The following is a 56880-nucleotide window of genomic DNA, read 5'->3' on the forward strand; positions in this document are numbered from 1 at the left end:
ACAGGTCGGTGGTGATGATGGCCTCGGTGTGACCGGTCCCGTAGGTGTCGATGTGGGCGACGGCGGCGTCGAGGTCGTCGACCACCTTCATCGCGATGTCCATCGACAGGTACTCCGTCGACCAGTCGTCCTCGGTCGCCGGTTCCATACCCGGCTCGTCACCGTGGATCACCACACCCTGGGTCTGCAGGACCGAAGTGATCCGCGGGAGCGCCTCAGCGGCAACGGCCTTGTCGATCAGGACCGTCTCGGCGGTGTTGCACACGCTGGGCCGGCGGGTCTTGGAGTTGAGGATGACGCGCGCCGCGACGTCGAGATCGGCGCGCGCGTGAACGTAGACATGGCAGTTGCCGACGCCGGTCTCGATGGTCGGGACCGTCGCGTTCGACACGACGGCTGCGATCAGGCCGGCCCCTCCACGGGGGATGACCACGTCGACGAGTCCGCGAGCCCGGATCAGCGCCGTGACACTGGACCGGTCGTCACTCGGCAACAGCGACACCGCATCGGCGGTGACACCCTTCGACGACAGCGTCTCGCGCAGTACGCGCACGAGTTCGGCGTTGGACGACGCCGCGGACGACGAGCCTCTCAGCAGCACCGCGTTGCCGGATTTGAACGCGATCCCGAAGGCGTCGACGGTGACGTTGGGCCGTGCCTCGTACACGATGCCGACGACACCGAGCGGTACGCGCAGCTGGCGCAGCTGCAGGCCGTTGGGAAGTGTCTTCCCGGAGACCACCACACCGATCGGATCCGGTAGCACCGCGACCTGCCGCAGACCGTTGGCGATGCCGGTCACCCGCGCCTCGTCGAGGCGAAGCCGGTCGAGCAGGCTGGCCTCGGTGCCTGCCTCCTCGGCACGGGCGATGTCCTCGGCATTGGCCGTGAGGATGGACTCCGTCGCAGCTTCGATGGCGTCGGCCGCGGCGAGGAGGACGTCGTTCTTCCCCGCAGTCGTCAATCCAGCGAGCGAACGGGACGCGGACTTGGCCGCCCGGGCGAGCCCGAGGACGACCTTGTCGGCGTCGGACCTCTCGGTGCCGGACTTCTCGGTGCCGGACTTCTCGGTGCCGGCCTCTTCGGTACCGGAGCCGCCTGCGACGGACTGCTCTGCGGTGGGTGCGCTCATCAACATCCTCGACTTCGCGGTGGTTCCGGAACCAGGACGCCCCGGACAAGTGCCGATCTCAGAGTAGCGCCGCGGCCGGAACGTCCCGACAGCGGAACTCCGTCACGCCAGCGCCAGGAACAGCTTCTCCAGCTCCGCCTCCGTCAGCGGCGGCTGCTCACCGTCAACGGAGGAGAGGCACTGCCGCATTCCCGAGGCGACGATCTTGAACCCGGCCCGATCGAGTGCGCGCGACACCGCTGCGAGCTGGGTCTGACCCCACGGGCTGCCGTTTTTCTCGGGTTGCTGAATCCAGAGACTCGCGAGCGGGGACTACGGCGGGTGAGCCGGTCGCTGAATTGGTCGCGCTTCGCAAGGAGGTAGTGGTGCCGGTGGTCACGTGTCGGTGTCGTGACGCGACCGTCGACGGGCTCGCGTACCGAGGAGCGGTCGCCGAGATCGCTTCCGCGCCTCTGCATCCTCACGCTCCTCCGCGATCATCTCCTGACGCATCTTTGTGCGAGCTTCCTCTGCTCGGACCGCTTTGCGATCAGCCCACGCGACAACTGTGGTTTCGGTGTCACGCGGCATGGTGATCAGAGGTGGCCCCACCGGCAGTTGGTAGCGAGCATGGATGACCCGTTCGTTGAACTGGGCGATCTCGTGTCGGACAGCTGCCTCGTTAGGTAACTGATCGAGTAGCCCGTCAAGAGCGGCGTCATCCTTGCGTAACTGGATGGAGGGCGGCAGGAACGCGAGCTTCTCACGCTTCATGAAGCTCTTGAGCCACCAATCCGGGTCATGGGCATCAGACAGATCGATCGGCTTACCGCTACCGGGAAGGTCGTCGAACTCGCCCCGCTCGATCGCCTTCCGAACATGCATATCCGCGAGCAGTGCAATCGCCACCTCACTGTCAAACGCGAACGCGGAAGGGTTGCAGAACGTGAGAGGCGGCTCGCGCACAGTCATCGTGATCCCTTCATCGAAAGATATGGGTCACCTGTATTATGTCATGTGTATTGCAATGAGGAGGTTGGGTGCCGAAGCAGGTTGATCACCACGAGCGACGCGAGTCGATCGCTGATGCCCTGTGGCGCGTCGTTGACCAACACGGTTGGTCGCGAGCGACCATGCGTGAAGTCGCCCGAGAGGCGGGAGTCTCACTGGGCCAGCTGCAGCACTACTTCTCCTCACGCGCGGAGATGTTGGCCTTCGCGATGGCGTTCGCCTCAGAACAGACATCTCGCCGAGTCACAGAAGGTCTGGAGTCACTCGACCAACCCCCGCACCCTCGAGACGTGCTGCGAGTAGTCCTCACCGAGATGCTCCCCCTCCGACCCGACTCCCGTGCCACCAGTCGCATGAACGCGGCCTACGTGCTCGAAGCCATGCACGACCCAGCGCTGCGTCAACAGGTTGGGCTCGGATTGCAGAACGGACGTGCAATGGTCGAACAACTTATCCGGGAGGCGATGAGTCATGGGCTCATCGGTCCAGACTGCGATCCGACCATCGAAACCGACCTGGTACTTGCGTTGACGGGTCTCGCCCCCCTGCTCGATCTCAACGTCATCGAACCGCCAGCGGCTCTCGCAGCCATCGATCAGCATCTCGATCGTCTCTTCGGAGGTGCGTCATGACAGGCGCAGGTGTTCGCTTACCCTCCTGGTTCACGACGAACCCCCGCGTGGACGATCGGGTGATCGGCGCGGCCGCCTTCAGCGGGACGTGCGGGCGGTGTCTGGGGCGGCCCCTCGTCATCCGGTGAGGAAGGCGATGACGACGCACACGCTGACCGGCACCACACGCACCGCCAGCAGGACCGCTCCCGCTCGCCCGCGGACCGCGTTGCCCCGCCGGTCACCGCACACGCTCGGCGATCACAGTCGCGATCGCCAGGGCCTCATAGCAGTCATGTGTCCCCGGCCTGCCGCGGTCAGCAGCGTGCTCGAACTGGATCGCTCCACCAGAAGGCACCCCCACCCACACCCGGCAGGTCAACCGCCCGCTCTGGCTGCGATCGGTCAGCACGAACGCCGACCGCCCCGCAACCCGCACCGGCCGGAAGTTGTCCTCACTGCGGTAGACCTCGGCCAGGGCCCGGAAACTGTGACGAACGTCGGGCACGAAGAACATGACCGCCCCCGGCCCCCTGCCAGGCAGGGCGTGCCACCGGCAATAGGAGTGCCCCTCCGGGACCCCACCAGGGTGAGCGAACCCGAACCGTGCCAGATCGCCCGGCGTGAGCACCACGCACTGGTGATGCACCAACTCGGGCAACGACCAGGGCGCCGGGCCCGGCGACCGTTCCGGACCCACGACTGTCGGAGGTGGCGTCGGTATCGCCTCACCCTCGGTAGTACATGCCGCTGACACCGTGGCGAGCAAGAGGAGTGCAGCCACCCACAGTGCGCGTCGAGTCCCCTGCAAGGCACTTCGAGACATCCGACCGGATAGATCCAACGAGAGTCCCCCTACGGTGCGCTCGCGACAGAACCGACATTGCGGTGGCGCCCATACGCACCGGCCGACGTGTAGCGGACCCATACCCTCTCCCAACGGGCCACCCTTGCCTGTCTACAACCTCGAAGGCACGGAGTCTTTCCGGTGGTCATTCAACCGGTTGAGGCGGCATCCCCAGGAGCAGTTGTCACATATACGACGCGGGGTCCTCGCGGCGAACGACACACCATTTGATACGCCAGCCGTTCAACACCCCTGCGCCGACGGTTGCTACTTGACGCCGGAGAACACGTATTGCAGCACCACTAATGCCAGCTCGTTGTTTTGAATGAACTGCCACAGAACGTTATCCACCATTTTTCTTCCGTTCATGGAGTGAAGGGGTTTGGTGTCGGCGGCTTCCTATTCTACGTCGTCGCCGGCGGGGCGTTATCGTCTGGGCGGTCAACCTCGTCGGCAGAGCGTTGCTGCTCGCGGGCGGTTCGACGTTGCTGTTCGGCTCGATCTCGCAACTGCTGGAGGAACTCTCGATCCGCCTGAGGGTCCTGCGGGACGTAGCGGCCGGGATGGTCGTATTCCGGGAACTCGCTCGCCGCGGCTGAGTGCTGGCGGCGCGGTCGTTCATCGGCCGTCGGGCGTCCGACCGCCAGCCACACCAGCGCACCGATCAACGGGAGCATCACCACCAGTACCACCCAGGCGAATTTGGGCAGTCCTCGCACTGCGGCGTCGTCGGTGGTGATGATGTCGATCAGCGCGATCACCAGAACCGCCAGGTAGATCAACCCGAGATACGGCATGTTCGACCCCTCTGTCGCGCGACGTACACCAACTTGCTGCACCCACAGCAGGTGTCCGTTCAAACTCTTGGTTCGATCAACATAGACCCCGGGACCCAACCACCCGGGTGAGTGGCAGCTCCCGCGATGACCGAGGTGGCTGGTCGCGTCATACCAGGACGGCCAGGTGCCAACGCGGCGAACCTCACTCCGGACCGGTCAGTCGACACTGTGAGGACCTGGGGCGCCGAGCAATGTTCGGCGAGCAGGTCGTTGAACCCCACCTGCTGGCGCGAGGAGGTGAGCCAGCCGACTGGGTTGGACAAGCGCTTCGGCGGGCGGCGGGCCGGTAGGTGTCGTCGCTGCCGCCGAGCGCGACGACCTCCGCTGACCCGGTGGTTCGGATGACGGGACGGCGGGGGTATGTCGGCGTGGGAAATGCGGACTTCGACCGCCCTCGACCTCTTCCGGTGAAAAGTGATCGACGACTTGTGAGTGCGATTGGCGGTTGGGGTTAGGATCACCTCACTTGGTGATCCTGATCGGGAAGAGGGTGCTGGCTCGTGGTCGTGTTGAATCGCAGGCGGATGTTGACGTTGAGTTTGACGGCCGCGGCGGGGGTGTTGGCCGGGTGCGGTTCCGCCGCACGTGATCCGGGCGTTGATGGGTCTGCTGCTGTGTCTCCCGAGCCTGCTGCGTTTCCGGTGACGATCGATCATGTGTTTGGGTCGACGACTATCGATGGGGCCCCGTCGCGGATCGCGGTCATCGGTATCGGCGATGCCGATGTGTTGTTGGCGTTGGGGGTGATGCCGGTGATGGTGCCGGTGTGGAAGGGCTCGACTGACGACGGTATCGGTGAGTGGGCCGAATCCAGGGTGGCCGGCCATGACCCCTCGGCGTTGCTGAATGCGACGGCCGATTTCAGTGTTGCGGCGGTGGCCGCGGCCCAGCCGGACTTGATTCTTGCAGTGAATAACGCGATCGACGAGCCCACCTATCGGCTTCTGTCTTCGATCGCGCCCACGGTGTTACACGCCCCCGAGCACACCGACTGGGTACTGCCGTGGCAGGAGGTGACCACCCGGATCGGTTCCGCCGTGGGACTGCCCGGTGCGGCGCAGGAGCTGGTGTCTGGCACCGAGGAGTTGGTTGCCAGCCGGCAACGGGAGAACCCCCAGTTCGTCGGCAAGACCGCGGCGATGGTGGTGCGGTGGGGAGACGGAAACCTGCGGGTCTACAGCCCCGAGGCTGCGCGTACCCAGTTGCTGACCGGTTTGGGTTTCGCGCCGCCACCTACTCTTGCGTCGGAGTTCAACGGCCAGTTGTTCGTAGAGGTCTCACTGGAGAACATTCCGATGATCGACAGCGACGTCATTGTGTTCGACAACTGGCAAAACTCGCGTGCGGCAATGGAGTCTTTGAACCTGTTCTCCCAGCTGCCTGCGGTGCGTTCTGGGTCGCTGATCGGGTTGGACCCCATTGTTAGTGATGCGGTGTCGATGCCGAATCCGTTGACGGTACCTTTCGTGCTCGACGAACTCGTCGCGCAACTCAGGGCGATATCTCTCTGACGTTCGCTGGCCGCGTTAGTCGTGTGCGTACTGTCTGCAGCCGGTACCACCAGCCCAGGCCGGCGACGGCAAGCATGATGACGACGGTCACGGGTAACCACACCGCGAATGTCGACAGGTTGTGGGTCCCGGCGAGGTCGTAGAGGGCACCTACTCCCGCTGACGCGGCCAGGCAACCGAGCCCGGCGATGCTGTTGAGCAGCCCGAAGTGTGCGCCGAGATGTCGTTCAGCAGCCAGTCTCGCCGCCGTGTCTCGCATCGGGGGCACCATGAGCATCTGTCCCAGGTGCAGCAGCGCGATCCACGCCGCGAGTGCGGCATAGCCGAGGGCAACGTTCGCATCAACCATGGCGGTGAGTGCTGGGGTCAAGAACGACATCCCTATCATTGCCATCCCGACGATTACCGCGCGGCGATGGCCGATCCGATGAGTCACCGCAACCATCGGGCGCTGGCCGACAATCACGAGTATCGCCGCGCCGGCGTAGAACCAACCCAGACCTGATTCGTCTCCGGTCAGAGAGCGCAGCTCTACAGGCAGCATGAGGTATATCAAGCTGAATGCCGCCAGCTGGGTTCCGCACAGCGTGGCGTAGACGATGAACACTCTGTCTGACAACACCGTTCGCCACACCGCGGTCAACGGTGCAGAGTCCTTGCTGTCAGCTGTGGTGCTCACGGTCGCGGGGAACCATTGCCAGAACGCAAGCCACAGCAACGCGAACAACGCGGCCGCGCAGGACGTCGTCCACGCAAAAGGCACGCCCAACAGCAATGTGCCGATTACCGGTCCGATCACGGTGCCGGTACGGCTACACATCTGTTCGAGTCCGAACAACTCGGTCCGCCGCATAACGCCGTCGCGTTCAAGCCGGGCGCCCACCGCGGCGTTGGCGGCTTCGACAGCGGGGGCGAATAGTGCCGCAGCCACACCGATCAGTACCACCCCGATGATCACCCCGGGAAGCGTTGTCACGACGCCGACCACCACAAATCCGACTATCCTCAGCGCGATTCCCGCCAAGATGATCACTCGCGGGCCGAACCGGTCGGCCACGCTGCCGCCGACAAAGAACAAACCCTGTTGCGACGCCATACGTAAGCCGAGAACCAGCCCCACCACTGCCGCCGAGAAACCCAAGTCACTGGTCAGACGCACAGCGAGGAACGGAACCACCAGGTAGAAACCAACATTGAACAGCGTCATCGACACCAGCATCAACCGCACCGGGCCGGGCAACACACGCCACCGCAACCAGCCGTGCGCTACAGCCTCACCGCCAGAAGCTAACGTGTCGTGATCCCGATCAATCACGTTCGATGAATCCAACGGCCGACCCCGACCAGGAACTCCGACGATCCGTCGTGCATTTCGGCAACCGCACCGCACCCGCGAGTCGCCAGTCGCATCAACGGATAACCTCCATTTTCAGTCCCCCACCGCCTCGACCCACGAGCCACACAGAGAAACCTATCAATGACATCGAGCGGGCACACAGACGCCAACCCTAGGAACTCGAGCAACGTAGCCAACGAGACGTGTTGTCGTAGGACGAGTAGACCGCCGCAGGTCACGGATCACAGGTGTCTTCGGTGTGGCGCTCTTTGCGAAAAGCCCCTGAATCGTCCACAATCCGCAGGGCGCCAAGAACGGTTCCAGTGGAGTCCACTCTCGAACCGGTAGTCGCCTCCGGTCACCAGCCGCTCGGCGAGATCGTCTGCCGCCGAGCGCGACGACATCCCATGACCCTGTGGGTGGTTCGGATGAGAGGGCGGCGGGGTGCATCGGCTGCTGCGCGCGACGGGGGGGTTTCGGGCTCGGCGAGTTCGGGCTCGGCGGCGGTGAGTGGGGCGCGGATCTGCCCGCCGTCGATCTGTTGCCATGCCGGGATCACCGACGGCGCCAGAATGCGAGGCGGTACGGGCCGCGATCGACGCCCTGTCGTAGCAGTCCGGCGCGCAGCTCCCGCCCGCCACGCTATTGCCCGCATCGCAGCGCTTCCGATAAGACGTGTCGTGACGGTGCGTCGATCGGCAACCCGTATGTCGCGGTGACGGTGACGAACTGGGTCGCATACTGGCACCAGAACTCTCGCGCGGGCGGCATCCAGCGTGCCGGCTCCGAATCGCTCTTGTCCTGATTCGAATGCCCGTCGACAGCAACGAGATTGGCCGAGTCGTTCGCAAAATCGAGTCGTCGCGCAGGCGGCCACGACCATGCACCCATGTCCCAGGCGTACGACAACGGAACGATGTGATCGATCTGCACCGCGGTCGCACTTCGGTCGCGCCGGAAGGCGACGAAGTCGCCGGTGTACGGACTCTGCAGTTCGCCGGCGAGCACCGCCCGCGGACAACTCGACACCGGGCCGGTTCTGACGTCGCGCAGATCGCGGGCGAGAACGTCATTGCGCGTGTCACACCCGTTTCGGCCACCCGCGACGGTGACCGCATCGGACCATGCACTCCCGAAAGCGGACCGGTCGTAATCCTCTCGGTCGGTGCGGCTCGCAGAGATCGGCACCGATGCCAGAGACGCCAAAGCCTGACTCGCCATCGCCCGTATTCGCGGGTCGATGTCGGGATCGGCTCGAAAGCCGCCCACCCCGAACGCCACCGCCACCGCAGTGACGACTGCTGCGACGAGCACCGCCCACCGACGCGGGGGCCAGGACACATGGGTCCGCGGAGTCCACAGCATCCATCGCACCCGCATGCGCAGACGCCACAGTGTGGGCGAGGACAACCGAAGACCACACGACCCCATGCATTCTCAGACGCAGACGACGCGCATCCGGTTCCGGCGACACGCCGCAGCCCGGACCGCGCTCAGGACTTGTCGAGGTAGGCGATCTTGTGCGGCACCAGGATTCCGTCGACGAGATCGGCGAGCGGCCGGTGCTCCAGCAGGGTGATGTCGTCGCTCACCACCGCCTCGGCGAGCTCACGCGCATCCTCGATGACCTCGACATCCTCGAGCAGCGAGAGAAATCGCAAGGACGTGTTGACGCCGGACTGCAGCGAACCGAGCAGGTCCCCTTCACGTCGCTGTTCCAGATCCACTCGTGCGAGCTCGAATCCGTCGTTGGAGCCCGCGACGGCCCGGAGCCGGTCCATCGACGGTGACATGTCCCGGGCGCCCGTCATCAGCAGACACAGCCCAGCGTGCTGACCGCGTCCCACACGGCCGCGCAGCTGATGCAACTGGCTCACGCCGAACCGATCCGCGTCGACGATGACCATCGTGGTCGCATTGGGGACGTCCACACCCACCTCGATCACCGTCGTCGACACCAGGACGTCGATCTCCCCGCGCCCGAATTCGTCCATGATCGCGTTCTTCTCGTCTGCGGGCAGCCGACCGTGCAGCATCGCCACCCGCCGGTGCGCGAACGGGCCACCCACCAGGATCTCGTACTGCTCCAGGACAGATGTGGTCCGCGGCGCCTTCTCGTCGTCGTCGGGCTCGGGCTCGGGACCGTCGCCGATACGCGAGCACACGACATACACCTGACGTCCCGCGTCGATCTCCTCGTTGGCCCGCGACCACACACGATCCACCCACGACTGTTTGCTCGTCGGCACCACGGAGGTCGTGATCGGCTGCCGGCCGCGCGGCAGCTCTCGCAGAACCGACGTCTCGAGATCACCGAAGGCCGTCATGGCGACCGTCCGCGGGATCGGGGTCGCGGTCATGACCAGGAAATGCGGCACCCGTCCGTCGCGGCCTTTGCCCCGCAGAACGTCTCGCTGCTCCACCCCGAACCGGTGCTGTTCGTCGATGACGACCAGACCGAGGTCGAAGAACTCCACCTTGTCCTCGAGAAGCGCGTGGGTTCCGATCACGATGCCGGCCTGACCGGTCACCACATCGAGGAGGGTCTGCCGCCGCCCCTTGGTCTTCATCGAGCCGGTCAGCAACGCGATCCGGGTCGCCCCCTCGGCAGCGGTGAGTTCCCCCGCCTCGGCGAGATCGCCGAGCATCGTCTTCATCGTCCGATAGTGCTGAGCGGCAAGAACTTCTGTCGGCGCCAGGATTGCGCACTGGAACCCGTTGTCGACGACGCGCAGCATCGCCAGCAGCGAGACGAGCGTCTTGCCCGAACCCACCTCACCCTGCAACAACCGCGACATCGGCTGTGCGCGAGCCAGATCTTCGGCGAGCTCCTCCCCCACCTGGAGCTGGCCGTCGGTCAGCGTGAACGGTAGGCGCTCGCGCAGGGCGTCCTCCAGCCGCCCCGGAACACGCGGACACGGCGGCGCCGAGTCACTGCGCCCGGCCAACCGACGCTGTGCGAGCACGGTCTGGATGGCCAGCGCCTCGTCGAACTTCAACCGGTGCGACGCGACTTTCACGTCGTCCTCGGAATCGGGCAGGTGGATCTTGCGGATGGCCTCGTCGGTACTGACGAGGCCGCGCTCGCGCCGTTCGGAGTCGGTGAGCGCATCGGGGATCGGGGCGCTCTCGCTCAGTACCCGCCGCACCGCACCGAGGATGTCCCACGTCTGGATGTTCTTATTGGCCGGGTACATCGGCAGGATGTCACGGTCGAACATCGTGACCAGCGGATGGTCACCGTGCCCGCCGGTCACCTGTTCCTCGATCGCGTACATCTCGGTCAGCATCTTCGACCCGACGACGTCCTCGATCTCGGGGTCACCGTCGGGCAGGATCATCCACTCCGGATGCGACAACTGGATCTGGTCGCGAAAATACTTGACCGCCCCGGCCATCATCACCCTCGTGCCGGGGCGCAGCAGCCCCTTGATCCGGTAGGCGTTGAAGAAGCTGGCCTCGTACACCTCGTTGTCGTCGGAGATCTTGACCTTGAGGAACGAGCCGTTACGGCTCTTCATCCGGATGAGGTCCGACTTCGTGATCCGTCCGACGATGGTCAGCCACTCGCCGGCCTCCGGTCGCTCCTGATCGGCCACGTGACCACGCCGAATGTACCGGCGGGGCGTGTACCGCAAGAGTTCGCCGACGGTGTGCACACCGACGGTGGCCAATTGCTCGGCCGGCTTCTCACCGAGAACGTCGACGAGCGAGTCCGACAGGGTCAGCCCGGTCACTCCACACCCACCTGGACCAGGTCGCCGCGCTGTCCGGTGCGATACACCGCCAGTTCGATGCCGGGATAGCTGCGTCGCATCTGCTCGGCGACCGCCTCCAGGGCCGAGTCATCCACGTCGACACCCGCGAGCACGGTCACCAGTTCGCCGCCGGTGGAGAGCATCAGGTCGACCAGGGCGGTCAACGCCGATGTCTGGTCCGGAGCCACGACGAGGACGTCGTCGCCGATGAGCCCCAGCACGTCACCGACCTCACACATCCCCGCCAGCGTCATCATCTTGGTGCCCGCCGTCTGCAGCGAGCCCCATCGCGCTCCCGCTGCCGCCTCCGCCATCGCGTACGCGTCGACGTCGGGCGTCTCGCCGGGGTCGTGCACGGCGAGGGCTGCCAGGCACTGGGCCATGGACGACGTCGGCAGCATCAGCACCGACCGTCGGGTGGACCGCACCTCGGTCGCGACCGTCACCAGGTCCTGAGAGCTCAGTGCGCCGTTGGCCATGACGACGACGTGCGCGCTGTCGGTCTCCCGGATCGCCTGCCCGAGGTCGGACGCGGACAGGCCGTCGTCGGCTCGCAACACGACGGCCCCGGCCTCGCCGAACAGTTCGGCGGCGCCGTCGCCCGACACCACCGCCACCACCGCGCGCTTGTGACGAGGGGGCGGCTCTGTCGAATCCGGTTGCGCGCGAATGGCATCCAAGGCGAAACAGCTGATCCGGATGTCCGAGAGCCGTCCGAGGCCGGCGCCGGCCTCCACCGCCGCACCCGGCTCGCAGGTGTGGACATGCACCGAGAAACGTTCGCCCTCACCACTGGAACTGTCGCCGACGATGACGACCGCATCCCCGAGGTCGTCGAGCTTCTTGCGCAGCTCGGCGATCTGCTCGCCGGCAGCCCCGTCGAGGAGGTACATCACCTCGAAATCCTGCTCGCTGTCCTCCAGGCAACTCTCGTCCGGCCCGTGACCCAGCGTGGTGCTGTCGGTGAGGATGCCGCGGTATCGGCGACGGCGATGGGCCACGCCGGTGATCACCTGCACCATCGCGTCGACGACCGCCAGGAACCCGCGTCCGCCCGCGTCGACCACCCCGGCGCTGGCGAGCACCGACAGCTGTTCCGGAGTGCGTTCGAGGGCATCCGCGCAGTCGTCGGCGACGGCGCGCACCAGATCGGCGGCCGACTCCGACTCGTGTGCGGCCGCGGACTCGGCCGCCACACGTACGAGGGTGAGCACGGTGCCCTCGCGCGGGTCGCTCACCGCGCGCGTCGCCGCGAGTGAACCGAGCCGCAGACCCAGGGTCGACAGTTCGGCGAAGGTCAGGGCCGGGGTGTCGCCGAGGATCTCGGCGCCGTCGGCGAGCCCCACGAGCACCTGCGAGAGGATGATCCCCGAATTGCCGCGCGCCTGGGCCACGGCGCCGTCGGCCATCGCCCGTGCGACCTCGGGCAACGACGCGTCCGGCGGGGTGGCCTCGGCCGCCTCGGCCGCCGCCCGCATCGTGAACAGCATGTTGCTGCCGGTGTCGGAATCAGGGATCGGGAAGACATTCAGGTCGTTGATCTCACCGCGCAGCGCCTCGAGCTGATCGACCGACGCGCGAGCCCAGTCGCGCAGCAGTTGCGGATTGACGGTGCTGGCGATCACACGGTGGCTCTTTCTCGCTCTGACGTGCCACGCGACGGGCAAGAGGACCGCGGGCTACGGGACCGGCTGGTGAGGATGTGTGCAAGGCTACCCGGGGTGTCCGACCGACCCGCACGAGCGAGCGGACCCCCAGGCGGTACGGCCCGGATTTGGTCACGTCCGTCCGACCTGGTTATCCTTGCAGGGTTGCCTATCGCCTCAGCGTGCACACCTTCCGGTGGTGCCGATCGATCCGACAGGCTGACCACCAGACCATAATCATCTATCAAGGGAGTTCGACGATGGCTGCCGTCTGCGACATTTGCGGCAAGGGCCCGGGCTTCGGCAAGTCGGTGTCTCACTCACACCGGCGCACCAACCGCCGCTGGAACCCGAACATCCAGTCCGTTCGCGTGGAGGTCGCCCCGGGCAACCGCAAGCGTAAGAACGTCTGCACTTCCTGCCTGAAGGCCGGCAAGACCGCAGCTGTCTGACCCCTCCACCCGCGTGCGGGTGAGGTGTTCGGAAAGCAAGAGACCCGATGCCACGAGCGAGAGCTCCCCGGCATCGGGTCTTTGACGTGTGCGAGATAGGGTTTCGCCCATGGCCTCTTCGAATTCCGTTGCATCCACCACTGCCCCCGACACCGCCGAAGCCGCACTCGTGACCGAGACCAACGGCGTGCTCACCATCGCGGTGTCGACCGCGGGCGCGGGCAATTCGCTCGACGACGCAGGGGTCGCCGCCGGCGCTCAGGCGCTGCGCGAGGTGGCTCGAGGCAGCCGGGACGTGGGGGCCGTCCTGCTCACCGGACTGGGCAAGAACTTCTGCGCGGGCGGCAACGTGCGGGCGTTCGCCGGCGCGGACGACCGGCCGACCTACCTCCGCGAGATCGCCGACAACTTCCATCGGCTCGTCAGCGCCCTGTACGAGGCCGACCGCCCGGTCGTCGTGGCCGCGAAGGGATGGGCGGCCGGCGCCGGCATGTCTCTCGTACTCCACGCCGACGTCGCCATCGGCAGCGCGTCGACCAAACTTCGACCCGCCTACCGCGGCATCGGACTCACACCCGACGGCGGATTGACCTGGACGCTGCCCCGCGCCGTCGGCGCCGCCCGCGCGCGGCAGATCATCCTCACCGATCGGATCATCTCTGCCGACGAAGCCCTGCAGTGGGGGTTGTTGTCCGAGATCGTCGCCGATGACGACGTCGATTCGGCCGCGCTCGCCGTCGCGGAGACGATCGCGTCGGGTCCCCGTCATGCCGACGCGGCGACCAAGCACCTGCTGTCGGTCTCGGCGGACAACTCACTCCTCGAGCAGCTGACCCTGGAAGCCCGGTCCATCTCCGAACGGTCCGGACTGCCCGAGGGCATCGAGGGTGTGGACGCATTCGTCGGCAAGCGTGCCGCGGACTTCACCCGCGGGCGATAGCCCTCCGCTACCCGGGGAACGTCGGAACCCGCTCGCGAGCCGATCTCAGGGCAGGCGCCAGTCCACCGGGTCCGCACCGAGGTCCAGCAGTTCCTCGTTGGCGCGGCTGAACGGCCTCGACCCGAAGAAGCCTCTCGACGCCGACAACGGTGACGGATGTGCCGACACGATCGTCGGCACATCCGGCAACCACTTCTCCAAGCTCGCGGCGTCCCGGCCCCACAGGATGGCGACAAGGGGTTCGTCGCGGGCGGCGAGTGCCTTGATCGCACACTCGGTCACCTCTTCCCACCCCTTCCCGCGGTGTGAGGCGGGCTCCCCCGGGGCCACGGTCAGGACCCTGTTCAGCAGGAGGACTCCGTTGTCCGCCCACGGTGTCAGGTCACCCGTGGTCGGCATCGGGTATCCCAGGTCCGAGCAGTACTCCGTGTAGATGTTGGCCAGCGAACGCGGGATCGGCCGCACCTCGGGGGCAACCGAAAAGCTCAGTCCCACCGCGTGCCCGGGGGTGGGATACGGGTCCTGGCCGACGATGAGGACCCGGACGTCGTCCAGCGGGCGGGTGAACGCACGCAAGATGTGTTGTCCGCCGGGGAGATAACGCCTCCCCTGCGCGACCTCGTCCCGTAGGAAGCGGCCCATCTCGGTGATGACCGGCTCCACCGGCGCAAGGGCCTCCGCCCACCCCGGGTCGATCAGTTCGGCAAGTGGTTTCGGCGAGGCCGTCATCGATGCTCCTCCGTCACTGGTTCTTTCCCGTCGCCCTCGACATCAGTCCAGTCGTCTCAGGGCGGTGCGGAAGTGCTGGGCGTTCTGGAAGTACATCTCGCAGTTCAGTTCGGTGTGCCCTTCCGGGACCTCGTAGCCCTCGCGCAGACGGGCCGGGACACCGAGCGCCATCCGACGCGGCGGCACATCGAACTTGAACGGGACCACCGCTCCGGCACCGACGATCGCGCCGTCACCGACGGTCGAACCGTTGAGGACCACCGACCCCGAGGCGATGAGACAGTCGTCGCCGATGGTCGCGCCCTCGACGTGCGCATTGTGACCGACCACGCATCGCTCACCGATGACAGTCGGATCGAAGACCGTGCAATGCACGACCGTCCCGTCCTGGATGTTGGTGCGCGCGCCAACCGTGATGGTCCCGTAGTCCGCGCGCAGGACCGCCCCGGGCCACACCGACACCCCGTCACCGAGGGTGACAGCCCCGATCACCACCGCGTCCGGATGGACGTAGGTGTTCTCGCCCAGGACGGGCTCTCGATCATCGAGTGCGTAAATCGCCATAGGGCGACTCTAGCCACCGGACGGGTCGGCAAAGGACTGCCACCCGTGTAGATCCGGTCCCCCGGGTTCGCCGACCCGCTGTCCGTCGACCCACACCTCCGGCGCGGTCGGCGACGGGTCGCCCACCGTGCCGATGACGGTCCACCCGTCAGGCACCGAAGCCGGGTCGAACGCGGCGAGCAGGTGATGGTCCTCCCCTCCGGCGAGGACCCACTGATCGACGCCGACCCCGAGTGCGCGAGCCAGCCCGGACAGATCGGGCCGCCGGGGTACGTCGTCGGCGCGGACGCTCATCACGACACCCGCCGCACGCGACATGGTGATCAACTCCTCGACCAACCCGTCGGAGATATCGGTCATGGCGTGCGCGCCCGCGGCCGCCGCGACCGGCCCCTGGGTCAGGTCGGGCGCCGGAACACGATGCAAGGCAACGACATCCGGCCAGCCGGAAGGATCGATGCGCGGATCGGACAGTACGGCCAAGCCCGCCGCACCGGCACCCAGGGGGCCGCTCACCGCCAGCACGTCGCCGGCCTGCGCGCCTCCCAGCGACACCGGTCGCCGCCCCTCGAGGGCGCCGACGGCGGTCACGCTCACCACCACCTGGCCGGCGGCGACGAGATCACCGCCCAGTACGCGCGCCCCGAGCGCGTGCGCGGCATCGACCACCCCGTCGTTCAGATCGAGGACCACCCCCACCGGAGTCGACGCGGGACAAGCGATCGAGACGACGAGTCCCGTTGTGCGACCGCCCATCGCGGCCACGTCCGCGGCACTCTGCACGACGGCGCGGGCACCGATCTGTCGCGGCGTCGACCAGTCGAACCGGAAGTGTCGCCCCTCGACGACGGTGTCGGTGCTGATCACCGCCGACCCGCCGATGTCGAGAACCGCTGCGTCGTCGCCGGATCCGATGACGATGTCGCCGGTGGGGTCCCCGGCAGTCGCGGCAGCGGTCAACGCGGCGATCACCGCGCGTTCCCCGATCTCCCCGACCGTGTCCGTACGCACGATCCCGCCCCGCGTACCGCCTGCGTCGTCGGAGGTCACCGGTTCGGCCTGCCTTTCTCTCCGGTCGCGCACGTACGGGGTTGTCGGTGACAATGTGTGCCACAGTGTATTGGGCCGTCGATGTGGCTCAGACGGAGAGGATGTCCGTGGTTCAGGCATACATACTGATCCAGACCGAGGTCGGCAGGGCGGCGCTGGCGGCGGCGACCATCGCCGAGATCTCGGGCGTCGCATCGTCGGAGGAGGTCAGCGGGCCCTACGACGTGATCGTCCGCGTGGATGCCGCCGACGCGAAGCATCTGACCGAGAGCGTGGTCCCGCAGATCCAGAAGGTCGACGGCATCACCCGCACCCTCACCTGCCCGGTCGTCACCACCACGCGATGATCGGGGGCACGATGCGCCCTGGCCGAGATCGGTCCCGATGCACGTCCCCGAGCACACGACTCCTACTGTGGTCCTGTGACGTCAGCAGGTTCGGATGACACTCCGCAGGACTCCGTAGACGACCCGAAGGTCGGCGACCTCCCCGACGACGATGCGGCGGGCGCCACCCGCTACGGGGGCGGCGGCCGGCTCAGTCCGGCCCTGGTCGCGACTCTCGTGGCCATCCCGGTCATGGTTCTCGCCGGTTTCATCGTGTTCGCGGCATTGCGCCCCGACCCGGTGAACCCCATCGAGTCCTACGATTCCGCCGCAGCCGTTCCGGAAGCGTGTACGAGACTCCTCGCCGAGGCGCCCGAGCAGTTCGAGGGATTCGAGGCGAAAGAGATCTCCGGGGACCGCGCGACCTGGCCGGCCGCGGAATCCGGCGACGACATGACGCTGCGCTGCGGGGTGACCCGTCCGGCGGAGCTGTCGCCGACGAGCAACCTGCAGGAGATCCATGCCGAGGGTCAGCAAGGCGTCCAGTGGTTCATCACCGACACCGTCGACGGCTCCGGCCAGGCGTACGTGTGCGTCGACCACCGGCCCTATGTCGCCATGTGGGTGCCGTCGAATGCCGGCAACGGGCCCATCACCGACATCTCCGGGCTGATCGACCGGACACTCGAACGCGGTCCGCTCGACTTCGGCTAGCGGGCGGCGCGCACCCGTGCCGCCGGGATCAGTCCCGGTAGATCTCCGGCTTGGTGCTGCGTCCCAGCAGCGAGTTGATGGCGTCGGCGACGGACATGCCGTCGTGGCACACCTGATGCACCGCGTCGGTCAGTGGCATCGGCACCTGATGCTTCTCGGCGAGTGCCCGCACCGACGAGCAGGACTTCACGCCCTCGGCGACCTGACCGTTGGTGGCCTGCTGGGCTTCGGCCATCGTCGCCCCCTCACCCAGTCGCGCGCCGAAGCTCCGGTTGCGCGACAGCGGTGACGAGCAGGTGGCGACGAGATCACCGATCCCGGCCAGTCCGGCCAGCGTCTCGATCTGTGCACCCACCGCCACACCGAGCCGGATCGTCTCGGCCAGTCCACGGGTGATGATGGTGGCGAGAGTGTTCTGACCGAACCCGACCCCGCTCGCCATCCCGCAGGCGAGTGCGATGACATTCTTGGCCGAGCCGCCGATCTCGCAGCCGACCACATCGGTGTTGGTGTACGGGCGGAAGTACCGCGTGCTGAACGCACTCTGTAGCTTCTCCGCACGCGACTCATCGGTGCATGCGATCACCGTCGCGGCCGGTTGTCCCTCGGCCACCTCCCGGGCCAGGTTGGGTCCGGTCAGCACCGCGATGCGGTCGTCTTCGACACCGGTCACCTCGGCGATGACCTGACTCATCCGCAGCAACGAGTTCGATTCGATGCCCTTGGCCAGGGACACCAGCGACGCGTCGGACCCGATGTAAGGCGTCCACTGGGTCAGATTCGGCCGCAAGGACTGTGAGGGCACACCACACACGACGATGTCGGCACCCATGAGCGCATCGACCGCCGAAGCGGTCGCGGACAACCCCTCGGGCAGCGTGATGTCGGGGAGATAGTCGGGGTTGACGCGCTCGCTGTTGATCGCATCGGCCAACTCGGGGCGGCGCGCCCAGATCACCGTGTCGGTACCCGCATCGACGAGGACCTTTGCCACCGAGGTTCCCCAGGAACCTGCTCCCATCACCGCCGCGCGCACCGCAACCTCCTGTCGGGGGGACACTTAGCATCCACTCGGACGGCCACTCGGACCGACCGACCCTGCTCACCCTAGTGCCCCGCGGCGCCGACCGACCCGGAATGTCACCCACCATGACCCGGTGCATCATGATGGTCTACATGGAACACAGTTCGGTCGACGTGGGCGTCGACTCGGCGGACGTCGACCAGACGGACGGCGATGCTGTGGACGCCGGTTCCGGCGACGAGCACTCGGCCGCCTCGACGGTGGCAGCCGTCCTGGCGGTGAAGAGTCTGAATCGGGCCAAATCCCGCCTGGCGGCGACACTGTCCACCGTCCCGGCGCGTGATGACCCGACCACGCACGGGTCGCTCGTCCTCGGCATGTTCCTCGACACCATCGAAGCCCTGCGTGGCGCAGGCGTCGCACGCGTCGTCGTGGTCTCTCCCGACGACGAGGTCCTCGCCGCGGCCCGGCGTGCCGGCATGGAGGGTCTCCGGGAATCCCCGGTCTCGGGACCCTCCACCGCCGGACTGAACGCCGCGTTCGCCGACGGTGCGCGCTGGGCCCGCCGGACGTGGCCGGAGTCGAGCGGACTCATGTTCGTCCAGGCCGATCTCCCCGCCGCGACGAGTCGTTCCGTCGGTGAGGTCGTCCGGGCGGCTCGTGCCCACCCGTCGAGTTTTCTCACCGACCGTGACGGGACCGGCACCGTCCTCCTCCACGGCTCGACCGACGACGCGACCGCGGTGCCGCGATTCGGTCCCGCATCGGCGGCGGCGCACCGGGCGGCCGGCGCCGTCGAGCTCGACCCGGCCGGTCACCGGTGGGCCGACCTGCGCACCGACGTCGACACCGCTGCCGATCTCGCCGTCGCCCGCGAGATCGGGCTCGGCCGACACACCATCGAAGCCCTCCGTAACCTTTGATCGCGGCACGTTCCCGGCCTTCTCGGCCATCGGCCGTGTACGTCACCGACGGTGATGGGTCATGATTGACAGGTGAGCCCAGCCGACGACACCGCTTCGCAGACCACAACGGTCACCACGACACCGATCCCCAATGCGCCGCCGGCCGCCACCCTGGTGCCCGACGAGTCCGCGGACCTTCCCGAGGACCGCTACCTCAACCGCGAATTGAGTTGGCTGGACTTCAACTCACGCGTGCTCGCCCTGGCCGAGGACACGTCCTTGCCGCTGCTCGACCGGGCAAAGTTCCTCGCCATCTTCGCCTCCAACCTCGACGAGTTCTTCATGGTCCGGGTCGCGGGACTGAAACGACGCGACGAGACCGGACTGTCGGTGCGGTCCGCGGACGGGCTGTCGCCGCGCGAACAGCTGATGCGGATCGCCGGGCGCACGCAGACCATCGCCGACCGTCATGCCCGCGTCTTTCTCGATTCGGTCCGACCCGCACTGGCGGCCAACGACATCCACGTCGTCTCATGGTCGCAGCTGACCGACGAGCAGCAGGCCCGGATGGTCGACTACTTCCGGGACGAGGTCTTCCCCGTCCTGACGCCGCTCGCCGTCGATCCCGCCCACCCGTTCCCCTACATCAGCGGCCTGTCCCTGAACCTCGCCGTCACCGTCCGGGACGTCAACGAGAGCGGTGAGCACTTCGCCCGGGTCAAGGTCCCCGACAACGTGAATCGCTTCATCCGCGTCGACCGACTCGCCCCGCACCGGGGCCCCGACGACGACAAGAACAGCAAGCGCGCGGTGTTCCTGCCCATGGAGAGCCTCATCGCGGCCAACCTCGGCAACCTGTTCCCGGGTATGGAAATCGTTGAGCATCATGCGTTCCGCATCACCCGCAACGCCGACTTCGAGGTCGAGGAGGATCGCGACGAGGACCTGTTGCAGGCACTCGAACGCGAACTGGCGCGACGCCGATTCGGCTCCCCGGTGCGCCTCGAGGTGGCCGACGACATGAGCGAGCACATGCTGGAACTGCTGCTGCGCGAGCTCGAGGTCAACCCGGCCGACGTCATCCAGGTGCCCGGACTGCTCGACCTGTCATCGCTTTTCGAGATCTACGCACTGGATCGGCCGCATCTGAAGGACCGGCCGTTCGTACCGGCGACACATCCCGCATTCGGCGAGCGCGAGACGCCCAAGAGTGTGTTCTCCACGCTGCGCGACGGCGACGTCCTCGTCCACCACCCCTACGACTCGTTCTCGACGAGCGTGCAGCGCTTCATCGAGCAGGCCGCAGCCGATCCTCAGGTGCTCGCGATCAAACAGACCCTGTACCGCACCTCCGGCGACTCCCCGATCGTCAACGCGCTCATCGATGCCGCGGAGGCCGGCAAGCAGGTCGTCGCACTCGTGGAGATCAAGGCGCGGTTCGACGAGCAGGCGAACATCAAGTGGGCTCGCAAGCTCGAGCAGGCGGGCGTCCACGTCGTCTACGGGCTCGTCGGGCTGAAGACCCACTGCAAGACGTGTCTGGTGGTGCGGCGCGAGGGCTCGACCATCAAGCGGTACTGCCACATCGGCACCGGCAACTACAACCCCAAGACCGCACGGCTCTACGAGGACGTGGGCTTGCTGACCGCCGCACCCGACGTCGGTGCCGACCTCACCGATCTGTTCAACACGTTGACCGGTTACTCGCGGAAGAAGGAGTACCGCAACATTCTCGTTGCGCCCCATGGCATTCGCGCGGGCATCATCAAGCGAATCCAGCGCGAGATCGAACTGTTCCGCGAGGGCGACGAGCGGGCACGGGTGCGACTCAAGGCCAACGCGCTCGTCGACGAGCAGGTCATCGACGCGTTGTACCGGGCCTCACAGAGCGGGGTGCCGGTCGACGTCGTCGTGCGCGGGATCAGCGCCCTACGACCGGGTATGGAGGGTGTCAGCGACAACATCCATGTCCGCTCCATCCTCGGCCAGTTCCTGGAGCACTCGCGGGTCCTGCACTTCGGGGCGCAGAACGAGTACTGGATCGGCAGCGCGGACATGATGCACCGCAACCTCGATCGTCGCGTCGAGGTCATGGTGAACGTGCGCGACGAACGACTCACCGGGGAGCTGAGAGACATCTTCGCCTCCGCGCTCGATCCGAGAACCCGTTGCTGGGTCCTGCACTCCGACGGCAGCTGGGTCGCCTCTCCCGCCGCGGGCGAGGAGGTCCGCGACCACCAGCGGCAGATGATGCGCCGCAATCGTCGTCGGCCGGAAACCAATTCGTGACCGGCACCGAGACGTAACCTTGCGCATCTACCATCGCTGACGATGTCCAAGAAGAAAGAGACCAATGTATGGGCTGCCGGCGGCGTCGTCTGGCGGCCGGGAGCGTCGGGTTCCACCGGCATCGACGACGTCGAGATCGCGGTGGTCCACCGTCCGCGCTATGACGACTGGACGCTGCCGAAAGGCAAGGCGGAGGCGGGCGAGACCCTCGCCGACACCGCGGTTCGCGAGATCGCCGAGGAGACCGGCCAGCGCGTCGTCCTCGGTCGCCATCTCGACGACGTCCACTACGATCTCGGCAACACACGCAAGCACGTGCGTTACTGGTCGGCCCGCGCCCTGGGTGGAGAGTTCGCCGCCGATCACGAGGTCGACGAGTTGCGGTGGATGTCGGTGAGCAAGGCGCACAAGGCGTTGAGCTACCCCCTCGATCGCTCGATCCTGGAGGAGTTCACCCGGCTCCCCGCAGACCTGCACACCTTGCTGCTGGTGCGGCATGCGAAGGCCGGCAGGCGCTCCACCTACAAGGGCGACGACCGTCTACGTCCCCTCGACAAACTCGGCCGCGCGCAGGCGGACGCGCTGGTTCCGCTGCTGGTGGCCTTCGGAGCGACGCGGGTCCATGCCGCCGACCGCGTGCGGTGCGAACAGACCCTCGAACCGCTCCAGTACCGGCTGGGCGTCGACATGCGCAGCGAGCCCGCTCTGTCCGAGGAGTCGTACAAGGCGGATCCGTCAGCGGCACAACAACGGATCTGCGAGCTCGCCTCCGAGAGTTCGGAGGTACTCGCGGTCTGTAGTCAGGGCAAGGTGATCCCGCCGCTGATGGACTGGTGGGCCGAACACGACGGAATCACCCTGCCGAAGGTCTCCACCCGCAAGGGCAGCGTATGGGTCCTGTCCCTGCACGACGGCCGGCTGGTTGCCGCCGACCACATCGCCGGCCCCCTGCCGACCGCCTGAAACCCGTACGGCATCGTCACAAGGCTCCGGACGCAGTTCAACCCCCGGCGGGGGAAGTACGCCGGGGGTTGAACTGTGGCTGTTACCGCTGCGAACCCGAGGGTCAGCGACGAGTGGTCTTCTTGGCCGCGGTCTTCTTCGCGGTGGTCTTCTTGGCCGGAGCCTTCTTGGCTGCGGTGGTGGTCTTCTTCGCCGCGGTCGTCTTCTTGGCCGGGGTCGACTTCTTGGCCGCCGTCGTCTTCTTCGCCGCGGTGGTCTTGGCCGGAGCCTTCTTTGCCGCGGTGGTCTTCTTCGCCGCGGTGGTCTTGGCCGGAGCCTTCTTGGCCGCGGTGGTGGTCTTCTTCGCCGCGGTCGTCTTCTTCGCCGGGGTCGACTTCTTGGCCGCCGTGGTCTTCTTGGCAGCGGTGGTGGTGGTTCCGCTTCCGCGCTTCACGGCCGGGCCGGTGGCGGCGAGCTTCTGCTTGCCGGCGACGACGGCCTTGAACTGAGCACCCGGGCGGAACGCGGGAACCGAGGTCGCGCGGACCTTCACGGTCTCGCCGGTGCGCGGGTTGCGGGCGACGCGCGGTGCGCGCTTCCGCTTTTCGAAGACGCCGAATCCGGTGATCGTGACGCTCTCGCCCTTGTTGACCGCGCGCACGATCGTGTCGACGACGAGCTCGACGGCTTCAGTCGCAGTCTTGCGATCCGCGTCGAGCTTTTTGGTCAGCTCATCGATGAGCTCCGCCTTGTTCATGAGAGTACCTCCGCAAGCTGATCTGACCGAGTTTCGGCCAGCTACCAACACACGGTAAACGTCGGATGTGAAAACGTCCATCTTCCACGCCAATTAAGATGCCGTGTTGCGAAATCGCATGGCAGCTCACGACGGACCGCGCACCGCCGGGAGAACCCGGCGGTGCGGTGGGCAGATCAGTCGGCGAGGGTCCGCGGCTTGAACGCCGGACGCGTCGATTCGTACTCGGAAATCCGCTCTACCTGGCGCAACGTCAGGCCGATGTCGTCGAGACCCTCCATCAGACGCCAGCGGGTGTAGTCATCAATTGTTAACGGCACCACGAGGTCTCCGGCGGTGACGGTCTTGTCGACGAGGCTGACCGTCACCTCCAGCCCCGGATTCTCGTCGAGTCGTTTCCAGAGCAATTCGACGTCGGGCTGCTCCACCTGCGCCGCCACGAGCCCGGCCTTACCGGAATTCCCCCGGAAGATGTCGGCGAAGCGCGACGAGATCACCACGCGGAAACCGAAATCGGACAGTGCCCACACGGCGTGCTCGCGAGACGAACCCGTTCCGAAGTCGGGACCGGCGACCAGGACCGAACCGCGGCTCCACGGTTCGTTGTTGAGGATGAAGTCGGGATCGTTGCGCCAACCGGCGAACAGACCGTCCTCAAACCCGGTGCGTGTCACGCGCTTCAGGTAGACCGCCGGGATGATCTGGTCGGTGTCGACGTTGCTGCGGCGCAGCGGGACGCCGATGCCGGTGTGTTCGGTGAACGGTTGCATGAGAAGAGCCCCTGTTCGAATGATGGGTAAGGATGAGATCGAGGTGCGCCGCAGACTGTTTGGCCGTGACCCGATTGGTTGCACGGCGGAACCGTCTCGCGGCCGTGATTCAACCGAGATCGGCCGGGGCGGACAGCGTGCCGCGGACCGCCGTGGCTGCGGCCACCGCCGGGGAGACGAGGTGGGTTCGCCCACCCTTGCCCTGTCGCCCTTCGAAGTTGCGGTTCGAGGTCGACGCGCACCGCTCACCCGGCGCGAGCTGATCCGGGTTCATGCCGAGGCACATGGAGCACCCCGCCTGGCGCCACTCGGCACCGGCGCCCACGAAGATCTCGCCGAGACCCTCTTCCTCGGCCTGCGCACGCACCCGCATCGACCCCGGCACGATGAGCATCCGCATGCCGTCCGCGACCTTGCGCCCCTTGAGGATGCCCGCGACCTCCCGCAGATCCTCGATGCGGCCGTTGGTGCACGATCCGACGAACACGGTGTCGACCTTGATGTCGCGCAGCGGAGTACCCGGCTCGAGCCCCATGTATTCCAACGCCCTGGCGGCGGCACTGCTCTTCACCTCGTCGCCGTACGCCGCCGGGTCGGGTACTGCTGCACCGAGTGGCGCTCCCTGCCCCGGGTTGGTCCCCCATGTGACGAACGGGGTGAGCGCGGCGGCATCGATGTGCACCTCGGCGTCGAACGTGGCGTCGGGATCAGTCCGCAGACTGTCCCAATAGGCCACGGCGGCATCCCAATCGGCACCGGACGGAGCGTGGGGACGCCCCTTGAGGAACTCATAGGTGACCTCGTCGGGCGCGATCATGCCAGCCCGCGCGCCGGCCTCGATCGACATGTTGCACATCGTCATCCGGGCTTCCATGGACAACTTGCGGATCGCCTCGCCGCGGTACTCGAGCACATACCCCTGCCCGCCGCCGGTCCCGATCTCGGCGATGATCGCCAGGATCAGGTCCTTGCTCGTGACCCCCGCCGGCAGTTCGCCGTCGACGTTGATCGCCATCGTCTTGAAGGGGCGCAGCGACAGTGTCTGGGTCGCCAGGACATGCTCGACCTCGCTGGTTCCGATACCCATCGCGATAGCGCCGAACGCGCCGTGGGTGGAGGTGTGGCTGTCGCCGCAGACCACGGTCATGCCGGGCTGTGTCAGGCCGAGTTGCGGACCGACGACATGGACGATGCCCTGCTCGGCGTCCCCCATGGGGTGCAGACGGATACCGAATTCCGCACAGTTGCTGCGCAGGGTGTCGACCTGTGTACGGGAGACCGGGTCGGCGATGGGCTTGTCGATGTCGACGGTGGGGACGTTGTGGTCCTCGGTCGCGATAGTGAGGTCGGGGCGACGCACCGGACGTCCGGCGAGTCGCAGACCCTCGAAGGCCTGCGGACTGGTGACCTCGTGCACGAGATGGAGGTCGATGTAGATCAGGTCGGGATCATGCGTTCCCGACGCGTCGGCCTCTCCGGGTACGACGACGTGGTCGCGCCACACCTTCTCGGCGAGAGTTAGCGGCTGGGCTGGGCTGTTGCTCATGGCTGCACTCGATATCTGCTCGGGTTCAACGGACGGTGCACGCCCGGTGGGGCTAGACGTGCATCTCACTATTTGGACAGCTAGTATCGTCCTATGGGAAAGGATAGCGCATCCGGGGTCAGCAGCGGAATCGGAGTGCTCGACAAATCCGTGGCCGTTCTGCACGCGATCGCCGAGACACCGTGCAACCTGTCCGAGCTGTGCGAGAGGACGGGTTTGCCGCGCGCGACCGCACACCGGCTCGCGGTCGGGCTCGAGACCCATCGCTTCCTGACCCGGGACGTCACCGGGCGCTGGCAACCCGGTCCCGTTCTCGGCGAACTCGCCTCGTCGGCACACGATCCCGTCACGGAATCGGCACTCATGGTCCTCCCCCGGCTGCGCGACATCACCGGCGAGTCCGTCCAGGTCTATCGCCGCGAAGGTGCCGAGCGCGTCTGCGTGGCCGCGATGGAACCGCCGACCGGCCTGCGCGACACCGTGCCCGTCGGCACACGTTTCCCGATGAGCGCCGGGTCCGCGGCCAAGGTCCTGCTCGCCTGGGCCGACCCCGCCACCCAGCGTGCCCTGTTGCACGACAGCATCTTCAGCGAGCGCGCCCTGCACGAGATCCGTCGGCGCGGATGGGCGCAGAGCGCCGGCGAGCGGGCCGCGGGGGTGGCGAGCGTGTCCGCACCGGTGCGCGACGGCAACGGCGATGTCGTCGCCGCCATCTCCGTCTCCGGGCCGATCGACCGGATGGGTCGCCGGCCCGGCGCGCGGTGGGCGGCCGACCTGCTCGCGGCCGCCGACGCGATCCACAAGCGACTGCAGGCATCACGGGTGTGAGTCCCGCCCCCGCCGGCCACTTCAGAGCCGTTGCACGGCGGATCGTTCCACCCGTGCGCGTCGTCGACTAGCGTCGGTGAAATGGGAGTCAATCAACGCAACCAGATCGTCATGTCCGAGGCCGAGATCACCGAGTTCGTCACCCGCAGTCGGACGGCCACCCTCGCCACCACCGGCCCCGACGGGAGCATCCACCTCGTCGCGATGTGGTACGGCGTCATCGACGGCGAGATCTGGTTCGAGACCAAGGCCAAGTCACAGAAGGCGGTCAACCTCCGGCGCAACAGCCGCTGCTCGGTCATGATCGAGGACGGCGACACCTACGACACGCTGCGCGGCGTGGCCTTCGAGGGCACCGCGGAGATCCTCGACGATGCCGACTCGTGCCTGAAGGTCGGGATCAGCGTCTGGGAGCGCTACACCGCTCCCTACACCGAGGAGTCGCGTCCATTCGTCGAGCAGATGATGAACAAGCGGGTGGCCGTCCGGGTCGTTCCCTCGCGCACGCGCTCCTGGGACCATCGCAAGCTCGGAATCCCGGAGATGCCGGCATCGGGCAGCACAGCCGAGTTCCTGTGACGCACATGCCCGTGTGACGCAGTGTGGTTGCGGCACAGACGAAAACACCCTCCCCCTGCTGAGCAGAGGGAGGGTGTTTCTCGTAGCCCCGACGGGATTCGAACCCGCGCTACCGCCTTGAGAGGGCGGCGTCCTAGGCCGCTAGACGACGGGGCCCTGGGAACTTCCGGCGATCAAGACCTTAGCACGGTCTCGATCTCTTTCTGTCCGCTGGGGTACCAGGACTCGAACCTAGAATGGCGGTACCAGAAACCGCTGTGTTGCCAATTACACCATACCCCACTGGCTTGGTTTTCCCTGGGGAAAACTGCCGAGAAAGAGAGTATCAAAGGGTTACCGGAAGTCCACAAACGTGCAGTTCAGACCTGGTTTTCGGCCGCAATCACGCGGGCCGAGCCCAACCGTGCGAGTGTCTTGTCGCGGCCGAGTATCTCCATCGATTCGAACAGCGGAGGACTGATCTGCGACCCGGTCACAGCAACGCGGACGGGACCGAACGCCTTGCGTGGTTTGAGCCCCAGGTCGTCCACGAGAGCGGCATTCAGCGCGTCCTGCAGTGCGGCCGTGGTGAAGGACTCCAGCGACTCGACCGCGGCGATGGTGGCGTCCAGCACCGGCACCGCGTCCGCGCCCAGGTTCTTGCTCGCCGCCTTCTCGTCGATCGCGAAGTCGTCGTCGGAGACATAGACGAATGAGATCAGGCCCCACGCGTCACCGAGGACCTGGATACGCGTCTGTACCAGCTCTGCCAGGGCCGCGAAGGTCTCGTCGTCGGCGGTCTCGGGGAGGTTGCCCTGCGCGATGAGATACGACTTGAGCCGTGCGGTGAAGTCACCGGGGTCGAGCCGGCGGATGTGCTCGGCGTTGATGGCGTCGGCCTTCTTCTGGTCGAACCGGGCTGGATTGGAATTGACCTGCCGCACATCGAAAGCCGCGATCATCTCGTCCAGGCTGAACACGTCGACATCGCTCTTGTAACCCCAGCCGAGCAGCGCGAGGTAGTTGAGCAGGCCCTCCGGGATGAACCCGCGGTCCCGGTGGTGGAAGAGGTTCGACTGCGGGTCACGCTTCGACAGCTTCTTGTTGCCCTCCCCCATGACGAACGGGAGATGACCGAAGGCAGGCACCGCGTCGGCGACGCCGATGCGGATGAGCGCGTCGTACAGGGCGAGCTGGCGCGGGGTCGAGGAGAAGAGGTCCTCGCCGCGCAGCACGTGGGTGATCTTCATCATGGCGTCGTCGACCGGATTGACCAGCGTGTAGAGCGGATCGCCCGAAGCCCGCGTGAGGGCGAAGTCCGGGACGGTGCCCGCCTTGATGGTCGTCTCGCCGCGCACCAGGTCGTTCCACGTGATGTCGGAATCCGGCATGCGAAGTCGCACAACAGATTTACGACCCTCAGCCACGTAGGCAGCGCGCTGATCCGGGGTCAGGTCGCGGTCGAAGTTGTCGTAACCGAGTTTCGGGTCTCGCCCCGCGGCCCGGTGCCGCGCCTCGACCTCCTCGGGGGTGGAGAAGGCCTCGTAGGCCTCGCCCGCCGCGAGCAACCGGGCGACGACGTCGGCGTGGAGGTCCCGCCGCTCGGACTGCCGGTAGGGCCCGTACGGTCCACCGACCTCGGGTCCCTCGTCCCAGTCGAGTCCCAGCCAGCGCAGGGCATCGAGGATGGCCGCGTACGACTCCTCGCTGTCGCGCGCGGCGTCGGTGTCCTCGATACGGAAGACGAAAGTGCCACCGTCGTGACGGGCCTGGGCGAAGTTGAAGAGCGCGGTCCGCACGAGTCCCACGTGCGGCGTCCCCGTCGGAGACGGACAGAATCGGACGCGCACACCCTCAGTACTGGTCATGAGGCTCAGGGTATCGAAGCCGCCGCGAGCGCCCGACACGCCCGCCGTCAGGCCCGGTGGCGCTCGCAGAAGTCGACGAGGACCTGGTTCACCTCTGCGGGCCGTTCGAGATAACCGAAATGTCCGGCCCGCTCGATCTCGATGTATTGCGCGCCCGGAATGGCCTCGGCGACTTCGCGCGCCAACTTCGCGGGCAGTGTCCGGTCGTCGGCGAATCCGACGACCAGTGCGGGCCGGCTGATGCCGCGATACGCGGCGAGGCGGTTGGACTCCTTGTTGTGCAGTTCGAGCTGCGCGCGGACGCCCGGGGTGATGGTCTGCGGTGAGAACCCGATGATGTCGAGCCAGTCGCGTGCGGTGCGGTCGTCGTCGAGCGTGTGCGGCGACAGGTTCAGATGAGCGGTGATCGCGGCCTCGTACTCAGGGGGCAGCTTGATCTTGTTGTCGTAGAGCGCCCGCTCGCCGGCCGAGATCGCCTCCTGCAGTGGGGTGTTACGGCCGTAGGTCGCGACCATCACCGCTGCCTTCACCACGTCGGGCCGCGCCAGCGCGAGCTCCTGCGTGATCCTGGCGCCGAGCGAGGTACCGATCACGATCGCCGGACCGCGACCGAGGTGCTCGATCAGGGCTGCGGTGTCGGCGACCATGTCGTCGAGTGTGAAGCCCTCGGCGCACTCCGATGACGGGGCGACGCCGCGATTGTCGAAGGTCACGACGGTGAAGCCGGCCTTCACCAAGGCGGGCTCCTGATGGGCCTTCCACACCCGTCCCGGGCTCCCGGTCCCCATCACCATGACCACGAGCGGGCCGGAACCGGCCACGCTGTAGGAGATGTCGATGCCGTTGACCCGTGCCGTGTTGGGAGCTGTCACTTGTCCACCACCGGGTTGGAGAGAGTGCCGATACCGTCGACGGTCACCGAGACGCGCTGGCCGGCGACCATGGGCCCCACACCTTCCGGCGTGCCCGTCAGGATGACGTCGCCGGGCAGCAACGTCATGACGCGGGAGATCCACTCGACGATCTCCCCGACGTCGTGCAGCATCAGCGACGTGCGGGTGCGCTGCTTGACCTCACCGTCGAGCTCGGTCACGAGTTCGACGTCGGAGGGATCGAAGGTCGTCTCGATCCAGGGGCCGAGAGGGCAGAACGTGTCGTAGCCCTTGCCGCGCGTCCACTGACCGTCGGCCTGCTGGTGGTCGCGAGCGGTCACGTCGTTGGCGACCGTGTAACCGAGGATGACGTCCTTGGCCTGCGCAGCCGACACGTCCTTGCAGGGTCGGCCGATGACCACCGCGAGTTCGCCCTCGTAGTCGACGCGTTGCGACGACGGCGGCCGCACGATCGGGATCTCGGGTCCGACGATCGACGTGTTCGGCTTCAGGAAGATCACCGGATCGGCAGGCGCCTCGCCGCCCATCTCGGCCACGTGGGCGGCGTAGTTCTTGCCGATACAGATCACCTTGCTGGCCAGGATCGGCGCCAGCACCCGGACATCGGCCAGTTTCCAGGACCGGCCGGTGAACGTCGGGGTGCCGAACGGATGCTCGGCGATCTCCTTGACGACGGTGTCGTCACCGTCGCCCTCGACGGACACGAAGGCCACTCCGTCGGGACTCGCAATTCGACCTAAGCGCATGTCCAAACCCTAGCGCACGGTCGATCTCACCCGTTGGGAGCCGAGTTGGCGGGACGTACCGACGGTTTTACAATGTGGAAGTCTTGTTCCATATATTGAGACACCGTCTGATCAGCGCAGTGCTGCGCCGTGAGCCGCGAAGGGAGCATTCATGGATGCCGTCGACGACATCTCCACCGCCAGAAGGTGGCTCATCCTCGGTTGCTCGCTCCTCGCGGCACTCACGACGACCTCTGTGGTCAGCGGTGTCGCGTACCTGATCCCGTCTCTGCACACCGACGCCGGTCTGACGCTGACCGAGGCGTCGATCCTGGCGGCCGTGCCGACGGTCGGACTGATGGCCGCGACCTTTCCGTGGGGAATCCTCTTGGACCGCTACGGCGAACGTCGCATCCTGCTGGTGTCGTTGACGATCACGCTCGCGGGAGCCGGCGCTGCCGCGGTCGCCGCATCCGTCGCCGCGTCGTATGTGGTGGTCGGCGGCGCGCTCTTCGTCGGCGGACTGGGCTCCGGCGCCGCCAACGGGGCGAGCGGACGGATCGTCGTGGGCTGGTTCCCGGCCCATCAGCGCGGCACCGCGATGGGAATCCGACAGATGGCCCAACCCCTGGGCATCGGGGTGTGCGCCCTGACCATGCCGGTGGTCGCGGCGAGTCACGGACCCGCTGCGGCACTGGCGATCCCGGCCGTCGTGACCGCGGCGGGACTCGTCGCCGTGATCGTCGGCATCACCGACCCGCCGCGCCGAGCGGCCGACGAGCGCATCGGCGGGACGGTTGAGCCACGCCCTAACCCTTACCGCGGCAACTCATTCCTGGCCTGCGTCCACCTCGTCAGCATGCTGCTGGTGATCCCCCAGTCCATGCTCTGGACCTTTGTGCCGACCTGGCTCATCGTCGCGCACGGATGGTCCCCGGCCGGCGCGGGATTGTTGATCACCATCACTCAGGTCACCGGCGCGCTGGGCCGCATCGTCGCGGGACGCTGGTCGGATTCCTGGTCGTCGAGGATGCGACCGATCCGGGTCATCGCCGTGGCCGGTGTGGCCTCGATGTTCGCTCTCGCATTAGCCGATTGGCTGCACAGCCCACTCGCACCGGCGCTGATGGCGGTTGCGACGGTGATCTCGGTCGCCGACAACGGGTTGGCGTTCACGGCGATCGCCGAATTCGTCGGACCCGACTGGAGCGGGCGCGGCCTCGCCGTACAGAACACCGGACAGCACCTGGTGGTCGCCGCCACCACGCCGATGCTGGGCGCACTGATCGCCGCTGTGGGATTCCCCCTGGCGTTCGCCGTCACCGCGCTCGCCCCCCTCGCCGCCGCTCCGTTCGTCCCGGCCGATGCCCGGTCCCGCGTCGAGGAGGAACTCGACGCTTGACCGAGGCCGCAGACACTCGAGGTTTGCACGTTCGCGCACTGATTCCGTTCCCGCTCACCAGATTTCGGTGAGCGGGAACGGAAGCGATGAGCGGGAGCGGATCGGCTGCGTGACTACAGACGTTCGCGGATGCGCTGACCGATCTCGCGCGTGCCGAACGTGCCGTCCCGCTCGGCGAGGTCCTCGGCAACCGCCTTCTCGATGCGCGCGGAGGCCTCGGTGTCGCCGAGATGCTCGAGCAACAGGGCGGTCGACAGGATCGCGGCCGTGGGGTCGGCCTTGCCCTGCCCGGCGATGTCGGGTGCGGAACCGTGGACGGGCTCGAACATCGACGGATTGGCACCGGTGGCGTCGATGTTGCCCGACGCGGCCAGGCCGATGCCGCCGCTCACCGCGGCCGCGATGTCGGTGATGATGTCGCCGAACAGATTGTCGGTGACGATGACGTCGAAGCGGCCCGGATCGGTGACCAGGTAGATGGTCGCCGCATCCACGTGGCAGTAGTCGGTGGTGACGTCCGGGAATTCGGCGCCGATCTCGGCGACGGCCCGGCTCCACATCGAACCGGCGAAGGTCAGGACGTTGGTCTTGTGGACCAGCGTCAGCTTCTTGCGACGCTGTTGGGCGCGCTGAAAGGCGTTGCGTACCACGCGTTCCACACCGAACCGGGTGTTGACACTCACCTCGGTGGCGACCTCGTGGGGCGTACCGACGCGGATCGCGCCACCGTTACCCGTGTACGGGCCCTCGGTACCCTCGCGCACCACGACGAAATCGATGTCGGGATCGCCTGCGAGCGGCGAGGAGACACCGGGGAACCGTCGCGACGGACGCAGATTGACGTGGTGGTCGAGAGCGAAACGCATCGTGAGCAGCAGGCCGCGCTCGAGGACCCCCGAGGGCACCGACGGATCACCGATCGCACCCAGCAGGATCGCGTCGTGGCGTCGGAGCGACTCGAGATCGTCCTCGGTGAGGAGCTCACCGTTGCGGTGATAACGACGAGCACCCAGGTCGAACTCGGTGGTGCTCACCGACGGGACGACGGCATCGAGGACGCTCAGCGCCTCCCCGATGACCTCGGGACCGATGCCGTCACCGGCGATGACTGCGAGCTTCATGCGAGGTCGACCTGTTCGATCAGGGTCGCGCTCACGGCCTCGCCGATCGCGGCGACGGTCTCGTCGTCGAGCACGCTGCTCACACGCAGCATCATGGTGGCGCCGCCGCCTTCGGCGTCCTGCGACAGACCGGCCGCGAGGATGTCGATACCGGCGTTGCCGAGCAGGGTTCCGATCCGGCCGAGCGAACCGGGCTGATCGGCGTAGCTGACGATGAGGTTGTGCCCCTCGGCGCGGAGGTCGAAGTTCCGGCCGTTGATGTTGACGATCTTCTCCACCAGACGGGGACCCGACAGGGTGCCCGACACGTTGTGGGTCGATCCGTCGGCGAACACGGCCTTCACGTCGACGACGCTGCGGTGGTTCGGGCTCTCCGACGCGGTGGTCACCTCGCTGGTCACACCGCGGCCCTCGGCGACGGCCGGCGCGTTGACGAAGGTGACCGGCTCGTCGAGCACGGCCGAGAACAGGCCACGAAGAGCAGAGAGTCCCAACACCTCGACATTGTTCGCGGCCAGCTCACCGCGGACGTCGACGACGAGCGAGGTCGGCGGCTCCTTGCTGATGGCGCCGACCAGGACGCCGGCCTTGCGCGCGACCTCGAGCCACGGCGCGACCTCCTCGTCGACGGCGCCGCCGGTGATGTTGACGGCGTCCGGCACGAAGTGACCGGCCAGGGCCAGGCGGACGCTCTTGGCGACGTCGGTACCGGCGCGATCCTGCGCCTCACTCGTCGACGCGCCCAGGTGCGGGGTCACGACGACCTGAGGAAGGTCGAACAGAGGAGAGTCGGTGCACGGCTCGGTCGCGAAGACGTCCAGACCGGCAGCACGCACCTGCCCGGAGGTGATGGCGTCCGCGAGTGCCTGCTCGTCGATGAGTCCGCCGCGGGCGGCATTCACGATGACCACGCCCTTCTTGGTACGGGCGAGCTGATCGGCGCCGATGAGGCCCAGGGTCTCCGGCGTCTTGGGCAGGTGCACGGTGATGAAGTCGGCGCGCTCGAGGAGTTCGTCGAGCGAGACCAGTTCGATCCCCAGCTGGGCCGCGCGTGCGGGCGAGACGTAGGGGTCGTACGCGATGATGTGGGTCTCGAAGGCGGCCAGTCGCGCGGCCACCAGCTGGCCGATGCGGCCGAGGCCGACGACGCCGACGACCTTGTCGAAGATCTCCACACCGTTGAAAGACGAGCGCTTCCAGGTCTTTTCGCGAAGCGTCGCGTCCGCCGCGGGGATCTGCCGCGACGCCGACATCAGCAGCGCGATGGCGTGCTCGGCGGCCGTGTGGATGTTGGAGGTCGGCGCGTTGACGACCATGACCCCGCGCTCTGTCGCTGCGGGGACGTCGACGTTGTCCAGACCGACGCCGGCGCGCGCGATGATCTTCAGCTTCTTGCCCGCGTCGAGGACCTCGGCGTCGACGGTCGTCGCGGAGCGCACGAGGATGGCGTCGGCATCGACGACCGCCTCGAGCAGCTTGGGACGATCCGGGCCGTCGACCCATCGCACCTCGACACCGTCACCGAGTGCTTCCACGGTGGACGGCGCCAGCTTGTCGGCGATGAGTACAACCGGGCGGCCAGCAGAGCTCACAGTCATTTCTCCAGGTTCGGGGCGGGCGATTATCACCTACGACGGTGCGGAGTGCCGAAGACGACTCCGTACGACAGCTTAAAGGTGAGGTAGATGGCGTCGAGCATGCGGTCTACCCCGAAACCGGAGCCTTGTCCGACGGCCTGGGTAGAGTGTGATCGGCATTACGGTTCCGATGCACACCGGATCACAGAAGTGTTGCAAACCGACCGCGGGTCGATCCCGCCCCGACGTGGACGTCCCACCGGCCCGGTACGGTGTGCTTGCCGCCTGCTGCGATGTCCCGGCAGGTGTTTTCGATGCCCTGAGACCCGAGAAGTGGAGAGCGGATGACGAAGAAGCTGACAGTACTGTTGGCGGTTTTGGCTGCGACGGTACTGGCCGGCTGGGGAGGGGGCGTCGCGGTCGCCGCACCGGCGAAGATCTTCCTCGGGGGCGGTTCGGGAATCCTCGTCCTCAAGGGTGGGAACTCTGCAGCAGCCTGCACCCTCACCACGATCGGCCGGTCGAAGACCAACAAGCTCATCGGCGTCACCGCCGGACACTGCGGCAACCCGGGCCAGAAGGTGTACTCCGAGACCTTCCAGGACCGCGGCCAGGCAGGCACCATCACCTACACCGCGCCCGACCTCGACATGGCGATCGTCGAATTCGACGCCTCTCGTGTCGTGCCGCTGCGCACCGTCCGCGGCGTGACTATCCGGTCGGTGGACCCCAAGCCGCTCGCGTTCCCGACCATCGCCTGCAAGGAGGGCCGGACCACCGGCAACACCTGCGGGATCGCCTGGTTCTCCGATGGGGACGTCCACGTCAGCCAGATGTGCGTGATCGAGGGTGACTCCGGCAGCCCGGTCGTCGTCGGCGATCGCCTGGTGGGCATGGTCAACGCCTACTACTTCCTCGGCTGCGTCGGGCCCGAGACCGGCACCAACATCCAACCGATCCTGAGGCGAATCGGATCGCTCGACAACTACAAGGGATTCCGCGTGGCCTGACCGATCGCCACCGACTTACGACGACGCCCCGGGTTCACGCCCGGGGCGTCGTCATATGTCCGGGGTGTCGTCCTCATCCGGGCCGGTTGGGCCGGTCCGGGTGACCGCCGCGCCGGCGCCACTGCCCGATCAGACGAGCAGTCCCCTCAGCTCTCGACGGACGAGGTCTCCGGGATCAGGCCGTTGACGTCACCGGCGTTCGATGTACTGCTCGAGCGGACGATCAGTTCAGGCTCGAGCACAACCGATTCCGGTGTCCGGCCGGCGAGCACCTCCAGCAGCAACCCGACCGCCTGCCTGCCCATCTCATGCATCGGCGACCGGATCGTGGTGAGCGGGACTGCACCGCCTGCGGCGATGGGGGTGTCGTTGTACCCGACGAGGGCAACGTCGTCGGGCACCCGGATGCCGCGGTCTCGCAGTGCACCGAAGGCGCCGATGGCCGCGAAGTCATTGGTCGCGAAGATGGCGTCGGGTACCGGTCCCGTGGCGAGCAGACGGTCGACCGCAGCCCGACCGCCGGCCGGGTCGAAGCCGGAGTACACGATCCGCTCGTCCGGGATCTCGATCCCGTGGTCGGCGTACGTCGACACGATGCCGTTGGTGCGGTCGCGCGCGGTCGACGCGAACTCCCAACCGGCGAGCACCGCGACATCCCGCCGTCCTGTCTCGATGAGGTGTGCGCCCACCAGCCGGCCGCCCTCGACGTCGTTCACCGTCGCGGACGGATAGTCCCCTGCCGTTCGCGACACGAGTGCGAATTTGATTCCTTGCGAATGGATTTCGTCGAGAAAGTGATGATCGAGATGCGCGTCTCCGTAGATCAGGCCGTCGACACGGCGATCGATCATCATGCGGGTTCGGGCCCGCTGATTCTCCGGCTTGTCCAGCGAGTTGGTCACGAACGTCGACAGACCCGACTCGTAGGCGGCCTCCTCGATCCCCTCGTAGATCGTCGCGAGCACATAGTCCTGCAGGCGCGGAACGAGCACGCCGATCAATCCTGACCGGCGTGTCCGCAGACTGGACGCCTGCGGGTTCGGCGAGTAGTCGTGATCGGCGGCGAATGCGCGGATCCGCGCGACGGTGTCGGAGGAACCCCAGCGCAGCGCGGCGTCCCCGGGCGTGTTGAGGACGCGGGACACCGTCGACGGACTCACGCCCAGCTCCGTGGCGATCATGCGAAGCGTCAGCGGCCCTTTGGCAGGCCGTTCGGCTGGCTGTCTCACTCCGCCCCTCTCTCGTCGGTGGCCACATCGTACCCAACAGGTCGCGTTACGCCCGTGTTTACACAAACGTTTGGCGGACGTTACACAAACGATTGCGCCAAACGTTTGGGCTGTGCTTCACTTCACTGCATGCAGGTCACGCAGATCACAGATCTCCAACTGCGCCCATGTGTCGGCGCAGGCCGGAGGGGTCGCTGATGGCACGGGTCGTGGTCATAGCCACCGGCGGCACGATCGCCTCCGAGGCGACCGACGCAGGAGTCGTGGCCACCCGGCCGGCCGCCCGCCTACTCCGAGGCACGGGGATCGACGACGTCGAGGTCGAGACGCTCGATCTGATGACGGTCGGGTCCTACCGACTCACGCTCGGGCACCTCCGCCGGATCAGCGACGCGGTGGCCGAACTCCTCACACGTCCCACCCGGCCTGTCGACGGGATCGTGATCACTCACGGCACGGACACGATGGAGGAAACCGCGGTTCTCCTCGACCTCGTCCACGACGACCCCCGTCCGGTGATCCTCACCGGCGCGCAACGGGCCGGTGACACCGCCGACGGCGACGGGCCGGCGAACCTCGGCGACGCCGTGCGGGTGGCGGCGTCGCAGGAGGCCCGGGACCGGGGCGTCATGATCGTCTTCGCCGGGCGGATCGTCCCCGCTCGCGGCGCACGCAAGATCCACACCACCGCCCTCGACGCATTCCGATCGGTCGTCGGTCCCCCACTGGGAACCGTGCACGACGGGCGCGCCTGCTTCGGGTCGGCGGTGTCGCGCCCGGTACCGCTGCCACGGCCGGACGCGGCGTTCGACCGCACGCGCGTCGACCTCGTCGAGGTCTACCCCGGCGCCGACGACGTGCTGCTGCGCGCTGCCGCACGCGCCGGAGCATCCGGAATCATAGTGGCGGGCACCGGGATCGGGAACGGAAACGCCGAGATCCTCGAAGCCGCGGCCGAACTCGTCGACGACGGCGTCGCTCTCGTCCTGTCCACCCGCGTCCCGGCCGGACCTGTGCGCGCCGTCTACGGCAACGGCGGTGGCGCCGACCTCGTCGCGGCCGGAGTGCCACCCGCCTCCGGACTGCCCGCCACGCAGTTGCGAATCCTGCTGGCCCTGCTGATCTCCACCGGCCTCACCGCGGTACGACCACTCCCAGAACTCATCGCCACCTACGCAGACGCGACCCCGGCCTGTACGGCGAACCCCCTCGATTCCTTCGACGACAACGATCACCCCGACAACATCGATCACCCCGACAACGACAACCACTTCAACAAGGAGGACTGAACTATGGCCAAGGAGATCTTCGTTGCCTTCGGCATCGACGTCGACGCGGTCGGCGGCTGGCTCGGCTCGTACGGCGGCGAGAATTCGCCCGGCGACATCTCGCGCGGTGTGTTCGCCGGCGAGGTCGGCGTACCCCGACTCAACAACCTGCTCGCGAAATACGACCTCCCGGCGACCTGGTTCTGGCCCGGTCATTCCATCGAGACCTTCCCCGAACAGTTCGATCAAGTCGTCGCAGCGGGTCACGAGATCGGCCTCCACGGCTACAGCCACGAGAACCCGATCGCGATGACACGCGAGCAGGAGTCCGAGATCCTCGACCACTGCATCGAACTCATCGGAAACCGGACCGGCAGACGACCCACCGGTTACGTGGCCCCGTGGTGGGAGTTCAGCAAGGTCACCAATGAACTCCTCGTCGAGCGCGGCATCACCTACGACCATTCGCTGATGCACCGTGACTTCGAGCCCTATTACGTCCGGGTCGGAGACTCATGGACGCCCATCGACTACGACAAGCCCGCCTCGGAGTGGATGAAACCCCTTGTGCGCGGGGAGGAGACCGACCTGGTCGAGATTCCGGCGAGCTGGTACCTCGACGATCTGCCCCCGATGATGTTCATCAAGGGCAGCCCGAACAGTCACGGTTTCGTCAACCCGCGGCACATCGAGGAGATGTGGCGCGACCAGTTCGACTGGGTCTATCGCGAAAGCGATTATGCGGTCTTCACATTCACCATTCACCCGGATGTCTCGGGGCGCCCGCAGGTGCTGTTGATGCTGGAGCGGCTCATCGAGCACATCAACTCCCATGACGGCGTTCGGTGGGCGAACTTCGACACCATCGCCGAGGACTTCAAGAAGCGTTCCCCGCGCGGCTGAGAGTCACCGCGCCCCATCCCCTCCCGCCCGTTCCAACCCTCTGAGCAAGAGAGCACAACCATGTCTCAACCCACCACATCCCCGACTGCGGGGTTGCGGCGCGTCACCGGCAAGGAGACCCGCCGCGCATCCGGAATCGCCTTCTTCGCGTGGACGATCGCGGTGTACGACTTCATCCTCTTCGGGACGTTGCTCCCTCGGATCGAGGAGTCGTTCGGCTGGACCACCAGTCACGCGCTCCTGGTCTCCACCCTCGTCAGCGTCGGCACCGCCATCGTGGTTCTCCTCGTGGGGCCCATGGTCGACAAGCTCGGACGTCGTCAGGGCATGATCATCTCGGTCGGCGGCACGGCTGCGTCCTCGGCGGCCACGGCGGCGACCTTCGGTGCGACATCGCTGATCGGGGTTCGTGCGATCAGCGGTCTCGGCCTCGCCGAGCAATCGGTCAACGCCACCTACCTCAACGAGCTCTACGAGCTGACCGAGGACGAGAAGATCAAGAAGCGTCGGGGTTTCGTCTACTCGATGGTCCAGACCGGATGGCCCGCCGGCGCTTTGCTCGCCGCCGGTTTCGTCGCCGTCGTCACGGCGATCTTCGGTGCCGATTCCTGGCGGATCGCCTTCCTGTTGGCCACCGTCCCGGCGGTCATCGTCGCGCTCGTGTGCCGCACCCTGAAGGAGAGTCCGCAATTCGAGGCACAGCATGCGGTCAAACAGCTTCGCAAGGCCGGGAAGCACGAAGAGGCCGAAGCCCTGGCCGCCGCGACCGCGACGGTCGAGCAGACCTCCGCGCCGTTCAAGCGGATCTTCACCGGCAAGCATCTGCGCAACACCGTCGTGCTGTCGCTCGCGTGGCTGTTCAACTGGTTCGCGATCCAGACCTTTTCGGTGCTGGGCACCACGGTGCTCGAGAAGGGCAAGGGGATCGATGCCTCGAGCACCCTCATCCTCGTGGTCCTGTCCAATCTCGTCGCGGTCGCGGGCTACCTCGCCCACGGCTGGGCGGGCGACCGTTTCGGCCGCCGCAACACGATTGCCGTGGGCTGGTTGCTGTCGGGCCTGTTCTTCGGAGCGATGCTGCTGGGACCGTCGGATCAGATCTTCGTGCTCGTCACCTACATGATGGGTTTGTTCTTCCTCCTCGGGCCGTATGCCGCGATCATGTTCTTCCAGGCGGAGTGCTTCGACACCGATTGCCGCGCGACCGGAAGCGCCTTCATCGGCGCCATGTCGCAGCCCGGAGCGATCATCTCGGGCTTCATCCTCACCGGCCTCACCGCCGCCTCGATCGGCTACTCGACGGCCGCCCTCTGGGTCGGCGCACTCGGTGCCATCGCATCGGCCGTGATCGTGCTCGGCGCCCGCAAAGTCGTCGACACCCCGCCTCAGGCCGGTGTCCCCGCGGGTCCCGCAACCACGGCGGGAGCTCAGGCATGAGCGATCCGACCGTCGCGATGATCACCGGCGCCGCCTCGGGCATCGGCGCAGCCACGGCGGTGTGCCTCGCCGAGCGCGGCGTGCGCGTGGGGATCGGGACGTTCCCCGGCGATCCGCACGACCCCGAATCGACCCTGCGAGACGTGAACGACGCCGGCGGGGAGGGGCGGATCGTCGACGTGGATGTCCGCTCCACCGAGTCGGTGGATGCCTTCGCCGACGCACTCGTATCCGCCTGGGGCCGTCTCGACATCGCGGTGGCCAACGCGGGCATCCTGCGCGAGGCATCGTTCGATTCGATCACCGACGACCAGTGGCACGACATGATGGATGTCGACCTCCACGGGGTGATGCGCACGGCACGAGCCGGCCTGCGCCATATGGGTGATGGTGGCTCGGTGACGGTGATCTCGTCGATCGCCGGCGGCGTCTACGGCTGGCAGAACCACGCCCACTACGCGACGGCCAAAGCCGGGGTCGTCGGCCTGGCACGGAGTCTCGCCGTCGAGTACGGTCCCCGGGGCATCCGCGCCAACGCCATCATCCCCGGCCTCATCCGCACCCCGCAGTCCAGTGACGCGGTCAACTCCCTGGGACCCGAGGGACTCGACCGTGCGGGTGGCTACATCCCGTGGGGCCGGGTCGGACATCCCCGCGAAGTCGCCGAGGTCATCGCCTTCCTGTCCAGCCCTCAGGCGTCCTACGTCAGCGGTCAGGCGATCGTCGTCGACGGCGCCCTGACCACCGCCATGCGCGACTGAACGCGCTGTCCCGGAGAGGATCTGACATGACCGGACCATTGGACGGACGGCGTGCCCTGGTGACCGGCGCGGCGTCGGGTATCGGATACGCGATCGCCGCGGCCTACGTCGCAGCGGGGGCCTCGGTGACCCTCGCCGACCGCGATCGGCGGGTGAAGGCGGTGGCGGACCGGGTCGGTGCGCGCCGCGGCGTCGTCCTCGACGCGACGATCGAGGCCGAGGTCGATGAGCTGGTGAACCAGATCGTCGACGAGGACGGTGGACTCGACATCCTCGTGTGCTCCCACGGCATCCTCACCCAGTCACCCACGGTGGACATGCCGACCGAGCTGTGGCGCGAGACCGTCGACATCGACCTCACGAGCGTCTTCCTGCTCAACCGTGCAGCGCTGCGGCCGATGCTGGCGCAAGGCGGCGGCCGCATCATCAACGTGGCCTCTCAGCTGGCCATCAAAGGTGGTGTCTCACTGGCCCATTACGCCGCGGCGAAGGCGGGTGTGATCGCGATGTCGAAGTCGATCGCACTCGAGACGGCCGCGCAGGGCGTCCTGGTGAACGCGATCGCCCCCGGTCCGATCGAGACGCCGATGGTCGACGGCATCGACGACGAGTGGAAGCGCAGTAAACGCGCGGAGCTGCCGCTGGGCCGGTTCGGACGGCCCGAGGAGATCGCGCCGGTGGCCGTGCTTCTCGCGTCCGACCCCGGCGGCAACCTGTTCGTCGGGCAGGTCCTCGGTCCCAACTCTGGCGACGTGATGCCTTGATGTGTGGGGGTTGCGCAGGGGCACCACCGGATTGGGCCGCCGAGTTCGTGAGCGGTCCGCGGCAGCGCGCGGCGGTCGCCACGCGGATGATGACGGTGTTGCGGCGCGACACCGTCCGGGCGATCCCCTCCGGATGGGTGCTCAGCTCCCCCACCGGTTCCGCGGCGGTGTGTCGTACCTACGACGAACTCGTCACCGTGGTCTCGAGGCGATCCGGACTCGACGTCGCTGCCGTCCGGGAACTCGGTCTCCCCGCTGCCGCGGGCACCTCGGCCACCGTCCATCATCTTCGTTCTCTCTCACCCGAATCCGGTTGAGAGGGAACGGATCGAGTGCGAGCGCACTCTGCGCGACGCCCCCGACAGCACAGCGGGCCCGCACCTCTCGGTGCGGGCCCGCTTGTGGTTGCGACTCAGGCGGTCTCGGTGATCGGACGATCGACCCAGCTCATGAGATCGCGCAGCTTCTTGCCGGTGACCTCGATCGGGTGCTCGGCGTTCTCCTTGCGCAGACCCTCGAGCTCCTTGTTGCCGCCCTCGACGTTGGCGACGAGGCGCTTGACGAAGGTGCCGTCCTGGATGTCGGTGAGGATGCCGCGCATGCGCTCCTTGGTGTCGGCGTCGATGACCCGCGGGCCCGACACGTAGCCGCCGAACTCGGCGGTGTCGGAGACCGAGTAGTTCATGCGCGCGATGCCGCCCTCGTACATGAGGTCGACGATGAGCTTGAGCTCGTGCAGCACCTCGAAGTAGGCCATCTCCGGGGCGTAACCCGCCTCGACCATGACCTCGAAGCCGGTCTTGACCAGTTCCTCGGTGCCGCCGCATAGCACGGCCTGCTCACCGAAGAGGTCGGTCTCGGTCTCTTCCTTGAAGGTGGTCTTGATGATGCCGGCACGACCACCGCCGATGGCGCTGGCGTAGCTGAGCGCGAGCGCCTGGCCCTCGCCCTTCGGGTCCTGGTGCACGGCGATGAGAGCCGGGACGCCCTTGCCGTCGACGAACTGACGGCGCACGAGGTGGCCGGGGCCCTTCGGCGCGACCATCGCGACGGTCACGTTCTCCGGAGCCTTGATCAGACCGAAATGGATGTTGAGACCGTGACCGAAGAACAGCGCGTCGCCGTCCTTGAGGTTCGGCTCGATGTCCTCGGTGAAGATCTTCGCCTGCGAGGTGTCGGGTGCCAGGACCATGATCACGTCGGCCCACGCGGCGGCCTCGGACGCGGTCAGCACCTTCAGGCCCTGCTCCTCGGCCTTCGCCTTCGACTTCGAGCCCTCGCGAAGACCGATGACGACGTCGACACCGGAGTCGCGCAGCGACAGCGAATGCGCATGGCCCTGGCTGCCGTAGCCGATCACCGCGACCTTGCGACCCTGGATGATCGACAGATCCGCGTCGTCGTCGTAGAACAGTTCGATGGCCACTATGTTTCCCTTCGATATGTGGTGACCCCGGCGAACTCTCCGAACGCCCGGGCTTCGTAATTCTCCAGTCGCTGCCGTCGGCGCTCAGTGGCGCACCGCGACAGCGGGATTCCCTGTCAGCGGTTGGCCGACATGCTCTTCGGTCCCCGACCGAGGGTCACCGCGCCGGATTGCGCGATCTCCCGGATTCCATACGGATCGAGCATCCGCAGAAGTGCTTCGAGTTTCTCCGACGTACCCGTCGCCTCGATGGTGAGCGATTCCGGCGACACGTCGATCACCTTGGCGCGGAAGAGGTTGACCACCTCGATGACCTCGGTGCGAACGGTGGAGTCCGACCGCACCTTGACCATCATGAGTTCGCGGGACACCGAACTGCCCGGGTCCTGCTCGACGATCTTGATCACGTTGATCAGCTTGTTGAGCTGCTTGGTGACCTGTTCGAGCGGGAAATCCTCGACGGAGACCATGATCGTCATCCGCGAGATGCCCTTGATCTCGGTGGGTCCGACGGCCAGCGACTCGATGTTGAACCCGCGTCGTGAGAACAGCGCGGAGATCCGCGCGAGGACGCCCGGTCGGTCTTCGACCAGGACACTGAGGGTATGGGTGGTGCTCACTGCTCGTCCTTCTCGGTTGCGCGGTCGGCCGGTGCGTTCTCGACCGTCTGGGTCACGTCGCCCCGGGCCGCGTTCATGGTCTCGTGGATCTCCACCGGGTCCGACGCCGACTCGTCGTCGTCGAACAGCGGCCGGATGTCACGTGCAGCCATGATCTCGTCGTTGCCGGTGCCTGCGGCGACCATCGGCCAGACCTGGGCGTCCTTGCCGACGATGAAGTCGATGACCACCGGACGGTCGTTGATCTCGCGCGCCTTCGCGATCACCTCGTCGACGTCTTCCTCGCGCTCGACGCGGAAAGCCACACAGCCCAACGCTTCTGCGAGTTTGACGAAGTCCGGGATCATCCGCGAATGGGTGGCCAGATCGGTGTTGGAGTAGCGCTCCCCGTAGAAGAGGGTCTGCCACTGGCGCACCATGCCCAGGTTGCCGTTGTTGATCAGCGCAACCTTGATCGGGATGCCCTCGATCGCGCACGTCGCCAGTTCCTGATTGGTCATCTGGAAACAGCCGTCGCCGTCGATCGCCCACACCTCGGCGGACGGGTCGGCGGCCTTGGCACCCATGGCGGCGGGCACCGCATAACCCATCGTGCCCAGACCACCGGAGTTGAGCCAGGTGCGCGGCTTCTCATACGAGATGAACTGCGCCGCCCACATCTGGTGCTGACCGACGCCCGCGCAGTACACCGCGTCGGGTCCGGCCGCCTTGCCGAGCGCCTGGATGACGAACTCCGGGGACATCGAACCGTCGGTCTGACGGTCGTAACTCAGCGGGTAGGTCCGGCGCAGATTGTTCAGGTAGGACCACCACTGCGAGATGTCCGGGGTGGAGCCGCTGGTGGCTCGCTCGTCGCGGAGGGCTTCGGTGAGCTCGGCGATGACCGCCTTGCAGTCACCGACGATCGGGACGTCGACCGGACGGTTCTTGCCGATCTCCGCGGGATCGATGTCGGCGTGGATGACCTTCGCACCGGGCGCGAACGACGACAACTGGCCGGTGACACGGTCGTCGAAGCGCGCTCCGAGGGTGATCAGCAGGTCGCTGCGCTGCAGGCCGGCGACCGCGGCGACCGTCCCGTGCATGCCCGGCATTCCCAGCTGCAGGTCGTGGCTGTCGGGGAAGGCACCTCGCGCCATCAGCGTGGTGACCACCGGGATACCGGTCAGCTCCGCGAGTTCGAGCAGCTCGGCCGAGGCGTTGGCCTTGATCACGCCGCCACCCACGTACAGCACCGGCGACTTCGCGGAGTTGATGAGCCGTGCCGCCTCGCGGACCTGCTTGCCGTGCGGCTTGGTCACCGGACGGTAACCGGGCAGGTCGATCTGCGGCGGCCACGAGAACGTGGTCTGCGCCTGCAGGATGTCCTTCGGGATGTCGACGAGCACGGCGCCGGGACGACCGCTCTCGGCGATGTGGAAAGCCTCCGCGATGGTCTTGGGGATGTCGATCGCCCGGCTGACCAGGAAGTTGTGCTTGGTGATGGGCATCGTGATGCCGGAGATGTCGGCCTCCTGGAAGGCGTCCGTGCCGATCAGCGCTCGGCCCACCTGGCCGGTGATCGCGACGACGGGCACGGAGTCCATCTGGGCATCGGCGAGCGGGGTCACCAAGTTGGTGGCGCCCGGACCGGACGTGGCCATCATGACGCCCGCGCGGCCCGCGACCTGGGCGTAACCGGTCGCGGCGTGACCCGCGCCCTGCTCGTGACGCACGAGGACGTGACGGACCCGCTGGGAATCGAGAAGCGGATCGTAGACAGGCAGGACCGCGCCTCCGGGAATACCGAAGACGACCTCGACACCGAGTTCCTCGAGAGAACGGACCACGGACTGGGCGCCGCTGACGCGCTCGGGCGCGACCGTGTGCTGGGTTACCGCACGGAGGTTGCCCGCCGCCGGAGACTGCTGTCGCAATCCTGCGTTGCGCGTCGGCTCGTTACGGCCGGCGTCGGTGCGTGCTGTTGGTGCGCTCACTGCACGATCCTCATCTTGGTTGTGGAATCCGATATCCGTGATGGAACTACCTGGCATGAAAAAACCCCCGACAGCTTCAGCTGTTCGAGGGTGGCGCGTCGATGCCGGTTGGGGGTCTGCGAGGTGACCGGTCAGGCGAAGACGCGCCAGCCGATTACTACGAGGATCCCGTTCTGCATCACGCGTTCACGGTAGGACCGCGTGTAGTTCTGAGTCAAACTCCGGACCACTGTGTCTCACATCGTGAGAAACCACTGGTGGTGCGCCGTGGCCGGGGAGAACCCGTCGGTGCGTCGTGGCCCGACGGGTTGGCACAATGGAGACGTGCCGACACAATCCCCCGACCCCACCGACAAGTCGAACGACACGTCCGGGTCCGACGCCGACGACGCCGTGTCCTTCGAATATCCCGTGACGTTCCGTATCAACCGGATCGCCTACTTCACGGTCCCGATGGTCGCGCTGGTGGTCTTGCTCCTGGTCGGTGCGTCGCTGTGGTTCGGTTTCGCGATCATCGTCCCGGTCGCGCTGTGGCTGTGGATCCACCGACTCCGCACCGAGGTCACCGAGGACGGATTGCACACCGTGCGCATGTTCTCCACGACGGACATCGCATGGTCGGACATCGCCGGTCTACAGTTCCCCAAGTGGAGCTCGGTCCGGGCAGTGCTCCAAGACGGTAGCCGGGTTCGGTTGCCCGCGATCGCATTCCGCGACCTGCCCGTCCTGTCCATCGTCAGCGCCGGTCGCATCCCGGACCCGTTCGAGGCCGCTCGCTCCGCCAAATAAGTACAGACGCCCGGGTCGGCCGGTGGGCACCGTCACGCCTTCTGTCGTGTCGGCGCATCGGATCCCGGCGATAGAGTGCGGCCGTGGAGTACACCCGAACACTCGACGCCGGTGAACTGGACGAGCTGATCACGGCCGGCCGCCTCGCAGACGTCGGGACGACGCTGTCCACCCTGCCGGCCGGCGACATCGCTGCCCTGCTCGACCGGCTCCCCCACAAATCCCGCGGGGTCGCATTCCGTCTGCTGGCCAAGGACCTCGCGGTGGAGGTCTTCGACGATCTGTCGGCCGGTTCGCAGCGCCGTCTCATCGACGATCTCGGCACCGCCGAGGTCTCCGCAGCCTTCGACCGCCTCGACCCCGACGACCGCGCCGAGCTGCTGGACGAGTTGCCCGCGGGAGTCGCCAAATCGCTGATCCAGCAACTCACCCCCGCCGAACGGGACATGACCGCGGTGGTTCTCGGCTACCCGCGAGGTTCGGTGGGGCGCCGGATGAGTCCCGAGTTCGTCCACGCGCGCGCCGACGAACTCGCCGGCGACGCGTTGGCCCGCGTGCGAGAACGCGGACACGCCGCGGAGACGATCTACACCGTGCCCGTCCTCGACGGCGCCCGCTCCCTGTGCGGTGTGGTCAGCCTTCGCGACCTCCTCTTGGCCGATCCTGCCGAACCCGTCCGCGACCTGATGAACAGACCGATGTTCGCCCATGCCGAGGACGACGCCGAGGCCACCGCGCAGCGGTGTGTGGACCGCGGGATCCTCGCCATGCCCGTCGTCGACAGCGACAGCCGCCTGGTCGGTGTCCTGACGATCGACGACGCCGTCGAGGTCGTCGAGCAGGCTCGCGACACCGACGAGGCCCGGGCGGGCGCGCGTGAACCGCTCCGCGACCCCTACCTGGTCTCCTCCATCCTCTCGATCACTCGCGCACGGATCGTGTGGCTGTTCGTCCTCGCGGTGTCGGCGATCCTCACCGTCAACGTCCTGGAGATCTTCGAGGGCACCCTCGAGCAGCGGGTGGCTCTGGCTCTGTTCATCCCGCTGCTCACCGGGATCGGCGGCAACACCGGTTCGCAGGCCGCGACGACCGTCACCCGCGCTCTCGCCGTGGACGAGGTCACCCCGCGCGACGTCGTCCGCGTCGCCGCCAAGGAGGTCCGCGTCGGACTGACCATGGGCGCACTGCTCGGTCTCGCCGGATTCAGCGTCGCCGCACTCGTCTACGGCCTCGACATCGGTGTGGTCATCTCTCTGACGATCCTGTCGGTGTGCACCCTGGCCGCGACCGTGGGCGGCGTGATGCCGCTGGTCGCGAAGTCGATCCGGGTCGATCCGGCGGTGTTCTCCACCCCGTTCATCTCGACGTTCTGTGATGCCACCGGGCTCCTCGTCTACTTCTCGATCGCCAAAGCGGTGCTGGGGATCTGACCTCGCCGGGGGACGGTGCGGGCGGGTGGCATGCCGGAACGCCGAATCGCTTTGTTCCCCCGCGTCACAGCGGAGTAGCCTGGCTTCTCGGCGCTCCCCCACGCCCACCCTCAGCGAGGCGGCGCCCGTCAACACAGCCGCGCCCGGCCACAGTCCGTTGGGAAACAACCCCTCCGGTCGCGGTGTTGAGCCGAAGAGTCCGGCGCCGGTCCGTCACCGCACGTCCGATCGCGCCGGGCCCGCCCGAGCCAGACGATCGATTCGAGGAACCCATGCCTGCTCTGAGGTCACGCACCACCACCGTCGGCCGCGAAGCCGCCGGCGCCCGCTCCCTGTGGCGCGCAACCGGAATGACCGACGACGACTTCGGCAAGCCGATCGTGGCGATCGCGAACTCCTACACCCAGTTCGTGCCGGGACACGTGCATCTGAAGGATGTCGGCGACATCGTGGCCGAGGCCGTGCGGGCCGCCGGTGGCGTGCCGCGGGAGTTCCACACCATCGCCGTCGACGACGGCATCGCGATGGGTCACGGCGGCATGCTCTACTCGCTGCCCAGTCGCGAGATCATCGCCGACTCCGTCGAATACATGGTCAACGCCCACACCGCGGACGCGCTGGTGTGCATCTCGAACTGCGACAAGATCACCCCGGGCATGCTGAATGCCGCGATGCGCCTGAACATCCCGACGGTGTTCGTCTCCGGCGGACCGATGGAGGCCGGAAAGGCCGTCGTCGTCGGCGATGTCGCACATCCGTCGTCGGACCTGATCACCACCATCTCGGCGTCGGCCAACAGCGAGGTCGACGATGCGGGCCTGAGCGAGGTCGAGGCTGCGGCATGCCCCACCTGTGGTTCGTGTTCGGGCATGTTCACCGCCAACTCGATGAACTGCCTCACCGAAGCGCTCGGGCTCGCCCTGCCCGGCAACGGTTCGACGCTGGCCACCCACGAGGCACGCCGCGCGCTGTTCACCAGGGCCGGCGAGGTCGTCGTCGACGCGGCGACCCGGTGGTACCGCGACGACGACGCGTCCGTGTTGCCCCGCAACATCGCGACACCCGCCGCCTTCCGCAACGCGATGGCGCTCGATGTCGCCATGGGTGGCTCCACCAACACCGTCCTGCACATCCTCGCCGCCGCCCAGGAAGGCGAGGTCGCCGACTTCGATCTCTCGGTCATCGACGAGATCAGCCGCAACGTGCCGTGCCTGTCGAAGGTCTCCCCCAACTCCGACTACCACATGGAGGACGTCCACCGGGCGGGCGGAATCCCGGCCATCCTCGGTGAACTGCGCCGGGCAGGACTGCTCGACGACACCACCTCGACCGTGCACACCCCGACGCTCGCGCAGGCGCTCGACGACTGGGACATCCGCGGCGGCAAGGCCGTCGACGAGGCCGTCGAACTGTTCCACGCCGCACCGGGCGGCGTTCGCACCACGACTCCCTTCTCGACGGCCAATCGGTGGAAGTCCCTGGATGTCGACGCCGAGGGCGGATGCATCCGTGACCTCGCGCACGCCTACACCGTCGAGGGCGGCCTGTGCGTGCTCCGCGGCAACCTCGCACCCGACGGTGCCGTCCTCAAGACCGCGGGCATCGACGAGGACCTCTGGCATTTCGAGGGTCCGGCCCGCGTCGTCGAGAGCCAGGAGGACGCCGTGCAGGTGATCCTGTCGAAGACGATCCAGGCCGGTGAGGTCCTGGTGGTGCGTTACGAGGGTCCGGCGGGCGGACCCGGAATGCAGGAGATGCTGCACCCGACCGCCTTCATGAAGGGCACCGGCATGGGCAAGAAGTGCGCGCTCATCACCGATGGCCGCTTCTCCGGAGGGTCGTCGGGCCTGTCGGTGGGCCACATGTCACCGGAGGCCGCCTCGGGTGGCGCCATCGGGCTCGTCGAGGACGGTGATCCGATCCTGATCGACGTGAAGACCCGCCGGCTGGAGGTCCTCGTCGACGATGACGTCCTCGCCGAGCGTCGCGCCAAGATGGAAGCGTCCGAGCGTCCGTGGCAGCCGAAGGATCGCGAGCGTACGGTCACCACCGCGCTGCGGGCCTACGCCAAACTCGCTACGTCGGCCGACCGGGGTGCGGTGCGGCAGGTCGACTGACCTTCTGACGATCACAATCGACTGACGTCTCTGTCGAACACAGAGTGCGGGGTACGTTTCGGCATCCGATACGTACCCCGCACTCTGTGTTGTCAGGCCAGCGGGTTGCTGCCGTTGGCCAGAATCCAGACCGCGACGGCCGCTGCCGCGCCGACGATGAGCCAGAGGAACGACCCGACGAAGGGGCGTCGCGCCCAGCCGCGGGGATAGTCCAACGAATACAGGCCCGGACCGGTCAGGATGACGACGGCCGCCGCGACGGCGAGGAACAACTCGAACTCCACCCCGCCCGCGGCGGCGAAGAACACGAAACCGCCGGCCGCCGAGATCTTGTAGGCCGCGGCGACGAGCATCGTGCCCAGGATCGCCGAGGCCCCGATCGGGGTGAGCAGGCCGAGGATCACCATCAACCCGCCGATCGTCTCCGACAGCGCGCCGACGATCGCGAGGACCTGCGCGTAGTCGGCGTTGAAGCCGCCGTCGACGAGCATCGACTCGAACCCGCTGAGCCGGGGGCCGTTCCAGAGACCGAACAGCTTCTGCAATCCATGGGCGCCGACCACGAGTCCCAGAGCGACGCGCAGCACCAGCAGTCCGAGGTCGATGGTGCCGCGGCGGGACTTCGCAAGGGCGTCTTCGAGATCGTCGTCGGCGGGGGTCGTGGTCCGGTCCTCGGCGGCGCCTTTGCGACGGCGTCCGAACCGGCGGGGTCTGCCGTCCTCGTCGTCGTCGGCCACCGCGGTATCCGATGCCTCACGCCGCGGATACGCGCTGGTGGACGAGTCCTCGTCGTCGAGGAACTCGTATCGGGCGGTGTCCACGGGCGGCAGCGCCGGTTCCGGGGTCGTGACCGCGTCATCGACGGGTTCGGGGACCGGGGTTGCCGACGGGCTCTTCGCGAACTGGACCGTCTCGGCGTCCTTCGTCGCGGTGCCGGGCATCGACCGCGTCTCGACGTCACCGGGATCGAGGTCGTCGAGGTCGTCGACCCGCGAATACGGCGCCGGTGTGCGGCGTGCGTGCCGGTTGTAGAAGTCGTCACGATCGGGCGTCGTGGATGCGGGCGGCGGCACCGACGCCGGGGCTCCACCTGCGGGTCCGGGACCTCGGGGATCGGGACCTTCGGGACCGGAACCGGGAACCGGTATCTGTCCGGTCGGCTCGTCGTAGGGACTCATCGCCCCGTCGTACGGGGTCGCCGGTGTGTCGCGCCCGCTGGTGCCCGACGTGTCGCGTTCGCTCACAAGCCAGACTCTAGAGGCTCGCGCGGCACGCTCAGCGCACCCCGCCGGGGTGAGTCGGGATGACGCCGTTGGGAGCACCACTACTGTGGACGCCATGTGGAAGGGGCGCCCGGTATGGGTCCGGTGGCGAGTGCTGGTGACAGTCCTGGCCGTGGTGACGATCGCGGTCGGGGGGTGCGCCGACTTCTCCGCGCAGGATCGTGAGCGCGAAGCCGGCGCATTCAGTCCCAACAACCGGCCGAGCGGCCAGCCCGAACCGACGCCACCGCCGGCCACCCCGCGCGAGACGCAACCGCCACCCACCGGGCCATGCGTGGACCCCGACCCGGCCGTCATCGCGACCTGCCTGGCCTCCACCGGTGGCCTCATGCCCGGAGACGAGCAGGGCGAGGTGACGGTCGTCGCCGAACGCACGACGGGCAGGATCCTCACCACCAAGCGTTACGGTCCCCAGCGAACTCTGGGCGAGGCACAGGTCGACGCGTCCGGTGACGGCGGGTTGATCGACTTCGCGTTCTCCCCCACCTACTCTCAGGACCGGTTGATCTACGCCCTCATCACGACAGCGGCGGACAACCGTATCGTGCGTCTGGCGCCCGGCGACGTTCCCAAGCCGATCCTGACCGGAATCCCCAAGGGCACCACGGGGAACATGGGCTCGATGTACTTCCGGTCGCCGACCGAGCTGGTGGTCGCCACCGGCGATGCCGGCAACCCCGCGGCCGCCGACGACCCGTCGTCACTCGCGGGCAAGGTGTTGCTGGTGACCTCGTTGTCCTCCGGGACGAACCCTCGGCCCGCCATCCTCGCCGCGGGCTTCGGTTCCACTGTGTCCCTGTGCCCCAATGCCTCCACCGGAACCGTCTACATAGCCGACCAGAAGGCGACCGAGGACCGCGTGCAGGTTCTCGAAGAGGGCGGACCCAAGGTGCTGTGGACGTGGCCCGACAAACCGCAGATCGCCGGATGCGGTGTCGCCGGCGGCAACATCTATGTCTCCACGACACGCACCCAGCGCATCGAGGGCATCAACGAACCCACGCGTGAGGAGCCGACGATCACCGCGCCGGTCGTCGTGCTGGACCGACGCTATGGTGCGCTGGGCCGGATGGCCGCCCTGCCCAACGGTCTGTTGCAGGTCGCGACAGTGAACAAGCAGGTGGGCGCGGCCAAACCCACCGACGATCGCGTGTTCCGCTTCCTGCCCTCCGGCGGTGGCAACGACCGGACGTGACCCTTCGAGGCTCGCTCCGCTCACACCTCAGGGAGCACGGGGGTCGCCCTCCGCTCACACCTCAGGGAGTGCGCCTCAGGAGCAAGCGGCGATGACGAGTTCCTTGACGCGAGCCGGGTCCGCTTGTCCGCGAGTGGCTTTCATCACGTCGCCGACGATCTTGCCCGCGGCCGCGACCTTGCCGCCGCGGATCTTCTCGGCGATGTCCGGGTTGGCGGCCAGCGCCTCGTCGACGGCCTTCTGCAGGGCCGAATCGTCGCGGACGACCTCGAGACCCCGGTCGGCAACGATCTGAGCGGGCTCTCCCTCTCCATCCAGGGCCGCGATCGCGACCTGCTGCGCGAGCTTGGTGGTCAGCTTGCCCTCGTCGACCAGACCGACGATCTCGGCGACCTGGGCGGGCGAGATGGCGAGAGCGTCGAGTTCGACCCCCCGCGAGTTCGCCTGCTGGGCAAGGAACGACACCCACCAACCGCGAGCCGCTTCGGGTGACGCCCCCGCATCGACGGTGGCGATGATCAGATCGACCGCTCCGACGTTCACGAGGTCTCGCATCACCTCGTCGGAGACGCCCCACTCTTCCTGGATGCGCGCCCGGCGCAACCACGGCAGCTCCGGCAGCGTCGCGCGCAGCTCTTCGATCCAGGCCGAATCGGGCTGCACCGGAGGGAGATCCGGTTCCGGGAAGTAGCGGTAGTCCTCGGCGGTCTCCTTGCGACGACCCGCCGACGTGGTGCCGTCGGATTCGTGGAAGTGCCGCGTCTCCTGGATGATCTCGCCGCCCGCGTCGAGGATCGCGGCCTGGCGGCGCATCTCGTAGCGAACCGCGACCTCGACGCTCTTGAGCGAGTTGACGTTCTTGGTCTCGGTGCGTGTGCCGAACTCGGTGGCGTCCTTGCGCATCAACGACACGTTGGCATCGCACCGCAGGGAACCCTGATCCATCCGGACATCCGACACGTCGAGCGCCTTCAACAGGTCCCGTAGCGCGGCCACGTACGCCCGCGCGACCTCGGGGGCACGTTCGCCCGCGCCGATGATCGGGCGGGTGACGATCTCGACGAGCGGAACCCCGGCGCGGTTGTAGTCGAGCAGCGAATGACTCGCGCCGTGGATGCGCCCGGTGGAACCGCCGATGTGGAGGGACTTGCCGGTGTCCTCTTCCATGTGGGCGCGTTCGATCTCGACCCGCCAGGTGGTGCCGTCGCCCAGCAGGACGTCGAGATACCCGTCGTAGGCGATGGGTTCGTCGTACTGCGAGATCTGGTAGTTCTTCGGCTGATCGGGATAGAAGTAGTTCTTCCGCGCGAACACGCTCGAGGGTCGGATCGAACAGTTCAGGGCGAGCCCGATGCGGATCGCGGACTCGATGGCCTTCGCGTTGACGACCGGCAGCGAACCGGGCAGTCCGATGCACACGGGGCACACCTGCGTGTTGGGTTCGGCACCGAACTCCGTCGGGCAGCCGCAGAACATCTTGGTCGCGGTACCCAGTTCGACGTGCACCTCGAGGCCCATCACCGGATCGAAACCGGCGATGACCTCGTCGTACTCAAACAGTTCGACGGCGGCGGGAGTCATGGCTGTCAGTTTATGCGGCCATATCCCAGGGACACGTTCAGGGTGATCACCGATGCCGGGAGCGTGCGCTTGCTCGTAGCGTCGAAGACAGACCGACGAACCGCGTCGGCCGCCACGCCCCTGAGGAGGACGAGATGACCACCCCACAACCTGCCGGCAGCGGCCCCCGCTTGATGCGCTCGCGCACGAACTCGTGGCTGGGCGGCGTCTGCGGCGGTATCGCCCAACGCTGGGGGTGGGATCCGACGCTCGTCCGCGTCCTGGTCGTGCTGTCGATCCTGTTTCCCGGCCCCCAGGTGCTGCTCTACCTGGCGCTCTGGATCGTCATCCCGCGCGAACCGGCCGCGTCGGCGGTGTCGCCCGTCGTCTGACGCACGTCCGGCGATCTCATCCGAAGATGACCCTGACCTCCTCGTACTGGTCCGGGGGCACCGTCTTGAGTTCGCCGAGCGCCTCGTCGAAGGTGATCCGCGCGATCTCGGTGCCGTGCAGGGCGACCATCTGTCCCCAGCCCTCTTCGGCGACGAGGTCGGCGGTCGCCATCCCCATCCGGGTCGCGAGGACCCGGTCGTAGGCCGAGGGCACACCGCCGCGCTGGATGTGACCGAGAACCGTCGCGCGGGTCTCGATGCCCGTGCGCTCCGCGATCACCGGGGCGAGCATCTCGCCGACACCGCCCAGACGAGGACGGTTGAACCCGTCGAGACCCTTCGTCGAATGGGCTTCTTTCATCTCGGGGAGCTTGAAGCCCTCGGCGACGACCACCATCGGCGCGCGCCCGCGGTCCTTGACACTGGTGACCCAGGCGCAGATCTGATCGAGACTCTCGGGGTTCTCGGGGATCAGGATGACGTGTGCGCCACCGGCGATCCCGGAGTGCAGTGCGATCCACCCGGCATGCCGTCCCATCACCTCGAGCACCATGCAGCGCTTGTGTGAGTTGCCCGTGGTACGCAACCGGTCGATGGCCTCGGTCGCGATCTCGACGGCCGTGTTGAAACCGAAGGTGTAGTCGGTGGCGTCGATGTCGTTGTCGATGGTCTTGGGGACTCCGACGACGTTGATGCCGTCGTCGAACAGTCGCTTCGACGCCGCGGCGGTGCCTTCTCCGCCGATCGCGATGACACCGTCGATCTCGAGGTTCTTGAGCACCTTCGCGATGTTCTCGGGTCCCCCGTCGGGCTCGGTGTACGGACCGAATCGGCTGGTTCCGAGGATGGTGCCGCCCTGGTTGGACAGGCCCCGGACCGAGGAGCGGTTCAGCTCGACGATGTCTCCGTAGACCAGACCCGCCCACCCGTCCTTGAAGCCGACGTATTCGTGTCCGTACACGGTCTCGCCCTTGAGCACCGCGCCCCGGATCACCGCGTTCAGACCGGGGCAGTCACCGCCGGACGTCAGAATGCCGAACCTCTTGGTCATCTGGCGAGACCCTCCCTGTCGTCACTCCCGAGAACGCGCGCACGTCGGTGCGCGGACATCCCCAATCTAGTGCGCATGCGGTCCGGCCGCAGATCCCGAAATCACTTGATGCCGTTCTCGTAGGCGAAGACCACCGCCTGCGCCCGATCGCGCAGGCCGAGCTTTCCCAGCAGGCTGCTCACATGGGTTTTCACCGTCTGTTCGGTGACGTACAGCTCGGCACCGATCTCGGCGTTGGACTTGCCGTCGGCCACCAGGTCGAGCACTTCACGCTCGCGCGGGGTGAGGGTGTCGAGGCGGGCGTCACGTGGGTGCCGGCGACGATTGGCCGTGACCTCGGTGATCAGCCGCCGTGTGATCGACGGCGCCAGCAGTGCCTCGCCCGCGGCGACGACGCGCACGGCCCTGACGAGTTCGTCGGCAGGTGCGTCTTTCAGCAGGAAGCCCGAGGCACCGATACGCAACGCCTCGTAGACGTAGTCGTCGATGTCGAAGGTCGTCAGCATCAGCACCCGGGTGGGTGGTTCCGTCGACGACCCCAGGATCTGTTCGGCGGCCCACAGCCCGTCCTTGCGCGGCATCCGCACGTCCATCAGCACGACGTCGGGGCGGACCCGGCGGCACACCTCGACGGCTTCCACCCCGTCGGAGGCGTCCCCGAGGACCGACAGATCCGGCTGGGCGGCGAGCAGCGCCGAGAATCCTTGGCGGACCATGGCCTGGTCATCGGCGATGACTACGGTGATCGGCACGCCGCTACGCTACCGCCCGGACGGCGACTCGAGGGAACCCGTGACGGTCGCGATCTCGGCGACGACGACACCCTCCCGGCGTGGCGTCGAGGGAATCAGTGCCCGTACCGCGAAGCCCCCGGTCGGAGTCGGTGCCGCGGTGAGGGAACCGCCCACCGCCTGGGCCCGGTCGATCATGCCCGGGATACCGACGCCGCTGCCGCCGAGATGCAACGGTTCGGCCGTGGCGGGCGTGTTGACCACGGCGACCTCGACGAGGTCGCCGCC

53 protein-coding genes, 2 tRNA genes and 1 pseudogene (2 of these 56 cut by a window edge) are annotated in these 56880 nt (G+C 67.2%); 24 read left to right on the forward strand and 32 right to left on the reverse strand.

What is annotated here, in order from left to right; translation table 11 throughout:
* The 3 genes and pseudogenes from ACSUZC_RS15325 to ACSUZC_RS15335 form a co-directional block, all read right to left on the reverse strand.
* A protein-coding gene (locus ACSUZC_RS15325; protein WP_439029372.1) for a glutamate-5-semialdehyde dehydrogenase crosses the window boundary here: on the reverse strand, window positions 1-1132 show its 5' portion. 209 nt of this gene lie to the left of the window's left edge; only the first 1132 of its 1341 coding nucleotides appear in the window; it begins with the start codon at window positions 1130-1132; its stop codon lies beyond the left edge, outside the window.
* Between the two features lie 102 nt (window positions 1133-1234).
* Window positions 1235-1384 (reverse strand): annotated as a pseudogene (locus ACSUZC_RS15330) (metal-sensing transcriptional repressor); the annotation flags it as partial.
* A gap of 123 nt (window positions 1385-1507) precedes the next feature.
* Window positions 1508-2083, reverse strand: coding sequence for a DUF1992 domain-containing protein (locus ACSUZC_RS15335; protein ID WP_439029373.1), 576 nt, complete (start codon window positions 2081-2083; stop codon window positions 1508-1510).
* A 68-nt stretch (window positions 2084-2151) separates the two neighbouring features.
* Between ACSUZC_RS15335 and ACSUZC_RS15340 the strand changes: the two genes are divergently transcribed.
* Window positions 2152-2754, forward strand: coding sequence for a TetR/AcrR family transcriptional regulator (locus ACSUZC_RS15340; protein ID WP_439029374.1), 603 nt, complete (start codon window positions 2152-2154; stop codon window positions 2752-2754).
* A 220-nt stretch (window positions 2755-2974) separates the two neighbouring features.
* On the opposite strand, the gene ACSUZC_RS15345 is transcribed toward ACSUZC_RS15340, so the two are convergent.
* Together ACSUZC_RS15345 and ACSUZC_RS15350 are read right to left on the reverse strand one after the other, a co-directional pair.
* Window positions 2975-3661: a DUF3558 family protein gene (locus ACSUZC_RS15345; protein WP_439029375.1), complete on the reverse strand. Its 687-nt coding sequence runs from the start codon at window positions 3659-3661 to the stop codon at window positions 2975-2977.
* A gap of 323 nt (window positions 3662-3984) precedes the next feature.
* The gene (locus ACSUZC_RS15350; protein WP_439029376.1) at window positions 3985-4377 is read right to left on the reverse strand and encodes a PLD nuclease N-terminal domain-containing protein; all 393 of its coding nucleotides are present in this window, start codon (window positions 4375-4377) and stop codon (window positions 3985-3987) included.
* Window positions 4378-4919: 542 nt separating this feature from the next.
* Here ACSUZC_RS15350 and ACSUZC_RS15355 point away from each other — a divergent pair.
* Window positions 4920-5930, forward strand: a complete 1011-nt coding sequence (locus tag ACSUZC_RS15355) for an ABC transporter substrate-binding protein (RefSeq protein ID WP_439029377.1) — start codon at window positions 4920-4922, stop codon at window positions 5928-5930.
* Here ACSUZC_RS15355 and ACSUZC_RS15360 read toward each other — a convergent pair.
* The 4 genes from ACSUZC_RS15360 to ACSUZC_RS15375 all read right to left on the reverse strand — a co-directional run bounded on the left by ACSUZC_RS15360 (window position 5911) and on the right by ACSUZC_RS15375 (window position 12649).
* On the reverse strand, window positions 5911-7260 hold the full coding sequence (locus ACSUZC_RS15360; RefSeq protein WP_439029378.1) for an MFS transporter: 1350 nt from the start codon (window positions 7258-7260) through the stop codon (window positions 5911-5913). The two genes, ACSUZC_RS15355 and ACSUZC_RS15360, sit on opposite strands and share 20 nt — an antisense overlap.
* A 648-nt stretch (window positions 7261-7908) precedes the next feature.
* Window positions 7909-8697 carry an HNH endonuclease family protein gene (locus ACSUZC_RS15365; protein ID WP_439029379.1) on the reverse strand — a complete coding sequence of 263 codons (789 nt, stop codon included), beginning with the start codon at window positions 8695-8697 and terminating at the stop codon, window positions 7909-7911.
* Window positions 8698-8759: 62 nt separating this feature from the next.
* Window positions 8760-11003 (reverse strand): ATP-dependent DNA helicase RecG, encoded by a 2244-nt coding sequence (recG, locus tag ACSUZC_RS15370; RefSeq protein WP_439029380.1) that lies wholly within the window; start codon window positions 11001-11003, stop codon window positions 8760-8762.
* The gene (locus ACSUZC_RS15375) at window positions 11000-12649 is read right to left on the reverse strand and encodes a DAK2 domain-containing protein (protein ID WP_439029381.1); all 1650 of its coding nucleotides are present in this window, start codon (window positions 12647-12649) and stop codon (window positions 11000-11002) included. The genes recG and ACSUZC_RS15375 overlap by 4 nt, the downstream gene beginning before the upstream one ends.
* A 281-nt stretch (window positions 12650-12930) precedes the next feature.
* Here ACSUZC_RS15375 and rpmB point away from each other — a divergent pair, with 281 nt between their 5' ends.
* Window positions 12931-13122: a 50S ribosomal protein L28 gene (gene rpmB, locus ACSUZC_RS15380; protein ID WP_004023092.1), complete on the forward strand. Its 192-nt coding sequence runs from the start codon at window positions 12931-12933 to the stop codon at window positions 13120-13122.
* A 109-nt stretch (window positions 13123-13231) separates the two neighbouring features.
* Entirely contained in the window at window positions 13232-14062 is an 831-nt protein-coding gene (locus ACSUZC_RS15385; RefSeq protein WP_439029382.1) for an enoyl-CoA hydratase/isomerase family protein, read from the forward strand.
* Between the two features lie 45 nt (window positions 14063-14107).
* Here ACSUZC_RS15385 and ACSUZC_RS15390 read toward each other — a convergent pair whose 3' ends face one another.
* From ACSUZC_RS15390 to ACSUZC_RS15400, 3 genes are read right to left on the reverse strand one after another with little or no spacing between them, the layout of a single operon-like run.
* Complete coding sequence (locus ACSUZC_RS15390; RefSeq protein ID WP_439029383.1) at window positions 14108-14791, reverse strand: uracil-DNA glycosylase; 684 nt, start codon at window positions 14789-14791, stop codon at window positions 14108-14110.
* A gap of 42 nt (window positions 14792-14833) precedes the next feature.
* Entirely contained in the window at window positions 14834-15355 is a 522-nt protein-coding gene (locus ACSUZC_RS15395; protein WP_439029384.1) for a gamma carbonic anhydrase family protein, read from the reverse strand.
* Window positions 15356-15364: 9 nt separating this feature from the next.
* A complete protein-coding gene (locus ACSUZC_RS15400) occupies window positions 15365-16405 on the reverse strand; it encodes a thiamine-phosphate kinase (RefSeq protein WP_439029385.1) in 1041 nt (346 codons plus the stop codon).
* A 101-nt stretch (window positions 16406-16506) separates the two neighbouring features.
* Here ACSUZC_RS15400 and ACSUZC_RS15405 point away from each other — a divergent pair, with 101 nt between their 5' ends.
* Entirely contained in the window at window positions 16507-16752 is a 246-nt protein-coding gene (locus ACSUZC_RS15405) for an Lrp/AsnC ligand binding domain-containing protein (protein WP_439029386.1), read from the forward strand.
* Between the two features lie 75 nt (window positions 16753-16827).
* Window positions 16828-17445, forward strand: a complete 618-nt coding sequence (locus ACSUZC_RS15410; protein WP_439029387.1) for a DUF3515 domain-containing protein — start codon at window positions 16828-16830, stop codon at window positions 17443-17445.
* 28 nt (window positions 17446-17473) lie between these two features.
* Here the strand turns inward: ACSUZC_RS15410 and ACSUZC_RS15415 are convergent, their stop codons facing one another.
* Window positions 17474-18481 (reverse strand): NAD(P)H-dependent glycerol-3-phosphate dehydrogenase, encoded by a 1008-nt coding sequence (locus ACSUZC_RS15415; protein WP_439033143.1) that lies wholly within the window; start codon window positions 18479-18481, stop codon window positions 17474-17476.
* A gap of 140 nt (window positions 18482-18621) precedes the next feature.
* Between ACSUZC_RS15415 and cofC the strand changes: the two genes are divergently transcribed.
* The 3 genes from cofC (at window position 18622) to ACSUZC_RS15430 (ending at window position 22626) form a co-directional block, all read left to right on the forward strand.
* Window positions 18622-19392 carry a 2-phospho-L-lactate guanylyltransferase gene (gene cofC, locus ACSUZC_RS15420; RefSeq protein WP_439033144.1) on the forward strand — a complete coding sequence of 257 codons (771 nt, stop codon included), beginning with the start codon at window positions 18622-18624 and terminating at the stop codon, window positions 19390-19392.
* Between the two features lie 72 nt (window positions 19393-19464).
* Entirely contained in the window at window positions 19465-21663 is a 2199-nt protein-coding gene (locus tag ACSUZC_RS15425) for an RNA degradosome polyphosphate kinase (protein ID WP_439029388.1), read from the forward strand.
* Window positions 21664-21705: 42 nt separating this feature from the next.
* On the forward strand, window positions 21706-22626 hold the full coding sequence (locus tag ACSUZC_RS15430; protein ID WP_439029389.1) for an NUDIX hydrolase: 921 nt from the start codon (window positions 21706-21708) through the stop codon (window positions 22624-22626).
* 103 nt (window positions 22627-22729) lie between these two features.
* Here ACSUZC_RS15430 and ACSUZC_RS15435 read toward each other — a convergent pair whose 3' ends face one another.
* From ACSUZC_RS15435 to leuC, 3 genes are all read right to left on the reverse strand, one after another.
* Window positions 22730-23362 (reverse strand): HU family DNA-binding protein, encoded by a 633-nt coding sequence (locus tag ACSUZC_RS15435; RefSeq protein WP_439029390.1) that lies wholly within the window; start codon window positions 23360-23362, stop codon window positions 22730-22732.
* 176 nt (window positions 23363-23538) lie between these two features.
* The gene (gene leuD / locus ACSUZC_RS15440) at window positions 23539-24132 is read right to left on the reverse strand and encodes a 3-isopropylmalate dehydratase small subunit (protein WP_439029391.1); all 594 of its coding nucleotides are present in this window, start codon (window positions 24130-24132) and stop codon (window positions 23539-23541) included.
* Between the two features lie 109 nt (window positions 24133-24241).
* Window positions 24242-25678 (reverse strand): 3-isopropylmalate dehydratase large subunit, encoded by a 1437-nt coding sequence (gene leuC, locus ACSUZC_RS15445; protein ID WP_439029392.1) that lies wholly within the window; start codon window positions 25676-25678, stop codon window positions 24242-24244.
* A 93-nt stretch (window positions 25679-25771) separates the two neighbouring features.
* On the opposite strand from leuC, the gene ACSUZC_RS15450 reads away from it, so the two are divergent.
* Together ACSUZC_RS15450 and ACSUZC_RS15455 are read left to right on the forward strand one after the other, a co-directional pair.
* On the forward strand, window positions 25772-26506 hold the full coding sequence (locus ACSUZC_RS15450; protein ID WP_439029393.1) for an IclR family transcriptional regulator: 735 nt from the start codon (window positions 25772-25774) through the stop codon (window positions 26504-26506).
* Window positions 26507-26587: 81 nt separating this feature from the next.
* A complete protein-coding gene (locus ACSUZC_RS15455; protein WP_439029394.1) occupies window positions 26588-27085 on the forward strand; it encodes a PPOX class F420-dependent oxidoreductase in 498 nt (165 codons plus the stop codon).
* 83 nt (window positions 27086-27168) lie between these two features.
* Here the strand turns inward: ACSUZC_RS15455 and ACSUZC_RS15460 are convergent.
* From ACSUZC_RS15460 to ACSUZC_RS15480, 5 genes are all read right to left on the reverse strand, one after another.
* Window positions 27169-27241, reverse strand: a tRNA-Glu gene (locus ACSUZC_RS15460).
* Between the two features lie 54 nt (window positions 27242-27295).
* A tRNA-Gln gene (locus ACSUZC_RS15465) sits at window positions 27296-27367 on the reverse strand.
* 77 nt (window positions 27368-27444) lie between these two features.
* Window positions 27445-28932 carry a glutamate--tRNA ligase gene (gene gltX / locus ACSUZC_RS15470; RefSeq protein WP_439029395.1) on the reverse strand — a complete coding sequence of 496 codons (1488 nt, stop codon included), beginning with the start codon at window positions 28930-28932 and terminating at the stop codon, window positions 27445-27447.
* 47 nt (window positions 28933-28979) lie between these two features.
* Window positions 28980-29804: an alpha/beta fold hydrolase gene (locus ACSUZC_RS15475; protein ID WP_439029396.1), complete on the reverse strand. Its 825-nt coding sequence runs from the start codon at window positions 29802-29804 to the stop codon at window positions 28980-28982.
* Complete coding sequence (locus ACSUZC_RS15480; protein WP_439029397.1) at window positions 29801-30571, reverse strand: fumarylacetoacetate hydrolase family protein; 771 nt, start codon at window positions 30569-30571, stop codon at window positions 29801-29803. The genes ACSUZC_RS15475 and ACSUZC_RS15480 overlap by 4 nt, the downstream gene beginning before the upstream one ends.
* A gap of 151 nt (window positions 30572-30722) precedes the next feature.
* Here ACSUZC_RS15480 and ACSUZC_RS15485 point away from each other — a divergent pair, with 151 nt between their 5' ends.
* Complete coding sequence (locus ACSUZC_RS15485) at window positions 30723-31952, forward strand: MFS transporter (RefSeq protein ID WP_439029398.1); 1230 nt, start codon at window positions 30723-30725, stop codon at window positions 31950-31952.
* Between the two features lie 113 nt (window positions 31953-32065).
* On the opposite strand, the gene ACSUZC_RS15490 is transcribed toward ACSUZC_RS15485, so the two are convergent.
* Both ACSUZC_RS15490 and serA read right to left on the reverse strand, forming a co-directional pair.
* Window positions 32066-33073 carry a 3-isopropylmalate dehydrogenase gene (locus ACSUZC_RS15490; protein WP_439029399.1) on the reverse strand — a complete coding sequence of 336 codons (1008 nt, stop codon included), beginning with the start codon at window positions 33071-33073 and terminating at the stop codon, window positions 32066-32068.
* The gene (serA, locus tag ACSUZC_RS15495; RefSeq protein ID WP_439033145.1) at window positions 33070-34665 is read right to left on the reverse strand and encodes a phosphoglycerate dehydrogenase; all 1596 of its coding nucleotides are present in this window, start codon (window positions 34663-34665) and stop codon (window positions 33070-33072) included. The genes ACSUZC_RS15490 and serA overlap by 4 nt, the downstream gene beginning before the upstream one ends.
* A gap of 329 nt (window positions 34666-34994) precedes the next feature.
* Between serA and ACSUZC_RS15500 the strand changes: the two genes are divergently transcribed.
* Window positions 34995-35660 carry a serine protease gene (locus ACSUZC_RS15500; RefSeq protein WP_439029400.1) on the forward strand — a complete coding sequence of 222 codons (666 nt, stop codon included), beginning with the start codon at window positions 34995-34997 and terminating at the stop codon, window positions 35658-35660.
* Between the two features lie 146 nt (window positions 35661-35806).
* On the opposite strand, the gene ACSUZC_RS15505 is transcribed toward ACSUZC_RS15500, so the two are convergent.
* Window positions 35807-36841, reverse strand: a complete 1035-nt coding sequence (locus ACSUZC_RS15505; protein ID WP_439029401.1) for a LacI family DNA-binding transcriptional regulator — start codon at window positions 36839-36841, stop codon at window positions 35807-35809.
* A 245-nt stretch (window positions 36842-37086) separates the two neighbouring features.
* Here ACSUZC_RS15505 and ACSUZC_RS15510 point away from each other — a divergent pair, with 245 nt between their 5' ends.
* The 6 genes from ACSUZC_RS15510 to ACSUZC_RS15535 are packed head-to-tail and all read left to right on the forward strand — an operon-like array spanning window position 37087 to window position 42339.
* The gene (locus tag ACSUZC_RS15510) at window positions 37087-38178 is read left to right on the forward strand and encodes an asparaginase (protein ID WP_439029402.1); all 1092 of its coding nucleotides are present in this window, start codon (window positions 37087-37089) and stop codon (window positions 38176-38178) included.
* Between the two features lie 3 nt (window positions 38179-38181).
* Entirely contained in the window at window positions 38182-39060 is an 879-nt protein-coding gene (locus tag ACSUZC_RS15515) for a polysaccharide deacetylase family protein (protein WP_439029403.1), read from the forward strand.
* A 60-nt stretch (window positions 39061-39120) separates the two neighbouring features.
* Window positions 39121-40497 (forward strand): MFS transporter, encoded by a 1377-nt coding sequence (locus ACSUZC_RS15520; RefSeq protein WP_439029404.1) that lies wholly within the window; start codon window positions 39121-39123, stop codon window positions 40495-40497.
* Complete coding sequence (locus tag ACSUZC_RS15525) at window positions 40494-41258, forward strand: SDR family NAD(P)-dependent oxidoreductase (protein WP_439029405.1); 765 nt, start codon at window positions 40494-40496, stop codon at window positions 41256-41258. Before ACSUZC_RS15520 ends, ACSUZC_RS15525 begins: the two co-directional genes overlap by 4 nt.
* Window positions 41259-41284: 26 nt before the next feature.
* Window positions 41285-42022, forward strand: a complete 738-nt coding sequence (locus tag ACSUZC_RS15530) for an SDR family NAD(P)-dependent oxidoreductase (protein WP_439029406.1) — start codon at window positions 41285-41287, stop codon at window positions 42020-42022.
* Between the two features lie 47 nt (window positions 42023-42069).
* On the forward strand, window positions 42070-42339 hold the full coding sequence (locus ACSUZC_RS15535; RefSeq protein ID WP_439029407.1) for a hypothetical protein: 270 nt from the start codon (window positions 42070-42072) through the stop codon (window positions 42337-42339).
* Window positions 42340-42434: 95 nt separating this feature from the next.
* On the opposite strand, the gene ilvC is transcribed toward ACSUZC_RS15535, so the two are convergent.
* The 3 genes from ilvC to ACSUZC_RS15550 all read right to left on the reverse strand — a co-directional run bounded on the left by ilvC (window position 42435) and on the right by ACSUZC_RS15550 (window position 46044).
* A complete protein-coding gene (gene ilvC, locus ACSUZC_RS15540) occupies window positions 42435-43448 on the reverse strand; it encodes a ketol-acid reductoisomerase (protein ID WP_439029408.1) in 1014 nt (337 codons plus the stop codon).
* A 116-nt stretch (window positions 43449-43564) separates the two neighbouring features.
* Window positions 43565-44068, reverse strand: coding sequence for an acetolactate synthase small subunit (gene ilvN, locus ACSUZC_RS15545; RefSeq protein WP_439029409.1), 504 nt, complete (start codon window positions 44066-44068; stop codon window positions 43565-43567).
* Window positions 44065-46044, reverse strand: coding sequence for an acetolactate synthase large subunit (locus tag ACSUZC_RS15550; RefSeq protein WP_439029410.1), 1980 nt, complete (start codon window positions 46042-46044; stop codon window positions 44065-44067). Before ACSUZC_RS15550 ends, ilvN begins: the two co-directional genes overlap by 4 nt.
* Before the next feature lie 324 nt (window positions 46045-46368).
* Here ACSUZC_RS15550 and ACSUZC_RS15555 point away from each other — a divergent pair, with 324 nt between their 5' ends.
* The 3 genes from ACSUZC_RS15555 (at window position 46369) to ilvD (ending at window position 50380) form a co-directional block, all read left to right on the forward strand.
* On the forward strand, window positions 46369-46833 hold the full coding sequence (locus ACSUZC_RS15555) for a PH domain-containing protein (protein ID WP_439029411.1): 465 nt from the start codon (window positions 46369-46371) through the stop codon (window positions 46831-46833).
* A gap of 83 nt (window positions 46834-46916) precedes the next feature.
* Window positions 46917-48263, forward strand: coding sequence for a magnesium transporter (gene mgtE, locus ACSUZC_RS15560; RefSeq protein ID WP_439029412.1), 1347 nt, complete (start codon window positions 46917-46919; stop codon window positions 48261-48263).
* 272 nt (window positions 48264-48535) lie between these two features.
* Window positions 48536-50380: a dihydroxy-acid dehydratase gene (ilvD, locus tag ACSUZC_RS15565; protein WP_439029413.1), complete on the forward strand. Its 1845-nt coding sequence runs from the start codon at window positions 48536-48538 to the stop codon at window positions 50378-50380.
* Window positions 50381-50472: 92 nt separating this feature from the next.
* On the opposite strand, the gene ACSUZC_RS15570 is transcribed toward ilvD, so the two are convergent.
* A complete protein-coding gene (locus ACSUZC_RS15570; protein WP_439029414.1) occupies window positions 50473-51624 on the reverse strand; it encodes a DoxX family protein in 1152 nt (383 codons plus the stop codon).
* Between the two features lie 94 nt (window positions 51625-51718).
* On the opposite strand from ACSUZC_RS15570, the gene ACSUZC_RS15575 reads away from it, so the two are divergent.
* A complete protein-coding gene (locus ACSUZC_RS15575) occupies window positions 51719-52858 on the forward strand; it encodes a PQQ-dependent sugar dehydrogenase (RefSeq protein ID WP_439029415.1) in 1140 nt (379 codons plus the stop codon).
* Window positions 52859-52933: 75 nt separating this feature from the next.
* Here the strand turns inward: ACSUZC_RS15575 and gatB are convergent, their stop codons facing one another.
* Window positions 52934-54439 (reverse strand): Asp-tRNA(Asn)/Glu-tRNA(Gln) amidotransferase subunit GatB, encoded by a 1506-nt coding sequence (gatB, locus tag ACSUZC_RS15580; RefSeq protein WP_439029416.1) that lies wholly within the window; start codon window positions 54437-54439, stop codon window positions 52934-52936.
* Window positions 54440-54573: 134 nt separating this feature from the next.
* Between gatB and ACSUZC_RS15585 the strand changes: the two genes are divergently transcribed.
* Window positions 54574-54810, forward strand: a complete 237-nt coding sequence (locus ACSUZC_RS15585; RefSeq protein ID WP_439029417.1) for a PspC domain-containing protein — start codon at window positions 54574-54576, stop codon at window positions 54808-54810.
* Between the two features lie 16 nt (window positions 54811-54826).
* Here the strand turns inward: ACSUZC_RS15585 and ACSUZC_RS15590 are convergent, their stop codons facing one another.
* From ACSUZC_RS15590 to ACSUZC_RS15600, 3 genes are all read right to left on the reverse strand, one after another.
* Window positions 54827-55861, reverse strand: coding sequence for a 6-phosphofructokinase (locus tag ACSUZC_RS15590; RefSeq protein ID WP_439029418.1), 1035 nt, complete (start codon window positions 55859-55861; stop codon window positions 54827-54829).
* A 101-nt stretch (window positions 55862-55962) separates the two neighbouring features.
* Complete coding sequence (locus ACSUZC_RS15595; protein ID WP_439029419.1) at window positions 55963-56613, reverse strand: response regulator; 651 nt, start codon at window positions 56611-56613, stop codon at window positions 55963-55965.
* Window positions 56614-56622: 9 nt separating this feature from the next.
* Window positions 56623-56880 carry the 3' portion of a sensor histidine kinase gene (locus ACSUZC_RS15600; RefSeq protein WP_439029420.1) on the reverse strand. 1032 nt of this gene lie beyond the right edge of the window, so the window shows 258 of its 1290 coding nt (coding positions 1033-1290); the start codon falls outside the window, past its right edge — the gene reads right to left on this strand; it ends in the stop codon at window positions 56623-56625.

This window comes from Gordonia terrae (genome assembly GCF_051789125.1).
GTDB lineage: Bacteria > Actinomycetota > Actinomycetes > Mycobacteriales > Mycobacteriaceae > Gordonia > Gordonia terrae_A.

Excerpts from the sequence above, each read along its gene's own strand:
- ACSUZC_RS15575 (WP_439029415.1), top strand. The coding sequence starts at position 51,719 with ATGTGGAAGGGGCGCCCGGTATGGGTCCGGTGGCGAGTGCTGGTGACA.
- ACSUZC_RS15450 (WP_439029393.1), top strand. The coding sequence starts at position 25,772 with ATGGGAAAGGATAGCGCATCCGGGGTCAGCAGCGGAATCGGAGTGCTC.
- ACSUZC_RS15335 (WP_439029373.1), bottom strand. The coding sequence starts at position 2,083 with ATGACTGTGCGCGAGCCGCCTCTCACGTTCTGCAACCCTTCCGCGTTC.
- gatB (WP_439029416.1), bottom strand. The coding sequence starts at position 54,439 with ATGACTCCCGCCGCCGTCGAACTGTTTGAGTACGACGAGGTCATCGCC.
- cofC (WP_439033144.1), top strand. The coding sequence starts at position 18,622 with ATGGAACACAGTTCGGTCGACGTGGGCGTCGACTCGGCGGACGTCGAC.
- ACSUZC_RS15455 (WP_439029394.1), top strand. The coding sequence starts at position 26,588 with ATGGGAGTCAATCAACGCAACCAGATCGTCATGTCCGAGGCCGAGATC.
- ACSUZC_RS15405 (WP_439029386.1), top strand. The coding sequence starts at position 16,507 with ATGTCCGTGGTTCAGGCATACATACTGATCCAGACCGAGGTCGGCAGG.
- ACSUZC_RS15350 (WP_439029376.1), bottom strand. The coding sequence starts at position 4,377 with ATGCCGTATCTCGGGTTGATCTACCTGGCGGTTCTGGTGATCGCGCTG.
- ACSUZC_RS15520 (WP_439029404.1), top strand. The coding sequence starts at position 39,121 with ATGTCTCAACCCACCACATCCCCGACTGCGGGGTTGCGGCGCGTCACC.
- gltX (WP_439029395.1), bottom strand. The coding sequence starts at position 28,932 with ATGACCAGTACTGAGGGTGTGCGCGTCCGATTCTGTCCGTCTCCGACG.
- ACSUZC_RS15505 (WP_439029401.1), bottom strand. The coding sequence starts at position 36,841 with ATGATCGCCACGGAGCTGGGCGTGAGTCCGTCGACGGTGTCCCGCGTC.
- ACSUZC_RS15590 (WP_439029418.1), bottom strand. The coding sequence starts at position 55,861 with ATGACCAAGAGGTTCGGCATTCTGACGTCCGGCGGTGACTGCCCCGGT.
- ACSUZC_RS15480 (WP_439029397.1), bottom strand. The coding sequence starts at position 30,571 with ATGCGCTTAGGTCGAATTGCGAGTCCCGACGGAGTGGCCTTCGTGTCC.
- ACSUZC_RS15435 (WP_439029390.1), bottom strand. The coding sequence starts at position 23,362 with ATGAACAAGGCGGAGCTCATCGATGAGCTGACCAAAAAGCTCGACGCG.
- ACSUZC_RS15525 (WP_439029405.1), top strand. The coding sequence starts at position 40,494 with ATGAGCGATCCGACCGTCGCGATGATCACCGGCGCCGCCTCGGGCATC.
- ACSUZC_RS15510 (WP_439029402.1), top strand. The coding sequence starts at position 37,087 with ATGGCACGGGTCGTGGTCATAGCCACCGGCGGCACGATCGCCTCCGAG.
- ACSUZC_RS15585 (WP_439029417.1), top strand. The coding sequence starts at position 54,574 with ATGACCACCCCACAACCTGCCGGCAGCGGCCCCCGCTTGATGCGCTCG.
- ilvD (WP_439029413.1), top strand. The coding sequence starts at position 48,536 with ATGCCTGCTCTGAGGTCACGCACCACCACCGTCGGCCGCGAAGCCGCC.
- ACSUZC_RS15515 (WP_439029403.1), top strand. The coding sequence starts at position 38,182 with ATGGCCAAGGAGATCTTCGTTGCCTTCGGCATCGACGTCGACGCGGTC.
- ACSUZC_RS15430 (WP_439029389.1), top strand. The coding sequence starts at position 21,706 with ATGTCCAAGAAGAAAGAGACCAATGTATGGGCTGCCGGCGGCGTCGTC.
- ACSUZC_RS15395 (WP_439029384.1), bottom strand. The coding sequence starts at position 15,355 with ATGGCGATTTACGCACTCGATGATCGAGAGCCCGTCCTGGGCGAGAAC.
- ACSUZC_RS15500 (WP_439029400.1), top strand. The coding sequence starts at position 34,995 with ATGACGAAGAAGCTGACAGTACTGTTGGCGGTTTTGGCTGCGACGGTA.
- ACSUZC_RS15345 (WP_439029375.1), bottom strand. The coding sequence starts at position 3,661 with ATGGGTCCGCTACACGTCGGCCGGTGCGTATGGGCGCCACCGCAATGT.
- ACSUZC_RS15385 (WP_439029382.1), top strand. The coding sequence starts at position 13,232 with ATGGCCTCTTCGAATTCCGTTGCATCCACCACTGCCCCCGACACCGCC.
- leuC (WP_439029392.1), bottom strand. The coding sequence starts at position 25,678 with ATGAGCAACAGCCCAGCCCAGCCGCTAACTCTCGCCGAGAAGGTGTGG.
- ACSUZC_RS15365 (WP_439029379.1), bottom strand. The coding sequence starts at position 8,697 with ATGGGGTCGTGTGGTCTTCGGTTGTCCTCGCCCACACTGTGGCGTCTG.
- ACSUZC_RS15530 (WP_439029406.1), top strand. The coding sequence starts at position 41,285 with ATGACCGGACCATTGGACGGACGGCGTGCCCTGGTGACCGGCGCGGCG.
- ACSUZC_RS15490 (WP_439029399.1), bottom strand. The coding sequence starts at position 33,073 with ATGAAGCTCGCAGTCATCGCCGGTGACGGCATCGGTCCCGAGGTCATC.
- leuD (WP_439029391.1), bottom strand. The coding sequence starts at position 24,132 with ATGCAACCGTTCACCGAACACACCGGCATCGGCGTCCCGCTGCGCCGC.
- ACSUZC_RS15390 (WP_439029383.1), bottom strand. The coding sequence starts at position 14,791 with ATGACGGCCTCGCCGAAACCACTTGCCGAACTGATCGACCCGGGGTGG.
- rpmB (WP_004023092.1), top strand. The coding sequence starts at position 12,931 with ATGGCTGCCGTCTGCGACATTTGCGGCAAGGGCCCGGGCTTCGGCAAG.
- ACSUZC_RS15485 (WP_439029398.1), top strand. The coding sequence starts at position 30,723 with ATGGATGCCGTCGACGACATCTCCACCGCCAGAAGGTGGCTCATCCTC.